The 57,671-nt window shown below is 66.8% G+C and carries 45 protein-coding genes and 1 pseudogene (2 of these 46 running past the window's edge); 10 read left to right on the top strand and 36 right to left on the bottom strand.

Translation table 11 applies throughout. The features are described from left to right. The 3 genes from G8760_RS12615 to G8760_RS12625 form a co-directional block, all read right to left on the bottom strand. Positions 1-1,188: the 5' portion of a vitamin B12-dependent ribonucleotide reductase gene (locus G8760_RS12615; protein WP_166351512.1), read on the bottom strand. It extends 1,689 nt beyond the left edge of the window; the window shows 1,188 of its 2,877 coding nt (coding positions 1-1,188); it begins with the start codon at positions 1,186-1,188; the stop codon falls past the left edge of the window. A gap of 108 nt (positions 1,189-1,296) precedes the next feature. Further along, positions 1,297-1,770 carry a transcriptional regulator NrdR gene (gene nrdR / locus G8760_RS12620; protein WP_166351514.1) on the bottom strand — a complete coding sequence of 158 codons (474 nt, stop codon included), beginning with the start codon at positions 1,768-1,770 and terminating at the stop codon, positions 1,297-1,299. A gap of 295 nt (positions 1,771-2,065) precedes the next feature. Continuing rightward, positions 2,066-2,662 (bottom strand): LysM peptidoglycan-binding domain-containing protein, encoded by a 597-nt coding sequence (locus G8760_RS12625; RefSeq protein WP_166351516.1) that lies wholly within the window; start codon positions 2,660-2,662, stop codon positions 2,066-2,068. Positions 2,663-2,908: 246 nt separating this feature from the next. Here G8760_RS12625 and lexA point away from each other — a divergent pair, with 246 nt between their 5' ends. After that, positions 2,909-3,655 (top strand): transcriptional repressor LexA, encoded by a 747-nt coding sequence (gene lexA / locus G8760_RS12630; RefSeq protein ID WP_246222525.1) that lies wholly within the window; start codon positions 2,909-2,911, stop codon positions 3,653-3,655. Positions 3,656-3,757: 102 nt separating this feature from the next. On the opposite strand, the gene G8760_RS12635 is transcribed toward lexA, so the two are convergent. Next, positions 3,758-5,737 (bottom strand): ATP-dependent DNA helicase, encoded by a 1,980-nt coding sequence (locus tag G8760_RS12635; RefSeq protein WP_166351518.1) that lies wholly within the window; start codon positions 5,735-5,737, stop codon positions 3,758-3,760. Between the two features lie 65 nt (positions 5,738-5,802). Here G8760_RS12635 and G8760_RS12640 point away from each other — a divergent pair, with 65 nt between their 5' ends. Continuing rightward, positions 5,803-7,644 carry a S9 family peptidase gene (locus G8760_RS12640; RefSeq protein WP_166351520.1) on the top strand — a complete coding sequence of 614 codons (1,842 nt, stop codon included), beginning with the start codon at positions 5,803-5,805 and terminating at the stop codon, positions 7,642-7,644. A gap of 87 nt (positions 7,645-7,731) precedes the next feature. On the opposite strand, the gene hflX is transcribed toward G8760_RS12640, so the two are convergent. The 3 genes from hflX to miaA form a co-directional block, all read right to left on the bottom strand. Beyond that, positions 7,732-9,234, bottom strand: a complete 1,503-nt coding sequence (hflX, locus tag G8760_RS12645) for a GTPase HflX (protein WP_166351521.1) — start codon at positions 9,232-9,234, stop codon at positions 7,732-7,734. Between the two features lie 510 nt (positions 9,235-9,744). Next, positions 9,745-10,653, bottom strand: coding sequence for a diaminopimelate epimerase (dapF, locus tag G8760_RS12650; protein WP_166351523.1), 909 nt, complete (start codon positions 10,651-10,653; stop codon positions 9,745-9,747). A 26-nt stretch (positions 10,654-10,679) separates the two neighbouring features. Beyond that, positions 10,680-11,609: a tRNA (adenosine(37)-N6)-dimethylallyltransferase MiaA gene (gene miaA, locus G8760_RS12655; RefSeq protein ID WP_166352051.1), complete on the bottom strand. Its 930-nt coding sequence runs from the start codon at positions 11,607-11,609 to the stop codon at positions 10,680-10,682. 244 nt (positions 11,610-11,853) lie between these two features. Here miaA and G8760_RS12660 point away from each other — a divergent pair, with 244 nt between their 5' ends. Beyond that, positions 11,854-12,066, top strand: a complete 213-nt coding sequence (locus G8760_RS12660; RefSeq protein ID WP_166351525.1) for an antitoxin — start codon at positions 11,854-11,856, stop codon at positions 12,064-12,066. A 142-nt stretch (positions 12,067-12,208) separates the two neighbouring features. Here G8760_RS12660 and ahcY read toward each other — a convergent pair whose 3' ends face one another. The 5 genes from ahcY to G8760_RS12685 form a co-directional block, all read right to left on the bottom strand. Beyond that, the gene (gene ahcY, locus G8760_RS12665) at positions 12,209-13,690 is read right to left on the bottom strand and encodes an adenosylhomocysteinase (protein WP_166351527.1); all 1,482 of its coding nucleotides are present in this window, start codon (positions 13,688-13,690) and stop codon (positions 12,209-12,211) included. Positions 13,691-13,842: 152 nt separating this feature from the next. Then, on the bottom strand, positions 13,843-17,394 hold the full coding sequence (gene metH, locus G8760_RS12670; protein WP_343074403.1) for a methionine synthase: 3,552 nt from the start codon (positions 17,392-17,394) through the stop codon (positions 13,843-13,845). A gap of 228 nt (positions 17,395-17,622) precedes the next feature. Further along, entirely contained in the window at positions 17,623-18,603 is a 981-nt protein-coding gene (locus G8760_RS12675; RefSeq protein ID WP_166351531.1) for a carbohydrate kinase family protein, read from the bottom strand. Positions 18,604-18,684: 81 nt separating this feature from the next. Next, the gene (gene metK, locus G8760_RS12680; RefSeq protein ID WP_166351533.1) at positions 18,685-19,881 is read right to left on the bottom strand and encodes a methionine adenosyltransferase; all 1,197 of its coding nucleotides are present in this window, start codon (positions 19,879-19,881) and stop codon (positions 18,685-18,687) included. 92 nt (positions 19,882-19,973) lie between these two features. Continuing rightward, entirely contained in the window at positions 19,974-21,683 is a 1,710-nt protein-coding gene (locus tag G8760_RS12685; protein ID WP_166351535.1) for a glycine/sarcosine N-methyltransferase, read from the bottom strand. Between the two features lie 801 nt (positions 21,684-22,484). Here G8760_RS12685 and G8760_RS12690 point away from each other — a divergent pair. Further along, positions 22,485-22,985: a hypothetical protein gene (locus G8760_RS12690; protein ID WP_166351537.1), complete on the top strand. Its 501-nt coding sequence runs from the start codon at positions 22,485-22,487 to the stop codon at positions 22,983-22,985. Here G8760_RS12690 and miaB read toward each other — a convergent pair. From miaB to G8760_RS12730, 8 genes are all read right to left on the bottom strand, one after another. Beyond that, positions 22,980-24,503 (bottom strand): tRNA (N6-isopentenyl adenosine(37)-C2)-methylthiotransferase MiaB, encoded by a 1,524-nt coding sequence (gene miaB, locus G8760_RS12695; RefSeq protein ID WP_246222526.1) that lies wholly within the window; start codon positions 24,501-24,503, stop codon positions 22,980-22,982. The two genes, G8760_RS12690 and miaB, sit on opposite strands and share 6 nt — an antisense overlap. Before the next feature lie 167 nt (positions 24,504-24,670). After that, on the bottom strand, positions 24,671-26,926 hold the full coding sequence (locus G8760_RS12700; RefSeq protein ID WP_166351541.1) for a TRAP transporter permease: 2,256 nt from the start codon (positions 26,924-26,926) through the stop codon (positions 24,671-24,673). A gap of 14 nt (positions 26,927-26,940) precedes the next feature. Further along, entirely contained in the window at positions 26,941-27,507 is a 567-nt protein-coding gene (locus G8760_RS29845) for a DUF1850 domain-containing protein (protein ID WP_207782293.1), read from the bottom strand. Positions 27,508-27,526: 19 nt separating this feature from the next. Further along, the gene (locus tag G8760_RS12710; RefSeq protein WP_207782294.1) at positions 27,527-28,501 is read right to left on the bottom strand and encodes a TAXI family TRAP transporter solute-binding subunit; all 975 of its coding nucleotides are present in this window, start codon (positions 28,499-28,501) and stop codon (positions 27,527-27,529) included. A gap of 331 nt (positions 28,502-28,832) precedes the next feature. Continuing rightward, positions 28,833-30,419 (bottom strand): ribonuclease Y, encoded by a 1,587-nt coding sequence (rny, locus tag G8760_RS12715; protein WP_207782295.1) that lies wholly within the window; start codon positions 30,417-30,419, stop codon positions 28,833-28,835. Positions 30,420-30,836: 417 nt separating this feature from the next. Beyond that, complete coding sequence (locus tag G8760_RS12720; RefSeq protein WP_166351543.1) at positions 30,837-31,412, bottom strand: regulatory protein RecX; 576 nt, start codon at positions 31,410-31,412, stop codon at positions 30,837-30,839. Further along, the gene (recA, locus tag G8760_RS12725; RefSeq protein ID WP_166351545.1) at positions 31,412-32,452 is read right to left on the bottom strand and encodes a recombinase RecA; all 1,041 of its coding nucleotides are present in this window, start codon (positions 32,450-32,452) and stop codon (positions 31,412-31,414) included. The genes G8760_RS12720 and recA overlap by 1 nt, the downstream gene beginning before the upstream one ends. A 190-nt stretch (positions 32,453-32,642) precedes the next feature. Further along, positions 32,643-34,280 carry an amidohydrolase gene (locus tag G8760_RS12730; RefSeq protein WP_207782296.1) on the bottom strand — a complete coding sequence of 546 codons (1,638 nt, stop codon included), beginning with the start codon at positions 34,278-34,280 and terminating at the stop codon, positions 32,643-32,645. Between the two features lie 144 nt (positions 34,281-34,424). Here G8760_RS12730 and G8760_RS12735 point away from each other — a divergent pair, with 144 nt between their 5' ends. Together G8760_RS12735 and G8760_RS12740 are read left to right on the top strand one after the other, a co-directional pair. Next, positions 34,425-35,603 (top strand): membrane dipeptidase, encoded by a 1,179-nt coding sequence (locus G8760_RS12735; protein ID WP_166352061.1) that lies wholly within the window; start codon positions 34,425-34,427, stop codon positions 35,601-35,603. Positions 35,604-36,334: 731 nt separating this feature from the next. Then, positions 36,335-36,991 (top strand): FMN-binding negative transcriptional regulator, encoded by a 657-nt coding sequence (locus tag G8760_RS12740; protein ID WP_166351547.1) that lies wholly within the window; start codon positions 36,335-36,337, stop codon positions 36,989-36,991. Positions 36,992-37,034: 43 nt separating this feature from the next. Here G8760_RS12740 and G8760_RS12745 read toward each other — a convergent pair whose 3' ends face one another. The 7 genes from G8760_RS12745 to G8760_RS12775 all read right to left on the bottom strand — a co-directional run bounded on the left by G8760_RS12745 (position 37,035) and on the right by G8760_RS12775 (position 43,581). Further along, on the bottom strand, positions 37,035-38,408 hold the full coding sequence (locus G8760_RS12745; RefSeq protein ID WP_166351549.1) for an aminotransferase class I/II-fold pyridoxal phosphate-dependent enzyme: 1,374 nt from the start codon (positions 38,406-38,408) through the stop codon (positions 37,035-37,037). 12 nt (positions 38,409-38,420) lie between these two features. Continuing rightward, positions 38,421-39,668, bottom strand: coding sequence for an Ig-like domain-containing protein (locus G8760_RS12750; protein WP_166351551.1), 1,248 nt, complete (start codon positions 39,666-39,668; stop codon positions 38,421-38,423). Between the two features lie 272 nt (positions 39,669-39,940). Then, complete coding sequence (locus tag G8760_RS12755) at positions 39,941-40,750, bottom strand: ABC transporter permease (RefSeq protein WP_166351553.1); 810 nt, start codon at positions 40,748-40,750, stop codon at positions 39,941-39,943. Continuing rightward, positions 40,750-41,484: an ABC transporter permease gene (locus tag G8760_RS12760; RefSeq protein WP_207782297.1), complete on the bottom strand. Its 735-nt coding sequence runs from the start codon at positions 41,482-41,484 to the stop codon at positions 40,750-40,752. Before G8760_RS12760 ends, G8760_RS12755 begins: the two co-directional genes overlap by 1 nt. 98 nt (positions 41,485-41,582) lie before the next feature. Beyond that, positions 41,583-42,527 (bottom strand): ATP-binding cassette domain-containing protein, encoded by a 945-nt coding sequence (locus tag G8760_RS12765; RefSeq protein ID WP_166352063.1) that lies wholly within the window; start codon positions 42,525-42,527, stop codon positions 41,583-41,585. Positions 42,528-42,604: 77 nt separating this feature from the next. After that, positions 42,605-42,799: a DUF3046 domain-containing protein gene (locus G8760_RS12770; RefSeq protein ID WP_166351557.1), complete on the bottom strand. Its 195-nt coding sequence runs from the start codon at positions 42,797-42,799 to the stop codon at positions 42,605-42,607. A gap of 77 nt (positions 42,800-42,876) precedes the next feature. Beyond that, on the bottom strand, positions 42,877-43,581 hold the full coding sequence (locus tag G8760_RS12775; RefSeq protein ID WP_166351559.1) for a DUF5134 domain-containing protein: 705 nt from the start codon (positions 43,579-43,581) through the stop codon (positions 42,877-42,879). 351 nt (positions 43,582-43,932) lie between these two features. On the opposite strand from G8760_RS12775, the gene G8760_RS12780 reads away from it, so the two are divergent. After that, positions 43,933-48,741, top strand: coding sequence for an Lhr family helicase (locus tag G8760_RS12780; protein WP_207782298.1), 4,809 nt, complete (start codon positions 43,933-43,935; stop codon positions 48,739-48,741). Here G8760_RS12780 and G8760_RS12785 read toward each other — a convergent pair. The 8 genes and pseudogenes from G8760_RS12785 to G8760_RS12820 form a co-directional block, all read right to left on the bottom strand. Continuing rightward, positions 48,705-49,202 (bottom strand): nuclear transport factor 2 family protein, encoded by a 498-nt coding sequence (locus G8760_RS12785; RefSeq protein ID WP_166351563.1) that lies wholly within the window; start codon positions 49,200-49,202, stop codon positions 48,705-48,707. The two genes, G8760_RS12780 and G8760_RS12785, sit on opposite strands and share 37 nt — an antisense overlap. A 2-nt stretch (positions 49,203-49,204) precedes the next feature. After that, entirely contained in the window at positions 49,205-50,119 is a 915-nt protein-coding gene (locus tag G8760_RS12790; RefSeq protein ID WP_166351565.1) for an alpha/beta hydrolase, read from the bottom strand. A gap of 112 nt (positions 50,120-50,231) precedes the next feature. Beyond that, a complete protein-coding gene (locus G8760_RS12795; RefSeq protein WP_166351567.1) occupies positions 50,232-51,059 on the bottom strand; it encodes an AraC family transcriptional regulator in 828 nt (275 codons plus the stop codon). 36 nt (positions 51,060-51,095) lie between these two features. Next, complete coding sequence (locus G8760_RS12800; RefSeq protein WP_166351569.1) at positions 51,096-51,995, bottom strand: glycoside hydrolase family 16 protein; 900 nt, start codon at positions 51,993-51,995, stop codon at positions 51,096-51,098. Between the two features lie 176 nt (positions 51,996-52,171). After that, entirely contained in the window at positions 52,172-52,726 is a 555-nt protein-coding gene (locus tag G8760_RS12805) for a flavin reductase family protein (protein ID WP_166351571.1), read from the bottom strand. Positions 52,727-52,838: 112 nt separating this feature from the next. Next, a pseudogene (locus G8760_RS30560) lies at positions 52,839-53,108 on the bottom strand (helix-turn-helix domain-containing protein); the annotation flags it as partial. Positions 53,109-53,242: 134 nt separating this feature from the next. Then, positions 53,243-53,758 (bottom strand): CinA family protein, encoded by a 516-nt coding sequence (locus G8760_RS12815; RefSeq protein ID WP_246222529.1) that lies wholly within the window; start codon positions 53,756-53,758, stop codon positions 53,243-53,245. 31 nt (positions 53,759-53,789) lie between these two features. Then, positions 53,790-54,389, bottom strand: a complete 600-nt coding sequence (locus G8760_RS12820) for a CDP-alcohol phosphatidyltransferase family protein (protein WP_166351575.1) — start codon at positions 54,387-54,389, stop codon at positions 53,790-53,792. 200 nt (positions 54,390-54,589) lie between these two features. Between G8760_RS12820 and G8760_RS12825 the strand changes: the two genes are divergently transcribed. From G8760_RS12825 to G8760_RS12835, 3 genes are all read left to right on the top strand, one after another. Further along, positions 54,590-55,339, top strand: a complete 750-nt coding sequence (locus G8760_RS12825) for an ATP-binding cassette domain-containing protein (RefSeq protein ID WP_166352067.1) — start codon at positions 54,590-54,592, stop codon at positions 55,337-55,339. Then, positions 55,315-56,994 (top strand): hypothetical protein, encoded by a 1,680-nt coding sequence (locus tag G8760_RS12830; protein ID WP_166351577.1) that lies wholly within the window; start codon positions 55,315-55,317, stop codon positions 56,992-56,994. Before G8760_RS12825 ends, G8760_RS12830 begins: the two co-directional genes overlap by 25 nt. A gap of 103 nt (positions 56,995-57,097) precedes the next feature. Then, a complete protein-coding gene (locus G8760_RS12835; RefSeq protein ID WP_166351199.1) occupies positions 57,098-57,298 on the top strand; it encodes a hypothetical protein in 201 nt (66 codons plus the stop codon). Between the two features lie 35 nt (positions 57,299-57,333). Here G8760_RS12835 and rimO read toward each other — a convergent pair whose 3' ends face one another. Next, a protein-coding gene (gene rimO, locus G8760_RS12840) for a 30S ribosomal protein S12 methylthiotransferase RimO (RefSeq protein WP_166351579.1) crosses the window boundary here: on the bottom strand, positions 57,334-57,671 show its final stretch. The gene runs 1,129 nt beyond the window's last position; the window shows 338 of its 1,467 coding nt (coding positions 1,130-1,467); the start codon falls outside the window, past its right edge; its stop codon occupies positions 57,334-57,336.

A 57,671-nucleotide genomic window follows, 5' to 3' on the forward strand; every position in this document is an offset into this window, starting at 1 on the left:
CTTGAGGAACTTCAGCAGGTTCAGGCTGGCAAGGTTGCAGCTGGAGTTGTCCAGGCTCATGTACTCCGAGCACGGGTTGCTCGCCGTGATCCGGCCGGTTTCGGGGTTGGTGTGCCAGTCGTTGATGGCGCCGTCGTACTGGATCCCGGGGTCGGCACACTCCCATGCGGCCTCGGCCATCTTGCGGAACAACCCTGCGGCATCGACAGTGTCGATCACCTCGCCGGTCATCCTGGCTCGCAGGCCGAAATCCTCACCGTTCTCGACCGCACGCATGAACTCGTCGTTGACACGGACGGAGTTGTTCGCGTTCTGATACTGCACCGAGACGATGTCCTTGCCACCGAGATCCATCTCGAAACCGGCGTCCCGCAGGGCCCGGATCTTGTTCTCCTCGCGGGCCTTGGTTTCGATGAACTCCTCGACGTCCGGGTGATCCACATCCAGAACCACCATCTTCGCCGCCCGCCGCGTCGCGCCACCGGACTTGATGGTGCCAGCCGACGCATCGGCGCCACGCATGAAGCTCACCGGGCCAGAGGCGGTGCCACCCGACGACAACAGTTCTTTGCTCGAGCGGATCCGAGAAAGGTTGAGCCCCGCACCCGAACCACCCTTGAAGATCATGCCTTCTTCGCGGTACCAGTTCAGGATCGACTCCATGGAGTCGTCCACCGACAAGATAAAACAGGCGCTGACCTGCTGCGGGGAAGCCGTACCAACGTTGAACCAGACCGGGGAGTTGAAGCTGAAGACTTGGTGCAGCAGCATCCACGTGAGCTCATGCTCGAACACCTCGGCATCGGCCGCCGTAGCGAAGTAGCCGTGCTGTTCGCCTCCGTGCCGATACGTCTTCACGACCCGGTCGATGAGCTGGCGCAGGCTCCACTCCCGCTGATCGGTGCCCACGGCTCCACGGAAGTACTTGTTGGTGACGATGGTGGATGCGTTGAGCGACCAGAAATCGGGGAACTCGACCCCCTTCTGCTCGAAGACCGTCTCCCCCGTCTGCCAGTTCTGCTGGCTGACGTCCCGCCGTTCCCACGTCACCTCGTCATATGGGTGGACACCGGGTTTGGTGTAGAGCCGCTCGATGGTGAGTCCCCGTGCGGCCCCCTTGGCCTTGGCCTTGCCAGCGCCCTTGGCTCCGGCACTACCACGGCTCGGTCCGCTCACCGTTTCTGTCATTGACCTCTCCCCTGTCGTGATGGTTTTCCCCCGTGGCCGACACCGGACGACGTGGGCCGTCGGGTGCCGGATGGAGAGCTACTTCTTCGGTTGTGGGTGGTGCCGACGTCAGTGCCGCAACTCGGCGGCGGGTTCTGGCCGGCCGTCGCGTAGGGCCGCGATCTCGGCCTCGAAGTCCGCCAGTGTGTCGAACCCCCGATAGACGCTCGCGAAACGGAGGTAAGCAACCTCGTCCAACGCCCGTAGGGGGACAAGGATGGCCAGCCCGACCTCGTTGCTCGGGATCTCGGCACATCCAGCGGCCCGGAAGTGCTCCTCGACCTGCTGCGCCAGCCGAGCCAGAGCGTCGTCGTCGACGCCTCGCCCCTGGCACGCCTTGCGGACGCCTACGACGATCTTGTCCCGGCTGAACGGCTCGACCACACCCGATCGCTTGACTACGGCGAGAGTCAATTGCTCAAGCGTAGTGAACCGGCGCTCACACGCCGGACATTGCCGACGCCTACGGATTGCCGCACCGTCATCCGCGGTCCGGCTGTCGACGACCCGGCTGTCAGGATGCCGGCAGAAGGGACAGTTCATGCTTAACACCGCTCCCTTCCTGTGTATCACCTGTGGATGACCTGGGGACAATCTGTGTATCGCCAACCACAACCTGTGGACTACTTACACATATGTAACTACTAGATATAGGGGTAACGCTACGTCGCCCTCCGGCGGTTCGCAACCACAACCGAGCCATTGCCGAAAGGGGACTCATCCGCGCTGGTCAACCCCACATAGCTGAATTCGCGTCGGCGCGTCGTGTGGCCGATCGACCAAACCACCCACCGATATCACCGTTACCCACACAGCCGCGGTCCGGGGAGAACAGCCTCTACCCAGCAGCCATGGGCACCAACAGCCGGTCACCTGGCTGAATGTCATGCACCGAGGTGAGGCCATTAATCTCCATGATCGCGTCGACCAACACACGCGGATCAGCACCCGGCTGCACCTCCTGCGCGACGCGCCACAAGGTGTCACCAGCTTCGACCTGCACAGGAACGGTCTGAACGTTGGCATCCACACCACCGGACGCACGCACGAAGGGCACTACCGCGGCCGCGACGAGCACCAGCCAGATCGCCGCCACCACCAAGCGACCTCGACGGGTCAGCCTGGAACCGTGCAGCGTCGGCGCCGCCGGCGTGGCGCAACCGTGCACCCGCCCCCTGGGCCGCACTGGACGAGGGGCCACGGCCGGGGCACGGCGGACGTCCACCGACCTCGCCGAGGCAACGCGCGGCATAGCGACCACCGCACCCGACTCGCCCGCGTCCATGACATCGCCGCCAGGCTCACGCTCCCCCGCGACACGCCGGTGACGCGGGTATACGACGACGTTGTCCAGGTGCTCACGCTGCCCCACACCAGACCGAGCCGACCGCTCCGCCGCGGGCGCCTGGACCGCTCCTGTGGTGATGATCGCCATCGCCTCTACCTCCGGTTCCTTACGATCGAACAGCCACCCATAACCGAACAGCCGTTCGATAGAACATCCGTGCGAATATTTCTACAGGGCCCCACCGACAAAGTCGAGAAACATCGAACAGATGTTTGATCGTGTCGCTATTTCGGGCTAGCCTGACATCGTCAGCACCTGGCGCGGGACGGATCGACGACGGTGATCTTGCGGTCACCGCCGGGCCGTGCGGCACAACATTTCGGAGGTAGCGTCGTGGCGAGGCAGAGCAAGACTGAGCAAGGGTCGGGCAACCAAGACGGCACGCAAGGCGCCTCGGTCCACCAGTTCCCCGACCCCACCACTGGCGGCAGGCCCATCTTGACGCCGCGGCAGTGGAAGGTCCTTGAGGTTATTCGCGACTCCGTCGAGCGGCGAGGGTACCCGCCCAGCATGCGTGAGATTGGCGAGGCGGCCGGGCTCGCCAGCCCGTCGAGTGTGTCGCACCAGCTCACGGTGCTGGAGGCCAAGGGCTACATCCGGCGAGACCCCCACCGGCCGCGTGCCCTGGAGGTCCTCGCCCCACCACAGTCCGACGGACCAAGCGCTGAGGTGGCCGCCTCTCCCTCCGACGGCCCGATCTTGCCGGCGCCGTCGTACGTTCCGCTGGTTGGCCGCATCGCCGCGGGTGGTCCCGTCCTGGCTGAGCAAGCCGTCGAAGATGTCTTCCCGCTGCCGCGTGAACTCGTCGGCGAGGGCACCCTGTTCATGCTGAACGTCACCGGAGACTCCATGGTCGATGCCGCCATCTGCGATGGTGACTGGGTTGTCGTCCGCCAGCAGCAGGTCGCGGAGAACGGTGAGATCGTCGCCGCCATGATCGACGGCGAGGCGACAGTGAAGACGTACAAGCAGCGCGATGGCAGCGTATGGCTGTTACCTCACAACGACGCTTACGAGCCGATTCCCGGCGACGACGCCACCATTCTTGGGCGTGTTGTCGCCGTCATGCGCCGTATCTGACTCAGAACACTGGGGCCCGGAGCCGTGGGATCGTTGTCCCCGTGGCTCCGGGTTCTCCATACTCGCGGATCCGTGACACCAGCGTGCGAGCGGGATCGCAGCTCAGTCTGAGACATTCAGCCTGCGAAGCGCCCCGGTCGCCACGGCACGGTCGGCGGTGAACCACATGGGTGGCAGCGAAGCTCGCAGATAGTTGCCGTACCTCGCCGTCACCAGCCGTGGATCCAGCACAGCGACCACTCCGCGGTCGGTGGATCGACGAATCAACCGGCCAGAACCCTGCGCCAGCAACAGCGCGGCATGGTTGGCCGCCACCGTCATGAACCCGTTTCCACCGTTCTTCTCCACCCAGCGCTGACGGGCGGAGCTCAACGGCTCGTCCGGGCGCGGGAACGGAATGCGATCGATCACAACCAGGTGGCATGCCGCCCCCGGCACGTCGACCCCCTGCCACAGCGAGAGGGTTCCAAAGAGGCTGGTAGCCGGATCCTCGGTGAACTTGCGCACCAACGTCGGCACGATGTCCTCGCCCTGACACAGAATCGACATGTCGGGGAGCCGCTCGCGTACGGCCGCGGCAGCCTCTTCGGCCGCACGACGCGAGGAGAACAGGCCGAGGGTGCGGCCACCGGCCGCCGATACCAGCTCAGCGAGTGCATCGACCGCCTCTGGACGTAATCCGTCCCGCCCTGGAGGCGGTAGGTCACGTGCCACGTAGAGGATGGCCTGTTTGCTGTAGTCGAACGGCGATCCCACGTCCAGGCCGTCCCAGCGCGGCGCGTTATCGCCCATCAGGCCGAACGTCCCGGCTACGGCGTCGAATGTCCCGCCCAGCTCGAGTGTCGCCGACGTTGCTACCACGGTGGTTTCACCGAACAGCTTGTCGCGTAACAGACCGGCGACCGACAGCGGCGCCACCCGCAAAACTCGCCCGCTGCGCTGCCGCTCCTCGGTCCAGACAACATCGTGCTCGTTCTCCGCCACGATCCGCTCGGCGGTGGTGAAGATGTCGTCGACCATGGTTTTCGCCGCCCGGCGGGCCGCCTCGACATCAGGTTCGCGATCTTCTTTGGCGGTGGTGCTGAAGCCGGACACTACCGCTCGTGCGGCATCGCGTAGGTCGACGAGTGCGCCCTGGAGTCGCTCGGGCAGTTCGTCGAGGCGGCCGGCGGGAGCGTCGTCGAGGGCCTGCCGGAGCCGCTCACCGGCGAGTCGCAGCTCACCGGCGTCTCCCTCACCAACATGGGCGCGGCACCTGGTGGCGGCCCGATCCACCACGCCTGGCCACAGGTCCGCCGCCGCCACGCTGGTGACCCGCGCCACCAGTTCGTGCGCCTCGTCGACGATGGCCGCGTCGTATTCGGGTAGTACCGGCACCCCTTCGAGTGCGTTGATGGCGAGCAGTGCATGGTTGGTCACCACGAGATCGGCGTCGCCGGCTCGATGACGGGCTCGTTCGGCGAAACATTCGGTGCCGTAGGGACACCTGGTGGCCCCCAGACACTCCCGTGCGCTCACCGATACTTGGGTCCAGGCTCGGTCGCTCACCCCGGGTTCCAGACGGTCGCGGTCGCCCGTGCCGCCCTCCTCCGCCTGCTCCTCCGCCCACTCCCGCACCCGCAACACCTCGGCCCCCAGTGACCCTGAGGTGACCTCCTCCGCCGATACGAGCTCACCCTGGTCGTCCGGCACGCCGTCGCGCACCCGGTGCAGACAGGCATAGTTGGCGCGCCCCTTGAGGGTGGCCCAGCGTGGCGCCCGGCCGATCAGCGGCGCCGCGGCATCAGCTAAGAGGGGCAGGTCGCGGTCGACGAGCTGGGCCTGCAACGCCAGGGTGGCCGTGGCGACCACCACCGGCTCCCCCTCCTGGGTGGCATGTAATAGTGCCGGCACGAGGTACGCCAGCGACTTTCCAGTACCCGTTCCCGCCTGCACCAGCAGGTGCTTCCGGGTGCCGATGGCACTGTCGACGGCTTCGGCCATCTGCATCTGGCCAGCGCGATGTGTGCCACCCAGAGCGTCGACCACCGCGGTGAGCAGCTCTTTTGTATCGACGTCGGGTTTGGTGGACGACTCGCTCATCCCGCGAGGCTACACGTGTGATGCCCGGGCACGGTCGCTGCCGGCGGCCATGATGGAATCGAGCAATGAGTGATAACGCCGTTCCGCTGATCCCCCGCGAGGTCCTGTTCGGCAACCCCGAACGGGTCACGCCGAGCCTGTCCCCCGACGGCACCAGGATCGGGTTCGTCGCACCCGATGATGGTGTACTCAACGTCTGGGTCGGCCCGGCCGATGATCCAGCGGCGGCGCGCCCGGTCACCTTCGATCGTGGCCGCGGCATCCGCGGGTACGACTTCTGCCACGACGACAAAACACTCGTCTATCTGCAGGACACCGATGGCGACGAGGACTGGCGGCTGTACGCACTCGACCTCGACTCCGGTGAGGCGCAGTTGCTCACCCCCCAGTCCGGGGTCACGGCCGGGGTGCTGGCCCACAATCGTTGGCACCCGACCACCATGCTGATCGGACTCAACGCCGACGACCCCGCACTTCATGACATCTACCGGCTCGACCTCACCACTCGCGAGATCGAGAAGGTCGAGACCAACCCCGGCTACGCGGGCTGGATGGTCGATGTCGACCTGAACGTCCGGGGTGGTATGGCGATGACCGAGGACGGCGGCGCCGTTGTGTACCTGCGCAACCCGCGGACCGGCGTCGACGAGCCGTGGATGGAGATAGGTGCCGACGATGTCGCCGGCACCGGTGTGCTCAGCTTCAGCCGCGACAACACCTCCGTGTTGGTGCTGTCGAGTGTTGATGCCAACGCCTCCCGGTTGTTGCGCGTCGACCTCAGCACCGGCGCGGAGACGGTCCTGGCCGAAGACCCCGAGTACGACGTCGGCGGCGTCACGCTGCACCCGGAAACACTGGAGCCGCAGGGTGTCACCTTCATCAAAGATCACAAGGTGTGGGTCCACCTCGACCCCGAGTTCGGGGCCGAGATCGACTACCTGCGCGCTCAGCTACACGGCGAGGTGGGGATCTCCCGGCCCGTGCGCGACGACCGCCGGTGGATGGTGCACGACATGCTCTCCGACGGCCCGGTCCGCTACTACGTCTTCGATCGCGACACCCGCGAGCTCACCTTCCTCTTCTCGCACCGGCCGGAGCTCGAGGACTATCAGCTCACCGAGATGGAGCCGTTCAGCTATACCGCCCGCGACGGCCTCACCATCCACGGCTACCTGAGCTTTCCGCCGGGTGTCGATCGGGAGAACCTGCCGGCCGTGCTGAACGTCCACGGCGGCCCGTGGGCCCGTGACGTCTGGGGATTCGATCCCGAGGCTCAGTGGTTCGCCAACCGTGGATACCTCTGTGTTCAGATCAACTTCCGCGGCTCCACGGGTTATGGCAAGGCGTTCGGCAACGCCGGCAACAAACAGTGGTCGAAGGCGATGCACACCGACCTGCTCGACGCTGTCGACCACCTCGCCGGCCTCGGCTGGATCGACCGCGACCGGGTCGGCATCTACGGCGCGTCGTACGGCGGATACGCCGCGCTGGTCGGGGCGGCCTTCACCCCCGACGTGTTCCGCTGCGCCGTCGACCTCGTCGGTCCATCCAACCTGCTCACGTTGCTCACCTCGATTCCGGAGTACTGGAAACCGCAGATCGCGTTTATGTACTCCCGGGTCGGCAACCCGGAGACGGAGAAAGACTTCCTGTGGGCGGCGTCTCCGTTGTCGCGGGTCGACGACATCCGTATCCCCATCCTCGTCGCCCAGGGGAAGAACGATCCACGGGTGAAAGAAGCCGAGGCGGAGCAGATCGTCAACGCCTTGATCAAGAAGGGTATCGACCACCAGTACCTGCTGTTCGAGGATGAGGGCCACGGTCTGGCCCGCCCCGAGAACCGGGAGCGTTTCTACGCCGCGGCCGAGGCGTTCCTGGCGCAGCATCTCGGCGGTCGCGCCGAATAATCTAATCGATCACCGCGCCTGGCACCGCCGTGCCAGGCGCGGTGATCACGTATGACCGCGCGAGTGTGTTGGCTGGTGACGGTGGCGCTACCCGGAGTACTGAGCGAGCGCCGCCGCGAGCCCCTCCGACACCCGCGCCCGGACATGGGTGCCGTCGGCTTCGTGGTTCATCGAGATGACCTCGCCGGACGAGTGGATCTTCGAGATCAGCTCACCTCGCTCGTACGGCACAACAGCGGCTACCTCGACGGGTGGCCGCGGCAGTTCGCGCTCGACGACGGCCCGCAACTCGTCGACACCCTGGCCGCTGTGTGCGGACACCGCAACCGATCGAGACTCGGCCCGTAGTAACCGGGTCACGGCGAATGGCTCGGCCGCGTCGATCTTGTTGACCGCGACGATCTCCGGAACGTCCTCGGCACCGATCTCGGTCAGTACGTCCCGAACGGCACGTAGCTGGCCTTCTGGATCTGGATGGGAACCGTCGACGACGTGGACCAGCAGGTCAGCATCGGCCACCTCTTCCAGGGTGGACCGGAACGACTCCACCAGTTCGTGTGGAAGATGCCGGACGAACCCGACGGTGTCGGTGACGGTGTAACCGCGGCCGTCCGGGGTGTGGGCGCGTCGAACAGTGGGGTCAAGAGTGGCGAACAGGGCATCCTCGACCAGCACGCCCGCTCCGGTGAGCCGGTTGAGCAGCGACGACTTGCCGGCGTTGGTGTACCCGACGATGGCTACCGCCGGGACGGCGTTGCGCCGCCGGCCAGCGCGTTTGGTCTCCCGTGCGGTGTGCATATGGGCCAGGTCACGGCGCAGCTTGGCCATCCGGGTGCGGATCCGGCGGCGGTCGGTCTCGAGTTTGGTCTCGCCTGGACCGCGAGTGCCGACGCCACCGCCGGCGCCGCCGGCTCGGCCACCGGCCTGCCGGGACAGGCTGTCACCCCAACCTCGGAGCCGCTGCGACAGATAATCCAGCTGCGCGAGCTCGACCTGGGCTTTACCTTCCCGGCTCTTGGCGTGCTGCGCGAAGATGTCCAGGATCAGCATGGTGCGGTCGATGACCTTCACCTTGACCCGGTCTTCCAGGTTGCGTAGCTGCGAGGCGGACAGCTCTCCGTCGCAGATCACGGTGTCGGCCCCGGTGGCCAGTACCACCTCACGTAGTTCGTCGACCTTGCCGGAGCCAATAAACGTCGCCGGGTCAGGTTGGCTGCGGCGCTGCACGAGCCCCTCCAACACAACCGAGCCGGCCGTCTCGGCGAGGGCGGCGAGTTCGATCAAGGAGTTGTCAGCATCGGCTGCGACGCCGCCGGCCCACACCCCGGCGAGCACCACCCGTTCGAGCCGGAGCTGCCGGTACTCGACCTCGGTGACCTCTTCGAGCTCGGTGGACAGCGATGCGATCCGGCGCAACGAGTGCCGATCTTCGAGATCGAACTGGCCAGTGGTGGCCGCGTCATCCAAGCCGGAAAAGGTGGCCGCGGCGCTTGCTTGCGGCTCAAGAGCGGGCGCGTCAGCGCCTTCGACAGTAGCGATCGTCTCGACGGGCGATTCGATGGCGGAGACCGATTCTGGACTAGTGGTCATGCTCCTTCTTCCGCCCCCAATCCGGGGGCTGCGGCTATGACAAGCTTACTCTTCAAGAACGCGAGCGCGGCGCCCGATCATCCCGGAACACCAGGATGACACGGACGCCGCGCGGGATCATCTCTATTTCGGCCAGCCCGCCGTCACCGGCATCAGCAGCTCACGAACTCGACCGCTGGCCCGTCGACGCGGCCAGGCGTAGGGCCGTCACACTTCGAGCGGACACGGCTTGCCGGTCCCTCCGCCTGGCGGCGCGCCGACGGGAGCGTAGAGCCGCCGTGCGGGCTATCTCTCGACGCTCGACCTCTGTTTTGGTCATATCCGTCACCTCTTCCGAACGGTGGCCATCCCCCGCGGAGAGCCACCACTAACGACGTTATCCGCTTCCTACGCGCTAGCCATCAGCCCGCAGTTGGCTATCGATGTCGTCCTATAGGAGGAGACGTCCCTGACGGCCATCAGGATGCTGTGACGTGCGTCACACCCTTGTACGCTGCGTGAAAGCCGGGTTCACAGCTCGACGTGCCCATGGACGCCGAGCACCGCCGGGCCGGTGAGGAGCAGTTCACCATCGGCGCGTTCGGTAACCAGAAGACGACCACCGGGTACGTCGACGGTGTACACGGCGCCACTGGCGCCGTCCCGCGCCATCGCCGCCCATGCGGCCGCACACACACCGGTGCCGCACGATCGAGTCTCACCGACGCCACGCTCCCAGACCCTGAGGGCGAGGTGTCGTTCTCCACGGCGCACGACGAACTCGACGTTGGCGCCTTCGGGAAAAACCGGTTCCGGGCTCAGGACCGGCGCACCGGTCAACATACCCAGCTGAACCAGTGCCGGGATGTCGTCGACCGCACGGTTCGGGTCGCCCCGTTGGGGGTCGGCGTCCGGGACAGCGTCGTCGTCGAGAAAAATGACAGCGTGCGGGTTGGGCACCGCGACGGGCACCGCCGGCCAGGAGCGCTCACCCATGGTCACCGTCACGCCGGTAGATCCGGGTAGATCGGCGGGGCCCTGCCCCATCGGCGCGGCCGGCCCCATCTCGACGGTGTACTCGCCGTCGGCCTCGGCCCGCACGGTGCGGTTGCCGCCACGGGTGGCCACCGTCAGTACCTTTCCTTCCACGAGGCCCGCATCGAGGAGGTAGGCGGCCATCACCCGCACACCGTTGCCGCACATCTCGGCGAGGGTGCCGTCGGCATTGCGGTAGTCCATGAACCACTCGGCCGGACCGGAGCCTGGTCGGGCTGGTACTACCCGGATGAGGCCATCGGCGCCAATACCCGCGTAGCGGTCGGTGAGCCGGCGCACCGTCGGTGCGTCGAGTACGTCACCGAACACGTCGGCAGGGTCAGGCACCACGACGAAGTCGTTCTCCGTGCCGTGGCCCTTGACGAATTCCGCTCGCACGCCCATGTGCCCATTCTCCACGACATCTCCGGCTACGCCGATCCGGTGCCCGGCACCTGCACGGCCGTCAGCGACGCGGCCGTCCCGGCAAGATCATCCGCGTCGAACGGTAGCCACGTGATGCGCTCGTCCTTGCGGAACCACGAGTCCTGACGCCGCGCGAATCGACGAGTGGCCCGGATCGTTTCCTCGCGTGCCTCATCCTCGGTACATTCGCCGGCGAGGAAGGCCAGCACCTGTGCGTACCCCAACGCACGTGCGGCCGTGCGCCCCTGCCGAAGTCCGTGTTGCTCCAGCTGCCGGACCTCGTCGACCAGGCCGGCGGCCCACATCGCGTATACCCGCTGCTCGATCCGTTCGTCGAGCCGCGGTCGGGGCACGTCCAGGCCGATCTGAACGACGGAGTCGTGGGCATATTCACGGGCCGGCAGCGTCGCGCTGAACGGGCGGCCGGTCAGTTGAACCACCTCCAACGCCCGAATCACCCGCCGGGTGTTGCTCGGCAAGATGGCCGCCGCGGCCTGCGGGTCGACGACGGCCAGGCGTTCGTGCATCCGGCCCGCCCCGACGGTGGCCAGCTCGGCCTCCAGCGCGGCCCGAAGTTCCGGATCAGTACCCGGAAACTCGAACCGGTCGAGGATCGCCCGCATATACAGAGCACTGCCACCGACCACCACCGGCACCACACCACGCTCGCGGCAATCGGAGATCGCGGTCCGGGCCATGTGCTGGAACTCGGCGACGGTGGCCGGTTCGGTTACGTCCAGCACATCGAGTAGGTGGTGCGGCACACCACGCCGCTCGCTTGGCGAGACCTTCGCGGTGCCGATGTCCATGCCGCGGTACACCTGCATGGAGTCCGCGTTCACGACCTCGCCACCCAGCCGCAGGGCCAACCCGATGGCGGCGTCGCTCTTGCCGGCCGCGGTTGGTCCAACGACGGCGACGATAGGTGGCTGCATCTTCGCGTTCACCGTCCCAGTTTCACATTTCGCCACCACGACGGGAGCCCACGCTGGCCATGGCGGCGCCGGTCGGGTTCCGCCGTTCCGGTTGTGAACGATCTTTTCGCGGCGTATCAACAAAAGTGACAGCAGAACGGGCTAGTGCCCTGCGTGGGCGACAAGAGACTTCCCACGCAGGGCACTAATCTCCTCGTGGCCACGTCGGTGACCCGGGGACAACCTGAGGCGAGGTGAGGGGCCGATGGGCTTCGACAAGATGAAGGACCAGCTCAGCGACGCGATGTCCAAGAACTCGGACAAACTCGGCGACGGCATCGACAAAGCCGCCGACTTCGTCGACGACAAAACCGGTGGCAAGCACACCGACAAGATCGATTCCGCGGCTGACAAAGCGAAGGGCCTGCTCGGCCAGGACAACGACGACCCGGACCAGCCCACCCGTAACACCCGGTGATCGTTGCCGTTATTGTGTCGTCACCTTCCGGTGATCGAACCCAGAATCGGGTCGCTATAGCGACACAATAACGGCAACGATCACCGGTGGGTAGCGACGCAATAACGGCAACGATCACCGGGTCGCATGCGGGTGAGGGATCTCAGTAGCGGTAGTGGTCCGGCTTGTACGGGCCGTCCACATCGACACCGATGTACTCGGCCTGGTCCTTGCGGAGCGTGGTGAGCTTGCCGCCGAGCGCCTCGAGGTGGATCCGGGCAACCTTCTCGTCCAGGTGCTTCGGCAACAGGTACACCTGGTCGGTGCCGTATTCACCCTGCTTCGTGAACAGTTCGATCTGCGCGATCGTCTGGTCGGAGAAGGAGTTGGACATGACGAACGACGGGTGCCCGGTGGCGTTGCCCAAGTTCAGCAGCCGGCCCTCGGAGAGCACGATGATCGAGTGGCCGTCGGGGAAGGTCCACTCGTCGACCTGCGGCTTGATGGTGACCCGCTTGACGCCGGGATAACGCTCGAGCTCCGCGATCTGGATCTCGTTGTCGAAGTGGCCGATGTTGCCGACGATGGCCTGGTGCTTCATCTTCTCCATGTGCTCGATGGTGATGACGTCTTTGTTGCCGGTGGTCGTGATGATGATGTCGGCCTGGTCGAGCACGTCGTCGAGAACAGCCACCTGGTAGCCATCCATCGCCGCCTGCAGCGCGCAGATCGGGTCGATCTCGGTGACGATCACCCGGGCGCCCTGGCCACGCAGCGACTCCGCGCTGCCCTTGCCGACGTCGCCGTAGCCGCAGATCACCGCGGTCTTGCCACCGATGAGCACGTCGGTGGCCCGGTTGATGCCGTCCACCAGCGAGTGCCGGCAGCCGTACTTGTTGTCGAACTTCGACTTGGTGACGGCGTCGTTGACGTTGATGGCCGGGAAGAGCAACTCCCCCGCCTCAGCCAGCTGGTAGAGGCGGTGCACACCGGTGGTGGTCTCCTCGGTGACACCCTTGATGCCCGAGGCGATGGTGGTCCACTTCGAGCCGTCCGCGGCCAGCGAGGCACGCAGCAGCTCGAGAAAGACCTGCCACTCCTCCGGGTCGTTCTCGCCAGCGGCGGGCACCGCGCCGGCCTTCTCGAACTCCACACCCTTGTGCACCAGCAGCGTCGCGTCGCCACCGTCGTCGAGGATCATGTTCGGGCCGTCGCCGCCCGGCCAGGTCAGCATCTGCTCCGTGCACCACCAGTACTCGGGCAGCGACTCACCCTTCCACGCGTACACCGGGGTGCCGGCAGGTGCGTCCTTCGTGCCGTTCGCACCGACAACAACAGCCGCGGCCGCGTGGTCCTGGGTGGAGAAGATGTTGCAGCTGGCCCAGCGGACCTCGGCGCCGAGCTCCACCAGCGTCTCGATCAGCACGGCGGTCTGGATGGTCATGTGCAGCGAACCGGACACCCGGGCACCCTTGAGCGGCGCCTTACCCGAGTACTCCTTGCGCAGCGCCATCAGCCCAGGCATCTCGTGTTCGGCCAGTCGGATCTCGTTGCGGCCGAACTCGGCAAGCGACAGATCGGCGACGGCGAAGTCGACACCGTTGATCGTCTGCTTCGGTACGGACGGACTGAACGTGGCGGTCATATCCTTGTGCTCCTTTTAGCGCGGCGGTCATTTCTAGCTTAGGCGTTGGGTGGAGAATCGCCGGTCAGGGCGCGGACGGGCTTCGAGGGCAACGAAGGAGCCCTCGCGGGCGGGATCGGCGATGCTCCGCCCAACACCGCCCGCTGCGCTGACTAAGTGTTGAAATATTTTGCCTCCGGGTGGTGAACAACGAACGCGTCGGTTGACTGTTCGGGATGTAACTGGTGCTCGTCGGAGAGTTTGACGCCAATCCGGTCCGGTTCAAGCAGGTCGACGATCTTCGTCCGGTCCTCGAGATCGGGGCAGGCGCCGTAGCCCAGCGAGAACCGCGCTCCGCGATATCCGAGCCGGAAGAACTCGGTGATGTCGTCGGCATCCTCAGATGCCACCGGGACCCCGCCTTCGAACAGCAGCTCTTCGCGCACCCGACGATGCCAATACTCGGCGAGGGCCTCGGTGAGCTGCACCCCAAGCCCGTGTACCTCGAGGTAATCCCGGTAGGAGTCCTGACCGAACAGCTCATTGGCGAAGTCGGCGATGGGCTGCCCCATGGTGACCAGCTGTAAGGGCAGAACGTCGACCTGTCCGGACTGTTCGGCCAGCTCGCGTGGGCGGAAGAAGTCGGCCAGGCAGAGCCGGCGGTCCCGGCGCTGGCGCGGGAAGGTGAAGCGCAGCCGCTCCGCCGCACCGGCGTCGGGTTCGGCGAGCACAACGACGTCGTTGCCATCGGATACACAGGGGAAATACCCGTAGACGACGGCGGCGTGCGCGAGGATGCCATCAGTGGTCAGGCGGTCCAGCCAGGCCCGCAGCCGCGGCCGGCCCTCGCTCTCCACCAGTTCCTCGTACGACGGCCCGTCGCCACCTTTCGCGCCACGCAGCCCCCACTGCCCCAGGAAGGTGGCGCGCTCGTCGAGCATGGCCGAGTAGTCCGCGAGTGGTACACCGCGTACGACGCGGGAACCCCAGAACGGCGGGGCCGGTACCGCGATGTCCGCGGCGACGTCGGAGCGCCCGGTGTCGTCAACGTTGGGCTCACCGGAGCCACCAGCGGCTTCCCGCGCGGCGATGATCTTCTTCGACCGCTCGCGCCGCTGCTTGCGCTCGGCCCGTTTGCGCTCCAACTCGTCGTCGACCTCGACCGCACCACCACGCTTGCGGGTCATGATCGAGTCCATCAGCCGCAGGCCCTCGAAGGCGTCGCGGGCGTAGTTGACCTCACCGTGGAAGATGTCGGCGAGATCGTCCTCGACGTAGGCGCGGTTGAGCGCCGCACCACCGAGCACCACCGGCCAAGTGTCGGCGACCCCCCTGGAGTTCATCTCCTCCAGGTTCTCCTTCATGATCACCGTTGATTTGACCAGCAGGCCGGACATGCCGATGACGTCGGCCTCGTGTTCGTTGGCGGCATCGAGGATCGCGTTGATCGGCTGTTTGATGCCGATGTTGACGACCTCGTAGCCGTTGTTCGTCAGGATGATGTCGACCAGGTTCTTGCCGATGTCGTGGACGTCACCTTTAACCGTGGCCAGCACGATCCGGCCCTTGCCACCGCTGTCGTCCTTCTCCATGTGTGGTTCGAGGTGCGCGACGGCAGCCTTCATCACCTCGGCCGACTGCAAGACGAACGGCAGCTGCATCTGGCCGGATCCGAACAGCTCACCAACGGTCTTCATGCCGGCCAGCAGGGTGTCGTTGATGATGTCGAGCGGCTTGCGTTCCTGCATGGACTCGTCGAGATCGTCCTCGAGCCCGTTGCGCTCACCGTCGACGATGCGCCGTTCCAGCCGCTCGCCCAACGGAAGTGCCGCCAGCTCCTCGGCGCGGGATTGCCGGCTCGATGCGGCGGTTGCTCCCTCGAACAACTCCATCAACCGCTGCAAGGGGTCGTACCCCTCCCGCCGGCGGTCGTAGATGAGGTCGAGCGCCACCTCGCGGTGCTCGTCGGGAATCCGGGCCATCGGCAGGATCTTCGACGCGTGCACGATGGCAGTCGACAGACCCGCCTCGACGCATTCGTGCAGGAACACCGAGTTGAGCACCTGTCGAGCCGCGGAGTTCAGGCCGAACGAGACGTTCGAGATCCCCAGAGTGGTCTGAACCCCCGGATACTCGCTGGTGAGCTGGCGGATCGCCTCGATGGTCTCGATGCCGTCGCGGCGAACCTCCTCCTGCCCAGTCGAGATGGGGAAAACCAAGCAGTCGACGACGACGTCTTCGACCGCCATCCCCCAGTTGGTGGTGAGATCCTCGATCAACCGCCGAGCCACCCGCACCTTCCACTCCGCGGTACGGGCCTGGCCTTCTTCGTCGATACACGTGCCGACGACGGCGGCGCCGTGCTCGGCGGCGATCTGCATGGCTCGGTGGAACCGCGACTCCGGTCCGTCGCCATCCTCGTAGTTCACCGAGTTGATCACGCATCGGCCACCGATGCGTTCCAGGCCGGCGCGGATCACCTCGGGTTCGGTGGAATCCAACATGATGGGCAACGTGGACGCCGTCGCCAGGCGCGAGGCGAGCTCGTCCATGTCGGCGACGCCGTCGCGGCCCACGTAGTCGACGTTCAGGTCGATCAGGTGGGCACCCTCGCGGGTCTGGGCCCGCGCGATCTCGACGCAGTCTTCCCACCGCTCCTCGACCATGGCCTCACGAAACGCCTTGGACCCAGTGGCGTTGCTGCGCTCGCCCACCATGAGCACGCTGGCATCCTGCCGGAACGGCACCGACTGATACACCGACGAGACGGCTGCCTCGGAGCGCGGTGCACGCTCTGATGCGACCAGCCCGGACACCGCCTCGACCACATGTCGGAGGTGTTCAGGTGTGGTGCCGCAGCAGCCACCCACCATCCGGGTACCGAAATCGGTGACGAACCCGGCCAACGCCTCGGCCAGCCCTTCGGGCCCGAGTGGGTACACCGCACCGTTGGGCCCGATCTCCGGGAGCCCAGCGTTCGGCATGACCGACAGCGGTATCTGAGCGTTCTGCGCCAGGTATCGCAGGTGCTCGCCCATCTCGGCCGGGCCGGTGGCGCAGTTCATGCCGATCATGTCGATGCCAAGGGGCGCCAGCGCCGTCAACGCCGCACCGATCTCGCTACCCACCAGCATGGTGCCGGTCGTCTCGACGGTCACCTGCGCCACGATCGGCACGTGCCGGCCCTCCGCCCGCATCGCCCGCTTGGCCCCCAGCACGGCCGCCTTGGTCTGGAGCAGATCTTGACTCGTCTCGACCAACACGACGTCGATGCCACCGGCCAACATGCCGCGGACCTGTTCGATATACGCGTCGCGGATCATTGCATAGGTGATGTGCCCCAGCGTCGGCAGCTTGGTGCCCGGGCCGACCGAGCCGAGCACGAACCTCGGCTTGTCCGGCGTGGAGAACTCGTCGGCGGCCTGCCGAGCCAGCCGGGCACCGGCCTCAGCCAGTTCCAGGATCCGGTCCGGGATGTCGTACTCCCCCAGATTCGGCAGGTTGGTACCGAACGTGTTGGTCTCGATCAGGTCGGATCCCGCTTCGAGGAAACCGCGGTGTACCTCGAGAACGGCGTCCGGACGCGTCACATTGAGGATCTCGTTGCAGCCTTCGAGGCCGGCGAAGTCGTCGAGGGTGAGATCCTGCGCCTGCAGTTGGGTGCCCATCGCACCGTCGGCCACCAACACCCGTTGGTGCAACGCCTCCAGGAACGGGCTGCGCACCCCGGTCTGCCCCTCAGCCACGGCACTCACCTCCCGGCCCTCCGACACCATTGTGGTCCACTACCAGCTCGAACGTGATGGCGTTGTAGCTAGCCTGCACGTACATCCTTCCTCGTCGTCCCTGTACGGCCCGCGTCCGACGCCGGTCGGACATCCAACGGCGCTGGTCGGACGTCCAACGCCGCCGGTCGCTTCCAGCTCCGCGTCCAGCGCCTGCGTACCGCTGGTTCAGGACGCGGGGAACAGAGTGCTGATCTCGGCCGTGGCGTCCTCGCCGTAGGCATCGGCGAACCGCCGAGCGATCACCTCCGGCCGTACCTCGTAATCCTGCCCACCGAGTGTTTCCAGCACGGTGGTCGCCAACACGCTTCCGACCTGCATCGACCGCTCGATCGAAAGATCACGGGCCTGCCCCGTGAAGAAGCCGACCCGGAAGGCGTCACCGATGCCCGTGGGGTCGACCTCGTGTTTAGCCGGCACGCTGGGCACCGTCACGGCCGAGCCGTCGTGACGTTCCAGCCGAGCTCCAGCCGCGCCGAGCGTGGTCATCCACGCATCCACCCGGCCGAGGACGTCGGCTTCGGTCCAGCCCGTCTTCTCCAGCAACAGGCCGTGCTCGTACTCGTTGGTGAACAGGTAGGCAGCGCCGTCGACCAGCTGGCGCAGCTCGTCGCCGGTCATCCGGGCGACCTGTTGCCCGACGTCGGCGACGAACCGGTACCCGCGGTCCCGGCACTCCTGGGTGTGCCGGAGCATCGCCATCGGATCGTTCGGGCAGATCAGGACGAGGTCCAGGCCACCGGACCGCTCGGCCGTCGGCGCCAGCTCGATCTCGCGGGCGTCGGCCATCGCACCCGCGTAGAACGACGCGATCTGGTTCTGCGTCTCGTCGGTGGTGCAGATGAACCGTGCGGTGTGTTTGTCGTCCGAGATGAGCACCGAGTCGGTATCGACGCCGTGGGCCTGCAAGAACTGCTGGTACTCACCGAAGTCGCGGCCCACCGCCCCGATCAGGAGTGGCGTCAACCCCAGCTTGGCGAAGCCGAGGGCGATGTTCCCGGCGGTTCCGCCGCGGCGGATGTCGAGGTGATCGATCAAGAAGGACAGCGACAGCTGATCGAGCCGGTCAGTCACGAACTGATCGGCGAACCTCCCCGGAAACACCATGAGATGGTCGGTGGCGATGGAGCCGGTTACTGCGATACGCACGGGGTCTCTTCTCCTCGTCGTCGGCGTGGGTCAACCGCGAGCGGGTGCTGGCGGCGGGCCGCAGGGATGCGGGCCGGCGCCTCAGACCCGAGCCGCGGCGCGTAGCTGATCGACGCGGTCGGTGCGCTCCCAGGGTACGTCGATGTCGGTGCGGCCGAAGTGGCCGTACGCAGCCGTCGGGGCGTAGATCGGGCGCAGCAGGTCGAGATCGCGCACGATGGCCGCGGGCCGTAGGTCGAAGACCTCCTCGATGGCCATCTGGATCTTGGCCGGGTCGACCTTCTCCGTGCCGAACGTCTCGATGAACAGCCCTACCGGAGCAGCCTTGCCGATGGCGTAGGCAACCTGAACCTCGATCTTGTCGGCCAGCCCCGCGGCAACGGCGTTCTTGGCTACCCACCGCAGCGCGTAGGCGGCCGAGCGGTCGACCTTGGACGGGTCCTTGCCGGAGAAGGCCCCACCACCGTGGCGTGCGTAGCCGCCGTAGGTGTCGACGATGATCTTCCGGCCGGTGAGGCCGGCGTCGCCCACGGGACCTCCGATGACGAACCGGCCAGTGGGGTTGACGAGCAGCCGGGTGGAACTCGTGTCCAAGCCGAGAGCTTCGATCTCCGGCTTCATCACCTGGTCACGGACGTCGACCGTCAGCATCTGATCGAGGTCGATGTCCGCGGCATGCTGGCTGGACACGACGACGGTCTCCAGACGGACCGGCTTACCGTCCTCGTACTCGACGGTGACCTGGGTCTTGCCGTCCGGACGCAGGTACGGAAGCGCACCCTCCTTGCGGACCTGCGTCAGCCGACGAGACAGCCGGTGGGCCAGAGCGATGGGCAACGGCATCAGCTCCGGTGTTTCGGTGCAGGCGAAGCCGAACATCAACCCCTGGTCGCCGGCGCCCTGGGCGGCGATCGCGTCGTCTTCTCCCTCAACCCGTGCCTCGTATGCGGTGTCGACGCCCTGCGCGATGTCGGGAGATTGCGCGTCGATGGCCACGTTCACACCACAGGAGGCTCCGTCGAACCCCTTGGCGGACGAGTCGTAACCAATCTCCAGGATCCGCTCCCGCACGACGGCCGGGATGTCGACGTAACCCTTGGTGGTGACCTCGCCGGCGATGTGGACCTGGCCGGTGGTGATCAGCGTCTCGCAGGCGACGCGAGACTTGGGGTCCTGTTCCAGCATCGCGTCCAGGATGGAGTCGCTGATCGCGTCGCTCATCTTGTCCGGGTGACCCTCGGTGACCGACTCACTGGTGAATAGACGTCGATAAGCCATGTGTGCCAACTCTCTCTTCTCTATCTACACGAATCGCGCGATGTTGCGCCGTTAGGTCCGTTCATCGACCGGGCGGGCCCAGCCGCAGCGTGTCACCGACGGGCGACGAAGATGCCCCATGCGAGGTTTCCGGCGTTGCCGCCGTTGACCCAATTCTTCAAACCGGCCCTCATGCGTTCCTGGTACTCGCTGCTCACCCGGCCGGCAAGGGCCGAGGAGTTGCGTTCCAGTTCGGCCAGCACCCGTCCGTAGTGCTGTGCCAATTGGGCGCTCTCGTCGCGGAATTCGACCGTTCCGAGTCCGAGCCGGTTCAGTTCCCGCCGATAGAACGCAGGCGACGCCATCGTCTCGAGCTGAAGTCTGGCCAGAATCGGTTCCAAGGCCGAGCGCGGACAGTCGTCGGTGGCCATCGGGTCGGTAAAGATGAACGTGCCGGTCGGTCGGAGCACCCGGGTGGCCTCTTCGAGCACCCGGCTACGGTCACCGCTGTGCAGGAAGGCATCCTGCGACCACACCACGTCGTACGAATTGTCCTCAAACGGAAGATCCTCGAACGACCCGTCGACAACGTCGATGAGGTCGTCCAGGTTCTGCTCCCGGCTGAGTTTGCGGTTACGTTCGTTCTCCACCTCGCTGAGGTTCAGGCAGGTCACCCGGCAGCCGAACGTCTTGGCAAGGTAACGGGCCGATCCGCCGTAGCCGGAGCCTAGGTCGAGCACTCGAGTATCGGCGTTGAGCTTGAGCTCCGACGCCATCTGCTCGACCGTACGGCGGCTGGCCGCGGCGATCTCCTCGTCCGGCGTGGCATAGAGCCCGACGTGGATGTCCTCCCCGCCCCAGATGATCGCGTAGAAGTTGTCGGCATCTTCGGAGTTGTAATAATCCCGGGCCACATTGACGGTCGTCGAGTACACGTCGGTGAGCTCCTCGTCCGGCCGGTAGCGCTTCTCGGCGACGTGAATGAAGAAGTCCGGCTCGTCCTCGCGATAGGTCTGCTGGAAATCCCCGTAAGTCTCGATACGCTGAAAACCGACCTCCCGCATGAGCCGTCGCATGTAGTTCTTCCGCAGCGGGTACATGTTGAGGTGATATTCGGAGCCGTCAGAGAACTGGTATCGGAAACGCGCGAGCCCGTCATCAACATGTTCCGGCACAGCCGACACGTCTTCACCACAGTAGTAATACGTGTGTTTGCTCGAGAATCCGCTATCCAGAATAGAATCGTAATTGCGCTGATCGATGATGAGAATTCCATCGTGCTTCAGCATCGCATAGAACTCTGCCAGCGCTTTGCGGCGGTCGCGTTCGGTGAACAGGTGGGTGAAGGAATTCCCCAGACAGACGATCGCGTCGTATTCACCGTGAACGTCGCGGTTGAGCCAGCGCCAGTCCGCGTTGACCACCCGAAGGATGTGGCCGCCGTGTTTGATGCCGTTCTCGAAGGCCTTGGCCAGCATCTCCGGACTGCCATCGGCGCTGACCGTCTCGAAGCCCTCCTCGAGCAGGCGCACCGAGTGGAATCCGGTGCCCGTAGCTACGTCCAGCACCTTCCGCACGCCGTGTTTCTTCAAGTGCTCGACGAAGAACGTACCTTCACTCTTCGCCCGCCGCTTCCAGTCGATCAGCTCGTCCCACTTGTTGACGAAGCCGGTGACGTACTCCTCGGTGTAGTGGTCTGTGGTCCGCACTTCCAGCGGGTTGTCACCGAAATCCTGATGGAGGTCCTGCTCACCGGATGAATCCGGCTCGGACTCCCGGGCTGCGCCCGCGTCGACGACGGTTTCGCTGATCTCTCTCGCCATGCACTACTCCCAGTGTTCGCAGCCTGCCGAGCGTGCCGTGGCCGAAACGTCGTTGGGTCAGCCTCCAGCAGCCCTCGTCAGCCGGATCCGTCGCGGGCCGCGCGTGTCCTCACGCCGCATTCTCCGCCCGCCTCGCGCCTGACATACGTCGGCAATTCATTGGACCGGTCCAAGTGGCGACGTGACCTGCTGCCCGGCCGCATCGCCCTCTCATCACGCTAAAGGATGCGATCGGACATATCAACTCTCCCCCTCAGAATAGCCCCTGACCAGCACACTTTCCGACGAATTCGAGGCAAGATCAAGAGCGGATCGGCAATCCGCAACGGGGGGCTAGAGCACATGTGAATCAATGCCGTAAAGTAGTGATGTTATCCCACCTCGTTTGCGGCATACGCTGGCGGACCGCGCTTCGCGGAGAAGATTCCAACACCAGATCAAGCACTGGGCAGAACAATCAAACTGACATTTTCGCGATACCCAAGAATGTTCCTTTCTACGCAACCGTTCCGCGGTGCGCAACATTTTCCACTTTTATTTCGCTCTCTGTCCACACACATTCGCCGCCTCCCCATTGCCGACGTGTCAGGCCGGACAACTCCCTGAGCTGCGACATCACTCCCATCGACCCGGGCAGGTCCATCGCGGTCCAACGCGTCAGGGCCGATGTCGACATCCACCCTGGTCACACACTTGTCCGGCCTGACAGGTCGAACGCGCGGGTGGGCGCTACGCAGTCTCTCCGGCGCGCCGCACCCGGCCGACATGTCACGCGGTGCCCGAACGTGGTCGAATACGGACATGCTCTCCGCCGATGACGCCTATCAGATCGTGGCCGCGGGGGTGGTCGTCCTGGTCGGGCTCTGCCTGACGATCGCGTGGGCGCCGGCCCGCGGCCACTACCCTGGTGGCCTGCCATCCCGTGCGTTCGTCACCGTCGGCCTCATGACCGTGTTCTGGGACCCTGGTGGCCTCGGCATCGTCGGCGCCGTGCTGACCGCGATGGGGGTGGCTATCTGGTGGTGTGGTCGTCCAGAACCCGAACTGCCCCGGCCGCGTCGCGCCGGACTCGTCGTGGCCGCCGTCGCCTCCGGCATCATCGTCCTCGCCACCGACCTCGGATGGGGCGCACTCGGCCGGATTCCGGACGACGCCAGAGCGTTGGCCACCGTGGTGGTCATCGGGGTGGTGCTGCTGGGTACGCTGGCCATCGCCGACCGGGCCCGCGTCACCTACCGGGACGCCCTGCGGCGGCGGTTTCGGCCCGTTCCTGGCCCGCCGCCTCCTCCGCCACCGTTATGACGGCGAGCAGGATCGCGGACCCTCGGCTACCACTGCCCCCGCGCCGCTGTCGCCTGCTTCGGGTGCCCCCAGCGCCGGCATACCCAGCAGGACGCCCCGTGGCGGCGTCGACTGCGCTGTTGCGCGCTCATGCGCATCACCGGCCGCCGTGCGTCGGACGTCGTACCGTCCGCCATCCAACGCGGAATCGGCCACTAGATGGTGTGGCGCCGCCTGGCTGACCGTCACGGTGACGACATCGCCAGGCCGGGGAGCCGGCCCCGTCTCGGGCACCCCGAAGTGCACCAGCCGGTTGTCTCGTGCTCGCCCGGACAGCCGCTGGTATCGAGCATCTTTGCGTCCTTCGCCGACGGCCACCAGCACCTCGACGTCCTGGCCCACCAGAGACCTGGCCTCCGCCAAGGCGACCTCGTCCACGAGGGCCGCCAACCGCTGGTAGCGCTCTCGTACGACCTCCGGCGGCACCTGATCGGCCATCTCCGCGGCCGGAGTGCCAGGCCGCTTGGAGTACTGAAACGTGAACGCCGAAGCGAACCGGGCTTCGCGGACCACCTGGAGCGTTTGCTCGAAATCTTCGTCCGTCTCACCCGGGAATCCGACGATGATGTCGGTGGTGATGGCGGCGTGCGGCATGGCCTCTCGCACCTTCGCCACGATGTCGAGGTACCGCTGCTGCCGATACGAGCGGCGCATCGACCGCAGGATCCGGTCCGACCCGGATTGCAGCGGCATGTGCAGCTGCGGCATCACCGACGGGGTCTCGGCCATCGCGGCGATGACGTCGTCGGTGAAGTCACGTGGGTGTGGACTGGTGAACCGTACCCGCTCCAGTCCTTTCACCGCTCCGACGGTGCGCAGCAGCTTGCCGAACGCGTAACGATCACCGAACTCGACGCCATACGCATTGACGTTCTGGCCCAGCAGCGTCACCTCGATGACACCGTCGGCGACCAGCGCCTCCACCTCGGCCAACACGTCGCCGGGCCGGCGGTCGCGCTCCCGTCCACGTAGCGCGGGCACGATGCAGAACGTGCAGGTGTTGTTGCAGCCCACGCTGATCGCCACCCATGCCGCGTACTGGCTGTCCCGTCGAGACGGCAACGACGATGGGAACACCTCCAGCGCCTCGACGATCTCGACCTGAGCTTCCTGCTCAACCCGGGCCCGCTCCAGCAGCACCGGCAACGAACCGACATTGTGAGTGCCGAAGACGACGTCGACCCAGGGGGCGCGGCGCACGATCTCGTCGCGGTCTTTCTGCGCCAGGCAGCCGCCCACGGCGATCTGCATGCCGGGCCGGGCCGCCTTTACCGACGCCAGGTGCCCGAGATTGCCATACAGCTTGTTGTCGGCGTTCTCGCGCACCGCGCAGGTGTTGAGCACGACGACGTCGGCCTCCGCACCGTCGGCGGCCGCCCGCGCGTAGCCGGCGGCGTCGAGTAGGCCGGCCAGCCGCTCGGAGTCGTGGACGTTCATCTGGCACCCGAAGGTGCGCACGTAGTAGCTGCGTTCGTTCATCTCGGCATCCAGGGTACGCCGTTGCGCGGTCTTCTCGCGCCGCACCCACGCCCGGTGGCGGAGGCGGTGGCGGTGGCGGTGGCGGAGGCGGTGGCGGTGACGGCCCGACACCCCCCCACCCCCGGTGATCGTCGCCGTCATCGTGTCGCTATAGCGACACGATCCCGTCAACGATCACCCGTGGTGACCGCGGCCTGACGCCGCGCCCTGGGACCGGTCCACCACTGCCAGGCGAAGATCGACACGCCGACGGCGAGGCCGAGGAGGTCACCCACCACCGACGCATGCAAGAGCAGCAGCCCGGCCGCGGCCAGGGCCAGCCGGATGAGCGGATTGATCGGCCGGTCGATGAAACCCACCACCGCACAAGCGACACAGAAGATCCCGAACGTCGCCGTGACGAAGGCCAGAACGATGCCCCCCCACGTCGCGTCCTGCATCAACAACTCCGGCGACAGCAGGAACATGTACGGCACCAGGAATCCGCCGAGGGCGATCCGGGCCGACTGTACGCCGGTCCGGATGGGATTGCTCTGCGCGATACCCGACGCGGCGTAGGAGGCCAGGCAGACCGGTGGGGTGATGTCCGCGAGGACACCGAAGTAGTACACGAACATGTGCGCGATGAGGATCTGCGTCGTGCCACTCTCGAAGCCACCGGCGATCATGATGGCGGGCGCCGCGAGCGTCGCGGTGATGACGTAGTTGGCCGTCGTCGGTACGCCGATCCCGAGAATCAGGCAGGCGATCATGGCGAGGAACGCCGTGGTCAGCAGGTGGCCACCGGACAGCGAGACGAGCTCGTTGGCCAGCCGTAGCCCGATCCCGGTCAACGTGATGACCCCGGCGATCAGACCGGCCGCGGCACACGCGACGATGATCGGCAGCGCCAGCCGGGCGGCGTCCACCAGTCCGTCCAGGACCGCCATCGGGGTGAGTTTGTCTTCCATGGCCCGCCACTTGCGGAAAGCCAATGCGACGAGCTGGGCCAGGAGGTTGATCGCGACGGCGGCACCAATGGCATACGTGGCGGCGCGCATCGGCGTCTGGCCGTCGAGCAAGATGAGGAAGATGACCACGATCGGGATGATCAAATAACCCTTGCGGGCGATCAGCCGGCCCACTTTGGGCAGTTGGTGACGCGGCAACCCGCCGATCCGTAGGCGCTTCGAGTCGTAGTGGATGATGACGTACTGCGCGACGAAGAACAGGATGGCCGGGATGATCGCGGCCTTCATGATCTCCGAGTACGGCTGGCCGGTAATGTCGATCATGATGAAGGCTGCGGCCCCCATCACCGGCGGCGCGATCTGGCCCCCGGTGGACGACGCGGCTTCTACCGCACCGGCGTACTCACCTTTGTAACCGGACTTCTTCATCATCGGAATGGTGAAGGCGCCGTTGCCGACCGTGTTAGCCACCGAACTGCCCGTGATGGTGCCAGAGAAGGCGCTGGTCAGAACGCCGACCTTGGCGGTGCCTCCGGTCATCCACCCGGTGGCACCGAAGGCGAACTCGGTGAAGAACCGTTCCATCCCGGTACGTTGCAGCATCGCGGCAAAGATCATGAACATGAAGATGAACGTCGACGAGACCGCGATCGGGGTGCCGAACACCCCTTCCAGGCCGAGCAGCTGGGTGGAGATGATCCGATCGATCGAGTAGCCACTGTGCTGCAAGAAGCCCGGCATCTGATCGCCGTAGAACGCGTAGGCCAGCATCACCGCGGCGACCGCGACGAGCGGCGTGCCGATCACCCGCTGAGCCGCCACCAACACGAGCATGACCGCCAGCGCACCAACGGCGATGTCGGTCTCGGGATGGATCGCTCCCCGCCGCATGATCTCGTCCGAGCTGGTGAACAAATACAGCAGCGCACCGAAGCTCAGCAGGGCGAGCACCACGTCGGCGACCGGCATCCCGGCTAGCTGCCATGGGAGATGCCGGGCCGCCTGAACCAGAAGCACCACGCCCACCGCGGGGAGCACGGTGTGCAGACCGGCGTCGCCATTGGCCACCAGGAAGGCCAGCCCGGCCAGAACCAAGCCGGTCAGGATCCAGCTACGCCGAGCCTGCTGCTGGCTGAAGGCCGTTTTTGCCGGGTAGAGCAGGAACGTCAACCCCAACCCGAAACCCAGGTGGAAGGTCCGCTGCTGGTAACTCGGCAGCTGACCGTACAAGGCGGTGTACAGGTGGAAGATGCTCAGCGTCAACGCCAGGAGGAAGAACGCCCAACGCCACCACACCTGCAGATTGGTGCGGGTCTTCAGTGCTGCGTCGGTAAACCCGATCTGCTCGAGTTTCTCGACGTCCTCTTTGAGTTCTTCCCTGATCTCCGGCGGCAATTCATCGGGAACCTGATCGAGCGCACGCCGGCTATCCGTCGCCGGCGGGTTCCCCTGCGCCTGTTTCTCGTCGGCCATCGCCTCCGCCTCGACTAACGTTCCTGAACGGCGAACTCGACGTGTTCGCCCCGACGGACCAGATCAAGCAGCCTGACCCGTTCATCATCGGAGAAGATCAGCATGTGATCGACGGCCTCGCTCCCGACTCGGATCGCCACGGTGCCGATCGGATAACTGTGATGCAGGACACGATACGCGCCGTCCTCATGGAGGAAAGTAGTCCTCCGGTCTCCATACGATTCCGGCCCGGCCGGTAGATTCGGTCCGAATTCGTCGAACCGGAGTTCCTCCAAGACGATCTGTGGCTCGGCGTCCACCGCGAAAACCTCGACCACCGGCCGCCTGGTCACCGAATGGGTGTGTTCCAGCCGGAAGACCTCTCCGAGTTCAACCGGCCGCTCGTACACAACGGACGACTCGCCGTGGTCATAAACCTCGAACCAGACCCGGTCCGCCGGCCGAAGCGACGACCCCACCACGGCACCCGTCAGGGCCATCACCACCACCAGCGCAACCAGCGCCGACGGCAACCACGACGATAGGACACGTGACCGTGGTGCGGCCGGACCGGCCGACCGCACCACGTCACCGTGTCTCACGCGCTGGTTGCTCGGTGCGCTACTCCAGCGCTCCGACTTCCTCGTAGTACCGCTCGGCACCCGGGTGGACCGGGATGTCGCCGATGGCGTCAGTGGCGGTATCGATCTGGATTTCACCGCCGACCGCGTGGGCTTCGGCGATGATCTCATTCTGCTCGTACAGCACGCGGACGATATCGTAGGCGGTGTCCTCGTCGAGATCGGACGTCGCGTAGAGCGCTGCCCAGTTCGATACGAGCGTGGCCGGTTCGTCGATTCCGGTGTAGGTGCCGGCCGGCGCTTCGAATTCCGCCAGCGTTCCGTCGTCGGCCAGGGTCTGCTGCAACAGGTCACCCTCGAGCGAAACAAGCGTCAGATCCACCGAGTTGGCGACCTCCTCCAGGCTTCCGGCCGGGAACGCCAGAATGCCGAACGACGCGTCGATGGAGCCGTCACGCAGTCGGTCCGCCGCCTCCCCGAAGGTGTCCTGGAAGACATCGACGTCGATGCCCGCCCGATCGAGCAGCGCTTCGGCGAAGATCGCCGTACCGCTGCCGGGCGGTCCGATCGCCACGCGCCGGCCGTCCAGGTCTTCTACCGTCTCGATGTTCGCATCGGCACGGGCGACGATCTGGTTGACCTCGCGGTAGATATTGCCCAAGAACATGACGTCATGATCTTGCCCATCGAACTCGCCGGTGCCTGCTACGGCACGGCCGGCGGAGCCGTTGATCGACAGGATCAGGTCGACCTCTCCGGCCGACAAGAGCTCGATGTTGTCCGTCGACGCGCCGGACGCCTGGGTACTGACCCGGAGACCGTCGATCTCGTTCGACCACACCTGCGCCATGGCGCCACCGAGTGGGAAGTACGTTCCACCAGTGGATCCGGTAGCCATGGTCAATAGGCCACTGGCGCTGTCGTCATCGCCCCCGCATGCAGCCAGCAGCAGCGCCGGAGCTGCCACCAGCGCGGCTAGGCGACGCGCCATCCTGCGGTCCGCCCTCATTGTCATCGTCCTCCTCGGTGGGTCCATAACTCATCACGTGGTCGCCACGAAGGCTCCGAACAGACGTGCCGACGCTTCCGCCGCGCCGCAGCCACGCGGGGATACCCACTGATCTGGCGCCGCGTCGCGACAGCGGCGTTCGTGACGTTCAGTTGACGGTATGACCACCGATAACGTGCGGGCAAGGGAATCGATCATTGCGGTGATCAGGGACGCGGAACCGAGTCGGATTCGTAGTGTGTTCGTGACCGGCCTCGGTCGCCCGCGAACATGCTGATCACGACGGTCGGCCTCGGTGTGACGACTGGCGTCCGTCACCGGCACGCCAAGGGCTTGATCAGCGGGCGAACTCAGTGGCCCGCGACTCGCGCACCACCGTGATGCGGATCTGACCGGGGTAGGTGAGTTCTTCCTCAACCTGCTTGGCGATGTCTCGGGCGAGTACCTGCGCCTGGAGGTCGTCGACGACGTCCGGCAGCACCATGACGCGGACCTCACGCCCGGCCTGCATGGCGAATACCTTCTCCACGCCGTCCTGCGCCAAGGCGATCTCCTCCAATCGCTCGAGGCGCTTCACGTACGCTTCGAGCGACTCGCGCCGAGCCCCTGGACGGCTGCCCGAGATGGCGTCGGCGGCCTGAGTGAGCACCGCTTCGACGGTGCGCACCTCAACCTCGTTGTGGTGTGCCTCAATGGCGTGGACCACGTCTTCACTCTCGCCGTACCGCCGGGCGATCTCCCCGCCGATCAGGGCATGGCTGCCCTCGACCTCGTGGGTCAGAGCCTTGCCGATGTCGTGCAACAGCGCGCACCGTTTGGCAAGTTCGACGTCGAGTCCGAGTTCAGCAGCCATGATTCCGGCCAGGTGCGCCGACTCCAACACGTGTTGGAGCACGTTCTGACCGTACGACGTGCGATACCGCAGACGGCCCAGCAAAACAACCAGGTCTGGATGGACGTCGGTGACACCGACCTCCACGAGCGCGTCCTCACCGGCGCGCACACAGAGGCTCTCGACCTCGGCCTTGCTGCGGTGGTATTGCTCCTCGATTCGGTGCGGATGGATCCGGCCGTCGAGGACCAACTGCTCCAGTGTCAATCGGGCGATCTCCCGTCGCACCGGATCGAAACACGACAGCAGGACCGCCTCGGGCGTGTCGTCAATGATCACATTGACGCCGGTGATCTGCTCGAACGCCCGGATGTTGCGGCCTTCCCGGCCGATGATGCGACCCTTCATCTCGTCACCAGGGAGGTTCAGGACCGAGACCACGGCCTCGGCCGTCTGCTCGGATGCGAGCCGTTGAATCGCCAACGTGATGATCTCGCGCGCCCGCCCCTTGGCCTCGTCGGTGGCTTCTCGTTCGATCTCGCGCGCCTTGATGGCCGCCTCTCGTTTGGCCTGGCCCTCGATCACCTCGATGAGCTCGCCCTTAGCCTCATCAGCCGTCAGCCCTGCGACACGTGCCAGCTCGGCCTTCCGTGCCTCTTCGAGCTCTTCGAGCTCGACGATTTTCGCCGCAACCGCCGCTTCTTGTCGGGACAATTCGTATTCGCGGCCTTCGAGCGCCCGATTCTCGATATGCAACCGTGCCTCGCGCTGCCCCAGGCGCGCTTCGCGCTGTTCGAGATCAAGGCGCTTTTCGAGCAATTGCGCATTGGTCTCTTCCGCGTGTTGCTCGAACTGCTCAGCCTCGGCGCGGGCCAGCGTCAGAATCTCAGTCGCCTCACTCTCCGCCGCCGCGGTGATCTGAGTCGCTTCATCCTGCGCAGCCTGCTGATACGCCGACGTGGCCGCTTCCTGCTCACTGACGGCCCGATCAGTACGGGCGTTGGCCCGGCGGACCAGCACAACGGCGACGACGAGAACCACAACGACGGCGACGACGAGGCCGGCCACGAGGATCGCAGTGCCAGTCTCCATCGTCGGCTCCCTCACGTCAGCGCCCATGCGGGCGTCACCTCGGCGGAAACCGTTCCGCAACCGCGATGATAGTCCGGCATGCGGACTACGCAGCCCTGCCCCACCATATCGAACCGCTCAGCCACTGCGGTGTCACTCGCCGATGCGCGGACTGACGCGCCGTCGATGAGTCTCCGGCTCGCCGCCCTCCGGCGATGCTCCGGTGCTGGTGCCCCGATGTCGTGTTGCTATGTCGATCCGCGGTGCGGAGTACTTTCCACCTTTTGTATTGAGGCTACGTAAGGGCGAACATCAGGTCAAGGCAGGGTGGCCTTACCGTGGCCGGAAGGCAACACGTACGCCCCCTTTGTGGATACGTGTTTCCCGTTTAAGGCGATAAGTGCCGCCGCTATCTAGGCCGAAAGTGATATTGCAAGATCATTCTTCTGGAAACTCATCCGGGAGCACGGCTGTGTCGGCACCTTCGGCCTCGAGCATCTCGCGAACCACACGGTAAGCCAGTCCGGCCGGATATCCCTTGCGGCCCAGCATGCCGATCAGGCGGCGGCTGCGGACTGCCGGATCGAGCCCACGGGTGCCGCCGAGGCGTTTGACGACAAGCTCTCGCGCCATCTCCTCCTCACGCTCGGCCGGCAGCGCCGCGAGCGCTTCGGCCGCTACGTGCGCCTCCACCCCACGCTGACGAAGCTCGTGCCCAAGAGCACGCCGAGCGAGTCCACGCCCGGCGTGCCGAGACTCAACCCATGCCGCAGCGAATGCAGCGTCGTCGATCAGGTTGACGTCGCTGAACCGATCAAGAACCCGGGCCCGCACATCTTCCGGGACCCCCTTGCCCGCCATAGCTCGGTCAAGCTGGGCCCGTGTCTGCGGGGCGGCGCTCAGCCGCTGGAGCGCTACCGAGCGGGCAACACTCTCCGGATCATCCGAGTGTGCAGCCTCCGGACCGCGCTTCGAACGATCCGGAGCCTCCTTACGCTGACGTCGACCGGCCATCAGAAGTCGACCGGCGCCTCCTCAACCGCCCCCACGTCGATCTTGGGCCCAACGCCCAGCTTCTCTTTGATCTTCTTCTCGATCTCATCGGCCAGGTCTGGATTTTCCTTCAGGAAGTTCCGGGCGTTCTCCTTGCCCTGGCCCAGCTGATCACCTTCGTAGGTGTACCAGGCGCCCGACTTACGGACGATGCTCTGTTCGACACCGAGATCGATCAGGCCACCTTCCCGGCTGATCCCCTCGCCATAAATAATGTCGAACTCCGCCTGCTTGAACGGAGGGGCAACCTTGTTCTTCACAACCTTGACCCGGGTTCGGTTACCAACCGCGTCCGTGCCGTCCTTGAGCGTCTCGATGCGGCGGATGTCGAGCCGGACCGAGGCATAGAACTTCAGCGCCTTACCACCCGACGTGGTTTCAGGTGAACCGAAGAAGACACCAACTTTCTCCCGGAGCTGGTTGATGAAGATCGCCGTCGTCTTCGACTGGCTCAACGCACCGGCGATCTTACGCAACGCCTGGCTCATCAACCGTGCTTGCAATCCGACGTGACTGTCGCCCATCTCGCCCTCGATCTCAGCGCGGGGCACCAGCGCGGCGACCGAGTCGATGACGATGACGTCCAGAGCGCCGGACCGGATCAAGGTATCGGCGATCTCCAGCGCCTGCTCCCCCGTGTCCGGCTGGGAGACCAACAGCGCGTCGGTGTCCACGCCGAGAGCCTTGGCATACTCCGGATCCAGTGCGTGCTCGGCATCGATAAAGCCGGCCACACCCCCCGCACGCTGCGCGTTGGCCACCGCATGTAGCGCAACCGTCGTCTTCCCGCTGCTCTCCGGACCATACATCTCGACCACCCGGCCACGCGGCAGTCCGCCGATGCCGAGCGCCACATCCAAGGAGATCGCCCCTGTCGGGATGATCTCGACCGGCGCACGGGCCTCCTCGCCCAAGCGCATCACCGACCCCTTACCGAACGCACGCTCGATCTGAGCGAGCGCAGTGTCAAGGGCCTTCTCGCGATCTGCGGGAGCTGCCATGGATACCACCTGGGATTGACGGGCCGCGCCGCGGCCCTGAGTTCGTTTGGCCATCGATCGAGACGTTACGCCCCGGCACCGACAAGGTCGAGATCGAATCGCCGCCTTGTGGATAACGTCCGCCTCAACACGAGCACGTTATACCGAACCTCTGTTCGAACGCTAGCGACACGCCGCAGCCCAGACCCGGTCAGAGAGTGCCGTGAACCACGTCCCCGCCCATCACCGTGGCCATCACCGGTATGTCCGCCAACGCCGAGGGGGCGACCACGTAGGGGTCCGCACCCAGCACCACCATGTCCGCATGTGACCCTACGGCCAGCCGGCCCACTCGATCATCCATCCGGCACGCCTTGGCCGCGCCGGTGGTGTAGGCGGCCAGCGCCTCGTCGACAGTGAGCACCTCGTCCGGGCCAATCGACACGCCACCCGAACTGGTCCGCTGCGTCATCAGCTGCATACCCCGCAATGGCGCACCGTCGACCACTGGCCGGTCCGAGCTGCCAGCCAGCGGGATGCCACGTTCGAGGAACGAGCGCCCTCGGTACATCCAGGTGGTTCGCTCCTCCCCCATGATGCGGGCATAGTCGTCGCCGAACACCTCCAGGAACGTTGGCTGAACCACCGCGACGAGACCGAGCTCGGCGAACCTGGCCAGTTGATCCGGCCGGACCAGGCCGCTGTGCTCCACACGATGCCCGGCATCCGGCCGTGCGACCGCCTCTTGTGCCGCGCTCACCGCGTCCAGCGCCTGGTCGACGGCGCGGTCGCCGATGGCGTGGATCGCCAATTGCCATCCCGCCCGGTGTGCGTCGACCACCAGCGCGGTGACCTCGGCATCGTCGTAGGTGAGTTGCCCGAGGCCACCGTCGGCGTACGGCTCGGTCAGCGCCGCGGTACGAGCACTCATCCCCCCGTCGAGCCACATCTTCAGCGCCCCAACCGACAGCCGGTCATCACCTAGTCCAGTACGCAGGCCCAGGTCGATAGAGCGCGGGATACCGTCGGTCGGGTCGGCTCCGGATGGACGGAGCATGGCCGCCGGGATCATCGCCTGCACCCGGACCGGCAGCCGCCCCTGCTCTAGTGCGCTCTGGTAAGCCGCGAGTTCCACCGGCGAGAACCCGGCCAGACCGGTGGCGATGCCTGCGTCGGCGCACGTCGTCACACCTTCGGCGGCGCACTGACGGGCCGCCGCCGCGATAGCGTCGACCACTTCTTCGATCCGGTATGGCAGCCGCCGCGATCGAGCCAGCGCCATCGCCTCCTCGACCAACACACCCGTCGGATGGCCGGCGTCGTCGCGCACCACACCGTCGCCGTAGGCGGAGAACTCGTCGGCGTCGATCGCTTCCAGGACCGGCCGCGAGACCAAACACGCGTGTCCGGACACGTGGGTGATGAAGACCTTGCGGCCAGCCGCCACCCTCTCGAGGTCTTGCCAGGTGAGATGTGCACCCAGTGGCCTCTGGTCATAGCCGGCCAGATCTACCCAACGACCTTCCGGAGTCTCGGCGACCGCCCTGGCGACCGCCTCCAACACCGCGTCCCGCGTCCGGCAGTCGGACAAGTTGATCAGCGATCCGGCCACACCGGTCCAGGTCAGGTGGGTATGGGCATCGATGAACCCGGGAAGCACCGTCGAACCATCGAGGTCGACCGTTCTGGCGGCCGGCAACCCCGTGACGTCGTCGTCCAGGCCGACGATTCGACCACCCCAGATGCCGATAGCCGACACTTCTGGACGCTGTGGGTCCATGGTCCGGGCCCGGCACCCGGTGATCAGAAGATCCAGCTGCAACGTCTTCCCCTTTTCCGTAATGATCATGATTCATTCCAGTACAGCTCCAGATATCCGCACTAGTACAGATATCTGGAGGCATCCGCAGGGCCGCCGACAACGAGCATCTAGTGTCAAGGATGGAATCCACCGAAGACGCACCAAACGGCAGGAGTAAAGGTGAACGACACCATGGATCGCACACCACCAGCGCACCTCGTCGTCGACGGACACAACGACATCGCCTGGGAGCTGCGCGTCCAGGCGTCATACGACCTCGACACCTTAGATCTCGCCCGCCACCAGCCCAGCCTGCACACCGACATCGGCAAACTCCGCTCCGGCGGCGTTGGAGCACAATTCTTCTCGGTCTTCGTGCCTGGCACGTTGCCCGGCTCCGAAGCCGTCACCGCCACTCTGGAGCAGATCGATGGGGTGTACCAGATCATCAACCGGTACCCCGACACCTTCGCCTTCGCCCGCACGGCCGCGGACGTCCGCACGGCCATGGCCGACGGCCGGATCGCCGCGCTCCTCGGCGCCGAGGGCGGCCATTCGATCGACCACTCGCTCGGCGCGCTGCGGATGTTGCGCAAACTCGGCGTGGCGTACCTGACCCTGACCCACAACCAGAACAACACCTGGGCCGACTCCGCCACCGACGTCGAACTGCACGGCGGACTGAACGAGTTCGGCCGAGACGTCGTCCGAGAGATGAACCGGATCGGAATGCTCGTCGACCTTTCACATGTCGCCGTCACCACCATGCGCGACGCCCTCGCGGTGAGCAGTGCGCCGGTCATCTTCTCGCACTCGTCCTGCCGCGCCATATGTGGCCATCCACGTAACGTTCCCGACGATATCCTCACCCAGCTTCCCAACAACGGCGGCGTCGTCATGATCACGTTCGTGCCGTCGTTCGTCTCCCAGGAGTGCGCCGACCACGGCGCCGCTGCCGACGCCGAGCGGATCAGACTAGGACTGCCCCCGGTCACCGCGTTGGCCGCTGCGGCCGACGAACCCACCGAACCGGCCCATCCCACGACGTCGACCCGCGACGCTGCCGCGGCGGAGTTCGCCCGGTGGCAAGAGGCCAACCCGGCGCCACAGGCGACACTGGCCCAGGTTGCCGACCACATCGACCACGCCCGCGAGGTAGCCGGGGCACGGCATATCGGTCTTGGTGGCGACTACGACGGCACAGCCGACCTTCCCGTCGGCCTCGAGGACGTGTCCACCTATCCGGCGTTGCTGGCAGAGCTCCGGTCCCGCCACTGGTCCGAAGCCGACCTAGCCGACCTGACGAGCGGCAACATCCTGCGAGTTCTCTCCGACGCCGAAGCCGTCGCCGACCCCGGGTTCGGCACCTAACCCCGCTTCCGCACCTGATCTCCGTTTTGACGCCTGATCGTTCTTGTGGCGACGATCAGGTGCGCGGTGGTGGCGACGGCCAGTGTCGACGCGCGGTGGTGGCGTCTGATCGTCGCCACGATGTGAGACGGCTGGCGATCAGATGCGTGAACCGTCGTATGGCGGCCGGTAGCGCATCTGATCCTTTCGAGGCGGCACCGTGCTATGCGGATGCGGCGGGGGCCTGCGAGGCGGATGCGGCGGTCGCCGGCGGGGCGGATGCGGTGGTGGCGTGCGGGGTGCCGGTGCCGCCGACTTCCCCAGGGGGTTGTCCAGGGTTCACCGGGGTAGTCCGGGGCGTCAGGACCCGGGGTGGTGCGTTGACCGCCTCCACAACTGCGACATTTCACCCACGCCAACAAGCGGTCAGCGCACCATGCCTCGCCCGGCGGCCCTGCCGTCGTTCACAACGGGCACCCGCGAGCCCAGCACGTCCGGCAAGCGCCATCGCGACGCGATCAGATGCGCTACCGGACGCCAGGCGACGGTTCACGCATCTGATCGCTAGCTGTCCCGCGTCGCATCCACATCGTGGCGACGATCAGACGCCGCTACCGCACGTCGACACTGGCCGTCGCCGCCACCGCGCATCTGATCGTCGCCACAAGAACGATCAGGCGTCAAAACGGAGATCAGGTGCAGCAAGGAGTGTGGTGGTACGGTACTTAAAATGTACTAGTACAGTTCTCCGTATGTATACGCCACGCCAGTACCGAGCCCCTGGCGCAACCGATGAGTCCCGGCTGATCCGGCAGAACCCGTTCGGCTTGATTGTGAGCGCCGACGGATCTGTGCCGGTGGCGACCCATGCACCGATGCTGCGCGCGCCAACGTCCAACGGCCCACCACCCGACGGCGAGCCCCTCCCCGGAACCACCGTCATTGGCCATATGGCCAGGGTCAACCCACAGTGGCGAACGTTCGAGAGTGGCCCGTCGGTGCTAGCCGTGTTCTCCGGGCCACACGGATACGTCTCGCCCACCGTCTATGGCGTCACGCCGGCGGCACCAACCTGGAACTACGCTGCCGTGCACGTGAGCGGGCCGGTCCGGCTCATCGACGACGCGGACGAAGCGCTCGCGGTTATCATGGCGACGATCGAGGTCACCGAAGCGCTCACCCCAGCGGCGTGGGATCCGACCGACTCTATGGACTACGTTCGGCGTATCTTGCCCGGCATCGCGGCGTTCGAGATCACGGTCGAGTCGGTCACCAGCACCTTCAAGCTGAGCCAGGAGAAGCCCGACGACGTCCGGCAGCGGGTGATCGAGGCGTTCGCGGCCAGCCCCCGCGGACAGGACAAAGAACTGGCCGGGCTGATGACGACCACCGGCCGGGTACATCAATAGTGGCCAAACCGGCGCCCCGTGATCGCTTCGGGGAACTGGGGAGCTACGTCAGATGGCTGGCCGAGCGATGCTCCAGGACCGCCGCCAGATCGGCGGCCAGCCGGGTGCTCTCGTCCGGCCGAAGCGTGGCGGTGGTCACCCGCACGAACGGTGCGCTGCGCATCCGGTGCACCTCACCGGCGCGTAAGCCCCAACCTCGGGTTTGCATCTGTTGGATGACCGGTGCCTCGTGCTCCACCGGGATGGTCACGTTCAGCCCGGACCGCCCCCGCGCCATGATGCCCCGCTCGGACAGCTGGTCCAGCAATGTCTGCCGTCGTTCGTGGTAGACCCGTTCGGCGTGGCGGACCGTGTCCCGCACCTCTGGAACAGCCCAGAGGGCGACGACGAGATGCTGCAACAGGTGACTGACCCACCCGGTGCCCAAGAGCTGGCGTCCACTGACCCGGCTCAACGTGCGTGGGTCCGCGGCGACAAACGCCAGCCGCAGGTCCGGTCCTAGGAACTTGCTGGCCGAGCGGAGCACCGCCCACCGCTGCCGACCTACGGATAACGAAACGTACGGTGCCCCGGCGATCAGCGACGCATGATCGTTCTCCACCACCGTCATGTCTGGATGCCGGGCCAGTACCGCGCGCAGCGCTACCGCCCGCTCGTCGTCGATTGCCGCACCAGTTGGGTTGTGTGCCCGCGGAGTGACGACGAAGGCCACGGGCTGACGCCCAAGTGCACGTTCGAGATCGTCGGGGACAACACCGGCAGCGTCAACGGCCACCCCAACCGGCTCCAGCCCCATCGCCCGAACGAGATCCAGTACCCCGGTGTGCCCAGGATCCTCGATGACGACCCGATCACCTGGCCGGGCCCACGCGCCGAGCACCCGCTCCGCCCCATCCAAGGCGCCCCCCACCACAGTTGGTGGACCGGTGTGGTGTCCGAGCTGATCGGCGACGTCGGCAAACAACTCTTGAGCCATCTCGGCCAGTTCCGGGACGATCGTCGGCGCGCCGTAAAGGTAACGGGGCGATTCAACCGTTGCCAGAACCGCGGACAGATCCGGGAGCAGCTCGGGATCCGGGTTTCCATCGCTGACATCACGCAGATTCGATGACGACGGTGCCGGGGCGCGGACCGCGGCCGACTCGCCCTCGACGGGCCGAGCAGTCGACGACGGAGCAACGGGAGGCCGGCCGCCGACCCTGGTGGCCCGACCGGCCTCACTCAGCACGACGCCCCGCATCCGCAGATCGCGATAGGCAGCGGCCACAGTAGACGGGCTGACACCCAGCCGGGCGGCTAGCTCACGCACGGATGGCAACGGCTGGAGCGGCACGAGATCTCCCACGGCCACCGCCGTCTCGACGCTGGCGGCGATGTCGCGTGAGGTCTTCCCCGCGATCAGCGTGTCGGCACCCATCCCGCAACTGTACTAGTACGGACGGGTCGCGGCGGCCGAACGGCGCACCCGCAAGGCGGTCACGAGACCTCCGACACCGACGGCGACGGCACCCATCAGCGCCAACGTCGCCGCGGCGGCTCCGGTGTCCGGCAGTTTTCCGCCACCGGCCCCGCCGTCATCTGTCCCGCCGTCGTCCGTTCCGCCGTCGTCCGTTCCGCCGTCGTCCGTTCCGCCGTCGTCCGTTCCGCCGTCGTCCGTTCCGCCGGCGTCCGTTCCGCCGTCATCCGTCCCACCGTCATCCGTCCCATCGTCAGTCCCACCATCGTCAGTCCCACCGTCGGTGCCGCCGTTGCCGGCGTCGACCTGCACGCTGATGCGGCCCTCTCTACCACCGTATTCAGCGGTGATGGTGCTCACCCCGGCAGCCACGCCCGCTACGTCACCGGCGGTGACGGTAGCCACTGTGTTGTCGTCCGAGGACCACTGGGCCTGATCGGTGACGTTGATCTCGGCCCCATTGATAAGGATCGCGGTTGCCCGTAGCGCGACGGTCTCCCCCACCGGTACCGGGTAGGGTTCCGGCTTCGGTTCCGGAGTTTCGATCTCCACCTCGTCGACCGGAAGTTCGTGGGTGTCCACCACCACCACGGTCAGCGGCACAACAACCATCGGCGTGGCCGCATCGTTGCTGCTGACGCAGAGGCTTACCTCATGTGTACCGAGCTCGAGTTCTACGTCGGCCGTGCCATGCCAGTCCAAGAAGATCTCCCCTGACGTTTGGCCGGCGCCGACCTCTCCCGAGCTCGGACTAGTGCCAAGCCATGCCACGGCCGTCGGACCGGCGCAACCAGTGCTGCTCGCGAGGATGCTCCATTCGAGTGTCGACCCGCCGAGATTATGGATCGTGACGTGCTCCCCACCCTCGTACGAGCTGTGGATGTAAGTGCGTCCATCACCCACCGTGCCATAGAAATGGAACGACGACGGCTCGGTGGTCACGGCTATCTCGGGCGATCCAGCAACCTCGAGAGGATCCACAACCGGATCCTCCGTAGGGTCCGGCATGTCCGGTTCGGCATCGTCAACCTCCTCAGGTGAGTCGGTGACGTCGAGGGCTGGTTCCTGGGCGTCGGCCACCCCGCCGGCCGGATCCCCTTCGTCGGCTGCTGCCGCGGGCCCTCCGGTGAGCGGTAAGCCGAGACAGATCGCCGCCGCCACGGCGACGAACCCTCCGGGGCGAGCCGAACGTGGCGGTTGGGTCGCAGTGCGTACGTGCATCGTCGCCTCCCAGCGTCATAGCCGGTCCAGCCGCGCGGCGCAGGATTTTCGCCGTCGCCGGATACCCCCACCGACCCACGGGTGGTTGACCATATCCGCGGTCGCACGGAGGACGTGATGGTCAACTGACGCCCGAGGCGTCCTTGAGGTTGCATCCGAACAGACCTGACGTGCTCACTGCTGCCCCGATATTCAGATCGCGCCTGCTGGGTTGTCGCCGACAACCGGCGAGACCGTGCATGGCAGCGCTGACGCGCCCGGGGACGGCCCGCTCAGGTGAGCAGCAGCCGCTCGATCCGGCGTGCGGCGAAGACCGCTCCGATCATGCCCATCACCAGCAGATAGATCACATGCACCAGCAAGGACGCGCCGACGTCGCCCAGCATCAGAGCTCGGATCATCGCCGCTCCGTGATACAGCGGCGTGGCCTGCACCACCCACTGCAAGGCAGCAGGATAGGCCGACAGCGGGAAGAAGGTAGCGGAGAACAAGAACATCGGCAGGATCGTGAGGTTGATGTACTCGAAGTCTTGCCAGGAACGCATGAAGGTGGTGGCCGCCATGCCGACGGCGGCGAACGCGAAGCCGATCAACACCGCAGCCGGCAACGCCAACACCGCCCACCACGACTCCACCACCCCGGCTACTGCCGCCACCAGCAAGAACACCGTCGAGTACAGCCCGCCACGGATCAGTGCCCAACTGATCTCGCCCACGGCGACGTCTCGTGGACCCAGGGGTGTGGCCAGCACGGAATCGTAGAGCTTCGCGTACTTCAGCTTGAAGAACAGGTTGAACGTGGAGTCCATGACGGCACCGTTCATGGCCGCCGCCGCCATCAGGGCGGGTGCGACGAACGACGCGTAGGCGACCATCCGCCCGTTGCCGGCGTCGATGTCGCCGATCAGCGCACCCATGCCCACACCCAGCGAGAACAGGTAGAAGACCGGCTCGAAGAATCCACTGACGAGGGTGGTCCACGCGTGTTTGTACGCCCGGACGTTGCGCTCGACCAGGGCCCGCGCCATACCCGCGCCGGCCGGGAACGGCATCATCCGCGACACTCGTTGCGCCGTGCCCATCAGACCACCAGCTTCGCGCGGAAGCCCCGCATAGCCAGAGTTATCCCTAGCGCCAACCAGGCCAGGAGGTAGGCCAGATGGCCGAGCGCGGGTAGCAGCGACAGGGTCTCCAGAGCCAGGCCACGGCACAGTTCAACCGAATGCCACAACGGCGTGAACTTGGCGATCACCTCAAGCACCACCGGTAGTTGGTCAACCGGGAAGAACGTTCCGGAGAAGAGGAACAGTGGCAGCATGACGAACCGGAACAACATGCTGAACCCGGACGGTCCTTCCTGCCGGGCGGCGTAGGCGAACACCGGCGCGGCGAACGCCAGCCCGGTCAAGATGGCCACTGGCACCGCCAGCACCACCCACCAGGACTCGATAGCCCCAAAGGCGGTGGCGATCACCACGAACGTGGTACTGGTGATGGTCAACCGGAACGCGATGAAGGCCAGGTGGCCGAGGACGATGTCCGCGATGCCCAGCGGCGCGGCCGTCATGGCGTGGTACTGCCGCTGCCACTTCATGGCACCCAGTACTGGGAACGTGGACTCGGAGATGGCCGTCTGCATGGCCTGCGCCGCGAGAATGCCGGGTGCCAAGAACATCAGATAGCTGATGCCTTCGATCCCTCCGGCCGGGCCGTCGTCGACCAGCGACCCCAGGCCGATGCCAATGGCTACCAGAAACAGCAACGGGCTCAGGAACCCACTGATGATGGAGCCCCGCCAGACCCGCCGGTAGCTCATCATCCAATAGGCCAGGGCGCGGTCCCACATCCTGCCCGGCCGACGTGTGACGGGCCTCGGGGACGCGATAGGTGTGTGCGCAGTGTTCACGGCCGGCATCAATCGATCAAGGTGCGGCCGGTGAGGTGAAGGAAGACGTCCTCCAGAGTGGATCGGCGCACCAGCACCGATAGTGGCGTCAGCCCGCGGTCGTGGACGGCCGCCGCGGCGGCGTCTCCGTCGTCGACGTACAACAGGAGCCGGTCCGGCAGGACCTCGATACGCCGGGCGAGATCGGCCACCTTGGCCTGGTAGGGGGCGTGGTCGTCGACGGCGAACCGCAGCTCGAGGACCTCGCGGGTGGAATGTTCGGCGATGAGCTGCCGCGGCGACCCCTCAGCGACGATAGCGCCGCCGTCCATCACCACCAGCCGGTCGCACAACTGCTCGGCCTCGTCCATGTAGTGCGTGGTGAGCACCAGCGTGACACCGGACCGTTTCAACCGGAACAGCCGGTCCCACAGCACGTGCCGAGCCTGGGGGTCCAGGCCGGTGGTGGGCTCGTCCAGCAGCAGAAGCTCCGGCTCGTTCACCAACGACCGAGCGATGGTCAGGCGGCGCTTCATGCCACCGGACAATGGCTCGACCACACTGTCCGCCCGGTCCGCCAACTGGGCGAACTCAAGCAGCTCAGCCGCACGTTCACGTACGACGGCTTTAGACAGTCCGAAGTAGCGGCCGTAGACCAGGATGTTCTCGCGTACGGTCAGTTCCTCGTCCAACGTGTCTCGTTGTGGCACGACGCCGAGCCGGCTGCGGATGCGGGATCCGTCGGCACCGGGATCAAGGCCAAGGATGCGCAACGAGCCGTCGCTGGGCGGAGAGACGCAGCCGATCATGCGCATGGTGGAGGACTTGCCCGCACCGTTGGGACCGAGGAACCCGAACGCTTCGCCCCGGTGTACATCGAGGTCGATGCCATCAACCGCGACGAAGTCACCGAACCGCTTGGTGAGTCCGCGCGCGCTGATCAACGGCGCGTCTGTTGCCTCGAATGCCCTCAGTGTCACGATCGATGACGTTACCTGCCGGCGCTGACAGACTCATCCGAGTTTCCGCGGCATCGTTGTTCTCCGCGGGCTCAGCGTTCGGAGGGCGGAAGTCGGAGTGCATCACACACGGCACGCCAGACCACCTTGGCGTCCTCGCCCGCATTCAACGCTTGGTGCACGGTACGCCCACCCAGCGCGTCCAGCACGTAGTCCCGGGCCCATGAATCGGCATAGGCCGGCCCGAGGTGCTGCTCCATCCGCTGCCAGAAGTCCGTCAACCGCACCCGATCAGTATGTGTCATGCCGCGCCGCGCCCGGCACCGGCCTCACATCGCCGCCGTGGCCGGCGCGGGCGTTTCGGTCACAACGAGCTGACCAGCATGGCCGTCATGCTGACGCTCATCACCACATCGCTGGCACGTGCCCACGTCACCGATGACGGACGACGGATACGCGCCTGGGTGACGACGGTAGCCGTGGTCACCGTGCTGGTCGGTGCGGCGCTGGTAGCCGCCGCAGCCCGGACAGGATCCACGGCGTCGCCGGTGCACAGCCGGATGCCCGCGACGAGCGCAGCCGCCGCGAAGTAGTACGCCAGGAACCACGCCGCGGACTCCGGCGGGAACATGACGTGGACAGCATGGTCAGCATGGTGACCACCGGCACCGGACGCGTGGTGGGCGCCCAGCACGCCGTGGCCCGTCATGTACATGTAAGCCATCGCGGCGCATCCGACCAGGAGATGCACCGCGAGCGGGCCGAGCGGCTCTCCTTCCGCCGGCCGCGGCAGCCGAACCGTGATCCCACCCCGCACCATCGACGCGAAGATCAACACCCCGAGTACGCCGAACGTCAGAACTCCGACGGCAACCGGGACGCGGTGCGCGTGGGACGAGAGCATCACCGCCATGCCGAAGGCCATCGTGACATGTGTGGCGTGGCATACCAGGGCGCCACCCAGCTGCCTGCCGCCGCACCGTCTCCTACACGAGCGACCAGCCTGGACGAGTGCGTAAACGCCGGCGAGTGTCAGCAAGACGATGAGGATCCACCGCCCGACCTCCACCGCTGGCACCTTTGCGAGCCCTGCGCGATCAGGCCGGAACCGGCTCGACGATAGCGCCGTCCATCTCGCTGGCGACGAGATCTCGCAACTGGTCAACACTCATCTGGATGACGTGCTGGAGATACCCGGTGGATTCCATGGCCCTACCCTTCCCGCCAATGACCGATCCGATGCCGATCACCATAATCACGATTAGGAAGCGACACTAGTGTCGTTCACCACGAAGCGTTCGATGTGACGGCGGCCGATCATGCTGGTCATGCGGCATAGAACCCGCGCCACCTCGGTGGCATCATGCCCGGTCGGCGTGGACCCCCGAACCCTGTCGGTCTGGCACGGCAGGATAGTGGCATGGGCGACGTCCTGGAGATGTTCGGTCCGGCTACCCGTTCGTGGTTCGCCGGCACGTTTGGTACGCCCACCCGTGCGCAAGAACACGCGTGGCGCTCCATCGCCGCGGGCAAACACTCCCTCGTCGTCGCGCCCACCGGGTCCGGAAAAACCCTCGCCGCCTTTCTCTGGGCGCTAGACCGACTGGCCACGGAGCCGGCCCCGGCCGAACCACTACATCGCTGCCGGGTGCTCTACGTCTCGCCCCTCAAAGCACTAACCGTCGACGTCGACCGCAACCTCCAGGCTCCGCTCGACGGCATCCGCCGCGCCGCCGCCCAGCTTGGCCTCGACGTCCCCTCCGTGAGCACCGCGGTGCGTACCGGGGATACGCCGGCCGACGAGCGTCGCCGGTTCGCCCGGCGGCCCGCCGACATCCTGATCACCACACCCGAGTCGTTGTTCCTGCTGCTTACCTCCCAGGCACGCGACGCGCTACGCGGTGTTCGCACCGTCATCGTCGACGAGGTCCACGCGGTGGCCGACACCAAACGAGGTTCTCACCTCGTGCTCTCCCTCGAACGGCTGGACGCCCTGCTCGATGCTCCCGCACAACGTATCGGACTGTCCGCGACCGTCCGCCCGATCGATGAGGTAGCACGTTTCCTCGGTGGCCACCAGCCGGTCGACGTCGTGGCCCCGGCGAGCCAGAAGCGCTGGGACCTGCGCGTCGTTGTCCCCGTCCCCAGGCTCGCCGAGCTCGACGCCACCAATCCGGCCCCCAGCAAACCTCCACCCACCAGCCCGGCCCCTACTAGCCCAGCCCCCACCAACGCCGCGCCTACCACGTCGTTCAGGGCGCACCTGGCCGGCAGCGAGCCGGCGTCCTCGGCTTCCGACACCGGCTCGGCTCCCACGACGGACCAACGCGCCGGGCCGGACGAGGCCGCCGAGTCCGTCGGCGACGGCTCGATCTGGCCACACGTCGAGCGCCGGGTCAGTGAACTGATCGACGAGCACCACTCCACCCTCGTGTTCGCCAACTCCCGCCGGCTGGCCGAACGGCTCACCAGCCGGCTCAACGAGATTTCCGAGGAGACGCCCCGCACCACCAGCCCGCCGGCCGCCATCCCAGCCCAGTCGGGTACGGCACACGGTGCCGCGCCGGTACTCGCCCGGGCCCACCATGGTTCGGTCAGCAAGGAGCAGCGGGCGCTGATCGAAGATGACCTCAAGTCCGGGCGGCTCCCCGCCGTCGTGGCCACCAGCAGTCTCGAACTCGGCATCGATATGGGCGCCATCGATCTCGTCGTCCAGGTCGAGTCGCCGCCGTCGGTGGCCAGCGGGCTGCAGCGGGTAGGCCGGGCCGGCCATCAGGTCGGGGCGGTCTCCCGCGGCGTGCTGTTTCCCAAGTTCCGCGGCGACCTCGTCCAGACCGCCGTTGTGTGTGAGCGGATGCAGGCGGGCCTCATCGAAGAGATGGTGGTGCCGCGCAACCCGCTCGACGTGCTCGCGCAGCAGGTGGTGGCCATCGTCGCGATGGACGAATGGCCGGTCGACGAGCTGCTCGAGCTTGTGCGTCGGGCCTATCCGTTCCAAGAGCTGCCCGAGTCATCGTTCCAGGCGGTGCTGGACATGCTGGCCGGGCGGTACCCGTCCGACGAGTTCGCCGAGCTGCGCCCGCGGCTGGTGTGGGATCGAGACACAGGCCTGCTGCGCACTCGGCCGGGCAGCCAGCGGTTGGCGGTCACCAGCGGCGGGACCATCCCCGACCGCGGGCTGTACGGCGTGTTCCTGGCCGGCGCTGACGCCCGCCGCGGTCAGGCGAGGGTGGGCGAGCTCGACGAGGAGATGGTGTACGAGTCGCGGGTCGGCGACGTCTTCTCGTTGGGTGCCACCAGCTGGCGTATCGAAGAGATCACCCACGATCGTGTGCTGGTGTCGCCTGCTCCCGGGCTGGCCGGCCGGCTGCCGTTCTGGAAGGGCGACACCCTGGGCCGGCCGCCGGAGCTGGGCGCCGCCGTAGGGGCATTCGTCCGTGAAGTGAGCGGTTCGACCACCCCGGATGCCCGAGCCCGCGCCGAGCGTGCCGGCCTCGACGTCTGGGCCACCGACAACCTCCTGTCCTACCTGTCCGAGCAGCGCGCCGCCACCGGCCAGGTGCCGGACGACCACACCATCGTGGTCGAGCGGTTCCGCGACGAGTTGGGCGACTGGCGGCTCGTCGTCCACTCCCCCTACGGTGCGCAGGTCCATGCGCCCTGGGCGCTCGCGCTGGGCGCCCGGCTCCGGGAACGCTACGGCGTGGATGTTCAGGCCGTGTACGCCGACGACGGCGTGGTGTTGCGTATCCCCGATACCTGGGACGCCGTCGGGGACGGCACCACACCCCGCCGCTCCGACGCGGAGCTGGTGGTCCTCGACCCCGACGAAGTAGAGCACGTCGTCACCGCCGAGGTCGGTTCGTCGGCGCTGTTCGCCGCCCGGTTCCGCGAGTGTGCCGCGCGGGCGTTGCTGCTACCTCGCCGGCAGCCGGGCCGTCGCTCACCGCTATGGCAGCAACGGCAGCGTTCGGCGCAGTTGCTCAGCGTGGCGGCCAACTACGGCTCGTTCCCCATCCTCCTGGAGACCATGCGGGAGTGCCTCCAGGACGTCTACGATCTCCCGGGCCTACACCGGCTGATGCACGACATCGCCGCCGGGCATATCCGGGTCGTCGAGGTCGAGACCCCGCAACCTTCACCCTTCGCGCGATCGCTGCTGTTCGGCTACGTCGAGGCGTTCCTCTACGAGTCCGACACCCCACTGGCCGAGCGCCGGGCGCAGGCTCTCACCCTCGACTCCGCGCTGCTGTCCGAGCTGCTCGGCCACACCGAACTGCGCGAGTTGCTCGACTCCGAGGTCCTCGACCGCACCGAGGCCGAGCTACAGAAGCTGGTGGATGAACGTAAAGCCCGCGACGCGGAGGCGGTGGCCGATCTCCTCCGCCTACTCGGGCCGTTGTCCACGGCTGAGGTCGCCCACCGCTGCGTGGATCCCGACGACGCGCCAGGCTGGCTGGACGCGTTGGCCGCACAGCGACGCATTCTGTCCGTCGACATCGCCGGCGAGGCTCGCTGGGCCGGGGTCGAGGACGCCGCCCGGCTCCGCGATGCGCTCGGGGTCGCCCTGCCAGCCGATGTCCATCCAGACTTCGCCGAACCGGTGCCTGACCCACTCGGCGATCTCGTGTCCCGGTATGCCCGCACCCACACACCGTTCCGGCCCGACCACATCGCCGCCCGGTTCGGCCTGGGCCGCGCCGTGGTGATGGGGGCGTTGCGCCCTCTCGTGGCGGCTGGGCGGATCGTCGAGGGGCAGCTTCGGCCGGGTGAAACCGGCACTGACTGGTGTGACGCCGAGGTCCTCCGCTTGCTGCGCCGGCGCTCGCTGGCAGCGCTGCGCAAGGAGGCCGAGCCGGTCGAACCGGCCACCCTAGGCCGCTTCCTGCCGGCTTGGCAGTCGGTCAACGGCTCGTTGCACGGGCCCGACGGGGTGTTACGGGTGGTCGAACAGCTCGACGGGGTGCCGGTACCCGCCAGTGCGCTGGAGCGGCTGGTGCTCACCGCCCGGATGCCGGAGTACAACCCCGCCTGGCTGGACGAGCTCACGGCCGCGGGTGAGGTCGTCTGGGCCGGCCGCGGTGTCATTCCGGGCGGAGACGGCTGGGTCTCGCTCCACCTGGCCGACACCGTCGAACTCACACTGGCCGCCCCTCACGCATCTCCAGCGCAGCCACTACACCAGGCCATCCTCGACGTCCTGGGGCCCGGAGGTGCGTTGTTCTTCCGGCAGTTGGCCGATGCGGTGCGAGCGGCCTCCCCCGGCCCTGACGGCGCCACGGAGAGCGCTGCTTCCCTGGCCGACGTGGCCGACGCCGTCACCGCGCCGCCGGCACTCACCGAGCACGACCTCACGGCCGCGATCTGGGACCTCGTGTGGGCCGGGCTCATCACCAACGACACCCTCAGCCCGCTGCGGGCGCTCATGGCCGGCACCAGGTCCGCGGTCCAGTCCAGCCACCGGGCCAAAGCCACGCCGGTCCGGTCGCGGTACCGCCGCGGCCGCGCGGGACTACCGGCACGTTCGGGCCCACCAACCGCCGGCGGGAGGTGGTCCATGCTGCCCGAGCCGGACACCGACCCGACCCGGCGCGCCCACGCCGCCGCCGAAAGCCTGCTTGACCGGCACGGTGTCGTCACCCGCGGTGCGGTCGCCGCTGAGCGGCTTCCGGGCGGGTTCGCCGCCGCTTACAAGGTCCTCTCCGCTTTCGAGGATGCTGGCCGGACCCGACGTGGATACTTCGTCGCCGGGCTCGGTGCCGCCCAGTTCGGTACGGTGGGCGCCGTCGACCGGCTACGCTCCTTCACCGATCCACCACCGACACCCGCCGCCCGGGACGGCGACCCCGGTACCGTGGTGCTCGCCGCGACCGACCCCGCCAACCCCTACGGCGCCGCACTCGGCTGGCCGGACCGCGAGGTCAGTGCCACCGGCGCCACCACCGGACACCGGCCCGGCCGCAAAGCCGGCGCCTTGGTGGTCCTGGTCGATGGTGAGCTGACGCTGTACGTCGAACGTGGCGGGCGAACGCTGCTGTCCTGGACCGACCAGCCGGAGCCGCTGCGCCGCGCCGCCCACGCGCTGGCCGGCACGGTACGCCGCGGTGGTCTCGGTGGCCTGCGGGTCGAACGGGCCGATGGTGAGCAGATCACCGCCACCTCGCTCGGCGCCGCGCTCACCGCCGCCGGTTTCTACGCCACCCCCCGAGGGTTGCGGTTGCGCAGCTGATCGGCGGCCCGTCGGGTGGCGACATCCACGAGGGCGCGTTGCCCTTCCTCGTAGGCGACCCGAAGGGTGATCCCGTCGATCCGCCACCCCTCGCCGGCGGCCGGGACCAAGGTCATCCGATAACGGCCCGCAACCATCCACGTCGCCCGGTCGCCGTCAGTATCGACGACGTGGTGGGCACGGACGGTGGTGGCAGCCTCAACACCGTTGTCGCCGTGCCGGCTCAGGACGACGGGCCCGGTCAGGTGCTGAGTTGCGGAGAAACCCGGCAGCAGCCCCTGCCAGCGTTCAACGAGCTCGGATGCTGCCATGGTTTCGGCCGAACCGCCCCAGAGGGCCGTGTAGTCAACGGTGACCTGTTCTGCGAACGAAGCTCGGACAACGTCCCAGTTGAGATCATCCACCGCATGGAGCAGCGTCGTCACTACCCCAGCCGGGCCGGTTTCGCCATTCGTGGTCATGGTCATCGCCGTGCCTGGGCGAGGGTCGTCGAGAAATGCACGCCCACGGCCTCGACCGCGAAGTCCACCTGTGCGGGCTGATCGTAGAAGTCGATCTGGCCGCCGTCCCCCCACACCATCTCCACCGGCCCGGCCAGCTCATCGCGCAGCCGCTGGATGTTGTCCGGAAAAACACAGCCGTCGCCGTGGACGAACAGCGTCGGCACTGAGACCCGCGCTGCCTGCGCCATCCCATCGAACCCGAGCCAGGGTAACCAGCTCAGCTCCGCCATCTCGTTGGCCCACTCCGGGACCGCGCCACGTCCGGGATCGCCGTAGTAGTCGAGCTCGATGAACATTCCGGCGCGCTCATCGCCCGGGGCGTAGGCGGGAACCGTGATGACCTCACCTGTTCGCTGATACCGGTCGAGGGCTTGCTGCCCCCGAGTCAGCCGCAGCTGGACGCCGTCGTCGCCCCCGTAGAAGGGAGCGACGGAGGGGGTGTCGTGGAACCATCCAGCGACACTCGCGAACGACGTGATGGCCGCCCCCGTAGCGATCGCGGCCGCGCCGTACTGAGCGCCGGCGCAGATCCCGAGGTAGCCGAGCTCCCCCGGCCGGACGAAAGACAGGGTGGATACATACTCGGCTGCGGCGCGAATGTCGGCGATCTTGCGACTGGGCACCTCGGCATGGCGCAGTTCTCCGCCGGATTGGCCCCAGCCGGTGAAGTCGAAGGTGATAGCGGTGTACCCCCGGCGGGCCAGCGCCTCGGCGTATCGGGTGGCCATCTGCTCTTTGATGGTCAGCCACGACCCGGCGATCACCACGGCCGGCTGACGTTCGGTGTTCTTCTCGGCCTGCCGGTACACCCGACCGGCTACCACGTCGCCACCGCTGGTGAACACGATGGGCGTCGGCGTGATGTCCCTGATCATGCAGCTACCTTCCCGTCTGGCTCAAGCGCTCTTCGGCGCCCGTCATATGTGACGTTCGCACGACGCCCAGCATCGTTGGAGGGTCGAATCTTGCTGTTTGTGCCGGATCAGCTCACCGTGAACGCAGGGCCGACGGGGTGAACCCGGTGTGGCGACGCAACAGCCGCCGGAAGTGCCCGACATTGGAGTAGCCGACCGCATACGCGACGTCCGGCCCACTCAACCCGGTGCTCAGCAGCAATGCCTTTGCCCGCTCGAGGCGGCGCAGCGTGACGAACTCGTGTGGCGCCAGACCCGTCGTCGCTTTGAACGCGCGCGCGAAGTGGAATGGGCTCAGCCGGGCCTGTGCGGCCAGGTCGTCGAGGACCAGGGGCTCAGATAGCCGATCGTCAACGAATGCCGCGATCCGGTCGACGAGCACCCGGTCCAACCGGCCGTTGCGACGCCGGCGACGTAGCCGCGCAGGGCAGTAGTGCTCTACCAGGTGTGTGACCAGCCGATGCGCCAGCGTGCTCGCATACATGTCGTCGGGTACTCCGGCCCGGGCCAGGTGGGCCCGGCGTAGCGCAGCGGCCAGTCCGAACACCGTGGCGTCGCGGACCGCCGCGGCTGGTTCGATCTCGACATCGGCGACGTCGTCCACCTCAGCTGCTGTTCGCAACAGTTCGAGATCCGGGTAGATCTCCAGCGCCTCCGTGGGCCCGGGCACCTCGGCCCAAGAGACTTCATCGGTTCCGGTCACGAACACGGATCCGGCCGGAACCGCCAGGTACCGTGCCCGGCCGCCTTCGGTGTAGACGAGGCGATCGTGTGTGCTGAAGGACACCCCAATCTGGAACGGCTTGGTCACTGTCACGCCGCGGTCCGGCGGTAACCAGCTGTACTCCGAACGCATGCCGGGCCAACGCTGGATGTTGTATGTCGCACGGTCGACTCGCATGTCCGGGCACCCTCCACCGGAGACGCTACGATGCGACTACTCGGCTGGCAAGGCCCAGTAGCGTACGTAGTCGACGAGGAACTCCGCTGGCATCGGCGCAGCTCCCGGCGGTGGATCGGGCGTCCAGTACGGATCTCCCATGGCCAGCGTCAGCCGCATGTGCCACGGGCTGTCGAACGTCTCCTCCCACACCCACGGCAGCGCTGTTGTGTCGTGGGTGCCGTCCGGAGTGACGTGGGCGACGAGGACACCGTCGAAGAAGGCCTTGAAGTCAGTGGGGGTGTATTCGATCGCCCACGTGTGGAAATCGCCGGCGGTGGTGTACGGCGGCGACAGCTCGGGCACATGGTGTTCGTACGTCCATGCCGCCCGCTCCCCGAAAGGAGCCACGGTCCGCTCGTGCAAGGTCAGCGTCGAGGTCTCGGCGAGGTCCGGGCTCCTGGGCCGGTCGGTGGGATCACCCCACGCCTCCATGATGTCGATCTCCCCCAGTGCGGGGCCGTTGCGCAACCAGAACGCCGGCCACACGCCGCTGCTGCTCGACGCGGCGGTGGGGATCTTCGCCCGGATCTCCCAGCGTCCGAACTGCTCGTTGTGTGTTGCGGCGGTGTCCAACGCTCCGGTACGCCACCAGCGTTCTTTCTCGCCCGAATACACCGAGGTGTCCAGCTGTGTCATCTCGATCCGCAGCATGCCATCGTCCACGGTGACAGCGTCGGCCGAGAGGACGGCCCAGTCCCAGGAGTAGCTGCCGTGGGTGGACCGATCCCACACCGTCCACTTGTGTGGATCGACGATGTCGCCGGTGAACTCGTCTCGCCAGGCCGGTACACCCCACACCGGGATGTCGCCGGGGTCTTCCTCATAGGGCATCGAGGCCGGCACCGTGAGCAGCACGAACAGCGCCATCATGGCCGGTATCAGCGCTGCCACCATGGCGTGCCTACCTGTGTTGGTCCCCCGGAGCCCCCTCATTAGACCGCATTATCCTCCAACCTCGGCCCGGTGCGTGATCATTGCTGGATTTCGGCCCTCACGACCGGGGATCGTTGCCGGTTCGTGTCGCTCTGGAGGCAGCAACGATCACCCGAGGGTCCGCGCGGTTCGGCCCACTAGGACGGCGCAGGACCACCCGGCGTGAAGTAGGCCCGGTCACCGTGGACAAGCGGGGTGCCACCCGTCATGTCGTCCGGGACGTGGACCACCTCGCCGATCGCGATCGTGTGGTCGCCGGCCTCGACGAGCTGGAACGGCGCACACGTCACGGCAGCTACCCCTCCGGTCAACACGAACTCGCCGGTGTTGCTGCGGCGGGCCGGCCACGCGCTGAAGTCATCCCGGTCACCCGGGTATCGATGCCGGGCGAAGTACTCGGCCGCGTCGAGCTGATCACTGGCAAGAAACGTCAGCGACCAGCCGTCCGCGACGAACAGGGCGTCATGGATGAAACCTTCCCGCTTCACGCAGACCAGAACGAGCGGCGGCGACAGCGACACCGATGACACCGCCGTCACGGTTAGCCCACAGGCGCGGCCGATCGGGTCCAAGGTGGTGAGCACCGCCACACCGCCGGACAGCCGCGCCATAGCCTCGCGGAACCGCGAATTATGCTCCTGGCTGGCCGCGGCCTCGAGCCGGTCCGCACCGGCCGGCGCCAACGCGTGCACCGATGGCCACGATGGCCGTCGCTCCCAGTCAGGCTCCGACGCTGCTGGCCGCAACTCGACAGCTGCTGCGTCAGCCGACGGCGACGACGTCGCGCGGACGGGAGTCCTCGCGAGGACGCAGCTCGGTCAGTGCGCCTACCGCAGCCGCCTCTACCCGCATCATCTCGTCGCTGACCTCGCGGAGAATCTCCGACATGGGCAGGTCGAGTGCTTTGCAGATGGCGGCCAGCAGCTCCGACGAAGCTTCCTTCCGGCCGCGCTCTACCTCTGAGAGGTATCCGAGACTGACTCGTGCCGCTGCCGAAATCTCGCGCAGGGTGCGGCCCTGAGCGACCCGACGGCGTCGGATCACGTCACCGATGAGGCGCCTGACGAGTACCATGGGCCACCCCTTTCAAGGTCGGTCTCGACACTTGCGTAGTACCACCGTACCGCGCGTCGAGCAAAACGCGGCGACGAGGCAGGTTCACATTGACATAACGGGTCGAGCTCGCCATCGATTCCCGCCGGAGCCGGTCAGCTGACGAGATGTGGGCCCGGGGCGGACACCATCTCCAGGGCCGCGCGTACCGTCGCGGCTCGCACCGCGCGGCGGTCGCCCGACAGCCGCTCGTCGCCGGCGAACGAACGCACCACCTGACCACCCGACCATGCCAAGGCGACGTAGACGGTGCCCGGCGGGTGGCCGTCCTGCTGCGTCGGACCGGCCACTCCCGTCGTGGCCACTCCGAGGTCCGCTCCCAGCCGGGAACGGATGCCGGCGGCCATCGCCGCCGCCGTCGGCTCCGCAACCGCCCCGTGGGCGGCGATCACCTGCGCCGGCGCGTTGGCCAGCAGTTCCTTGGCTGACGTGGCATAGGCCACGACGCCACCGAGGACAACAGCCGACGAACCGGGCACCGACGTGAGCCACGCGCACACCAGTCCGCCCGTCAGGGACTCGGCCGTGGCGATGGTCAATCCGCGTTCGCGCAACACCCGCACGGCGTCGCCGGCCTGGGCCTCCAACACGGCCGCTCCCCTCTCGTTCACGATCGTCCGTCGGCGGCTCGACGACGTGTTCTCACCCGGCCGACGAACCGTTGCTGGCCGCCCGGCGCAGCCGAAGCGCCTGGAGCACGTAATCGGCACCCGTGATCAACGTCACTGACACCGCCAGTGTCATGGCGACGTAGAGCACGGGGTCAAACCCGGCCCCCAGGGGCAGGACGTACAGGCCCAGCGCCACCGCCTGCAAGGCGGTCTTCACCTTGCCGCCCCGGCCAGCCGGCATCACCCCGTACCGGATGACAACGAACCGCATCGCCGTGATGCCCCACTCGCGAGCCAGCACCAACCCGGTGACCCACCAGGGCAGCTCACCAAGGATCGACAGCCCGACGAACGCCATGCCGGTTAACGCTTTGTCGGCGATCGGGTCGGCGATCTTGCCGAAGTCGGTGATGATGCCGCGCCGCCGGGCAAGCTCACCGTCGGCCCGGTCGCTGAGCATGGCGAGAGTGAACGTCACGAAGGCGGCGACCCGCGACGCGGTGTCGTCGCCACCAGAGCGCAACAGCAGCCAGCCGAACACCGGAACCAACAGGAACCGGAGCACCGTCACCGCATTGGCCAGGTTCCACGCACTCGGCGGCGGCGGCGTCGAACGGCGAAGGTCGGCCATCCCGACAGCCTAATGGGAGCACACCCCCGGTGATCCGCCATGTACGGAGTGCCCCATCGCGACGCCGAGCCGGATCGGGACGGCGATCGGGTGTATCCCCCGTTCCGTGCGCCGAATAGGCTGATCTGGTGTCCACCGATTCGGTTCCCGGCACCGAAGAGCACCTGGCCGCTACCTGGCCGGGTGCCCCACCCGCCTTGATGCTGCGCGGTCTCGTCAAACGGTTCGACCGCACCGTCGCCGTCGCGGGTTTGGATCTCGACGTTCCCACCGGTTCGTTCTTCGGCCTCGTCGGGCCGAACGGCGCCGGCAAAACCACCACGTTGTCCATGGCGACCGGCCTGATGCGACCGGACGCCGGCACCGCTTTCGTCGTCGGCCTCGATGTCTGGCGCGACCCGGTGGCCGCCAAGCGACTGCTCGGCGTCCTTCCCGACGGGATGGCCCTATTCGACCGGCTGACCGGTGCTCAGCTGCTCGAATACATCGGCCGGCTCCATCAACTCGATCAGGAACTCGCCCGCCAACGTGCCGCCGAGTTACTCGACGTACTCGCTCTCGCCGACGCCGCCGACACTCTGGTCGTCGACTACAGCGCTGGTATGACCAAGAAGATCGGCCTCGCCTGCGCGCTGATCCACGGCCCGCGCATCCTCATCCTCGACGAACCGTTCGAATCGGTCGACCCCGTGTCGGCTACCACCATCCGCAGCATCCTGCGCTCGTTCGCGTCGGGCGGCGGCACCGTCGTCGTGTCCAGTCACGTGATGGCCCTCGTCGAACAGCTGTGTGATCACGTGGCGATCATCGCCGGCGGCCGCGTACTGGCCTCCGGAACGCTCGTAGATGTACGTGGCATGGGCTCACTCGAAGAACGCTTCGTCGGACTCGTCGGCGGACACCGCGACCTGGGAGAGGGCCTGGCGTGGTTGCGCCCCTCCCCGGGCTGACCCCGCCAGCTGCCTCCACACCGCCCCGGCCGGGCACCGTGGCCCTGCTCCGCCTGTTCGTGGGCCTCAAGCTGCGGTTGCTCGGCAACGGACTCAAGGGATCCAACGCTCGCCTGATCGCCGGCCTGGTGGGGGTGGCCGCCGGCGGCGGGATCACGATCACCGGGGCCTACCTCGTCGCACAGTTACGGCAGGCCAGCGCCGACGACGCCGCACTCATCCTGACCGCCGGTGGCAGCGTCGTCGTCGCCGGGTGGTTTCTGCTTCCGCTCCTCGTCTTCGGAATCGACGAGTCGATCGACCCACAACGGTTCGCCCTCCTCCCCCTGCCCCGCCGGACTCTTCTGGCTGGGATGCTGACCGCGGGCTTCGTCGGTATCCCCGCGGTAGCGATGCTCGTCGTGGCCGGTGCCACCACGATCACGTGGTCACGGGGTCCGCTACCCGTCCTCTACGCCGCTGTGGGTGCCCTGCTGGCCACCACCTTCTGCGTGGTCGCGAGCCGGGCCGTCACCACCGTCCTGGCCGGGGTGTTCCGTTCCCGGCGGCTGCGCGACCTCGTGTCGATGATCGGGATGCTGTTGATCGGCTCAGTGATGTTGCTGCAGTTCGGCCTACCGTCCGTGGCGCAGCTGGCCACCCGTGACGTCATCGAACGCGTCACGACGGTGCTGGCGTGGACCCCCCTCGGAGCGGCCTGGGCCGCCCCACACGACGCGCTGCGTGGTGCCGCGGCCACCGGCCTACTACGCCTGCTCATCCTCGCCGCGGCCGTAGTGGTCCTGGCGCTGATCTGGGACCGGGCGCTTCGGTATTCACTCGAGAGCGGCGGCACAGCGGCCGGATCGGGGCCCCGGGCCGGCCCCCGCACCGCACCCGCCGGGCACACATTGGCTCCGCGTTGGGCTCGGTGGATGTTACCGGCTACGGTCACCGGTGCGGTGGCCGCACGCATCCTGCACCTGTGGTGGCGCGATCCACGCCAGCGCGTCAGCCTACTGATCGTCCCGGTGATCCTCGTCGGCGTGGTCGCCGGACCGTCGCTGGTCGGCTACCGGGACGAGGTCCTCGTGCTGGCCGGACCAGGTGTCGGCACGCTGATCGGGTTGATGATGCTCAACCACACCGCCTACGACGGCACCGCCCTGTGGACACACCTCGCGGTCTCGCTCCCCGGCTACGTCGACCGCGCCGGACGGGCCCTCGGCACGGCCACGTGGGCGGTCCCCGTCGTCGTCGGAGCCGCCGCCGGAACCTGCCTCCTCATCGGCCGTCCCGACCTGATCCCCGCAGCGGTCGGCGCGTCGGTGGCCACCGTCCTTACCGGCCTGGCCCTCGCCGCCGTCACCAGCGTCGTCATCGCGTTTCCCGCGCCTCCCGCCAGCGCCAACCCGTTCATCACCCCCAGCGGTGGCAACGTCGTCGTGGTGCTCCAGCAGTTCATCGGTGGCCTAGCCGTCGGCCTGCTGTCGCTGCCGGTGTACTTGACGCTGGGATTCGCGCTCTGGTGGCGGCCCGAGGTGGGATGGGGGTTGCTCCTAGCGGGCCCGGCGTATGGACTGCTCCTTCTGCGCGTCGGCTGCCGGATCGGCGGCCGCTACCTCGATGACAACGCCCCTGAGCTGCTGCGGCGGATCACCCCGGCCCGCACCTGATCGGTGCCGAATGGGGTGGCGTTCGCGGGCCGCGCCATAGTTGTGAACCACCATGATCGCCGTTCGCCGTGCGGATCACCGCGACCCGGCCTACGCTGAACTGGTGAGCGCTGATCCTCTTCCAGCCGACCCCTCGCCGTCCTGTCTCAGCTGCGGCCGCAGCATGTCGTCCGACACCCCGATCGACGCCCTCGCCTGGGCCGCGGAGATCCGGGGCGGGCGTCGCGTGTGGCTCTGCCCGCGATGCACGCGAGCCCACGCCCGCGACATCGAAGGCAAACTCCCCGCCGATCACTGGCTCTAGTGTGTCGCGCCGGCGTCACGATCACGCTGCCATTGTCAACGCAGCTGACGGGCGGTGAGGTCCGCGCCGGCGCTAGCGGCGACGACGGCCGGAACCACGTCACCGACGGCCGGAACCGCCGACCATCGAGCCTCATCGATGCCGTCCGGTCCGAGCAGTTCGGTGGTCCCGTCGACGTCGGGCCCCTGATGGGCGGCCCGGCCCTCGATCCGGCCGTCGGTGACCGACTCCACCATCACCTCGACCTGCTCACCGATCCGGTCTTCGGCACGCTGCGTCACGAGATCGTCGACGAGTGCGCTGATGTGCTCGACACGCTGGGCGATCTCGTCGTCGTCGAGCTTTCCGTCCAGTTTGACCGCCTCGGTGCCGT

The organism is Phytoactinopolyspora limicola (assembly GCF_011320225.1).
Taxonomy (GTDB): Bacteria; Actinomycetota; Actinomycetes; order Jiangellales; family Jiangellaceae; genus Phytoactinopolyspora; species Phytoactinopolyspora limicola.

Bases quoted from the DNA above. Each gene is read 5' to 3' on its own strand.
- nrdR (WP_166351514.1), bottom strand. From the start codon at position 1,770: ATGAACTGTCCCTTCTGCCGGCATCCTGACAGCCGGGTCGTCGACAGC.
- G8760_RS12625 (WP_166351516.1), bottom strand. From the start codon at position 2,662: ATGGCGATCATCACCACAGGAGCGGTCCAGGCGCCCGCGGCGGAGCGG.
- G8760_RS12635 (WP_166351518.1), bottom strand. From the start codon at position 5,737: ATGAGCGAGTCGTCCACCAAACCCGACGTCGATACAAAAGAGCTGCTC.
- G8760_RS12640 (WP_166351520.1), top strand. From the start codon at position 5,803: ATGAGTGATAACGCCGTTCCGCTGATCCCCCGCGAGGTCCTGTTCGGC.
- hflX (WP_166351521.1), bottom strand. From the start codon at position 9,234: ATGACCACTAGTCCAGAATCGGTCTCCGCCATCGAATCGCCCGTCGAG.
- dapF (WP_166351523.1), bottom strand. From the start codon at position 10,653: ATGGGCGTGCGAGCGGAATTCGTCAAGGGCCACGGCACGGAGAACGAC.
- miaA (WP_166352051.1), bottom strand. From the start codon at position 11,609: ATGCAGCCACCTATCGTCGCCGTCGTTGGACCAACCGCGGCCGGCAAG.
- G8760_RS12660 (WP_166351525.1), top strand. From the start codon at position 11,854: ATGGGCTTCGACAAGATGAAGGACCAGCTCAGCGACGCGATGTCCAAG.
- ahcY (WP_166351527.1), bottom strand. From the start codon at position 13,690: ATGACCGCCACGTTCAGTCCGTCCGTACCGAAGCAGACGATCAACGGT.
- metK (WP_166351533.1), bottom strand. From the start codon at position 19,881: ATGGCTTATCGACGTCTATTCACCAGTGAGTCGGTCACCGAGGGTCAC.
- G8760_RS12685 (WP_166351535.1), bottom strand. From the start codon at position 21,683: ATGGCGAGAGAGATCAGCGAAACCGTCGTCGACGCGGGCGCAGCCCGG.
- G8760_RS12690 (WP_166351537.1), top strand. From the start codon at position 22,485: ATGCTCTCCGCCGATGACGCCTATCAGATCGTGGCCGCGGGGGTGGTC.
- miaB (WP_246222526.1), bottom strand. From the start codon at position 24,503: ATGAACGAACGCAGCTACTACGTGCGCACCTTCGGGTGCCAGATGAAC.
- G8760_RS12700 (WP_166351541.1), bottom strand. From the start codon at position 26,926: ATGGCCGACGAGAAACAGGCGCAGGGGAACCCGCCGGCGACGGATAGC.
- G8760_RS12710 (WP_207782294.1), bottom strand. From the start codon at position 28,501: ATGACAATGAGGGCGGACCGCAGGATGGCGCGTCGCCTAGCCGCGCTG.
- rny (WP_207782295.1), bottom strand. From the start codon at position 30,419: ATGGAGACTGGCACTGCGATCCTCGTGGCCGGCCTCGTCGTCGCCGTC.
- G8760_RS12720 (WP_166351543.1), bottom strand. From the start codon at position 31,412: ATGGCCGGTCGACGTCAGCGTAAGGAGGCTCCGGATCGTTCGAAGCGC.
- recA (WP_166351545.1), bottom strand. From the start codon at position 32,452: ATGGCAGCTCCCGCAGATCGCGAGAAGGCCCTTGACACTGCGCTCGCT.
- G8760_RS12730 (WP_207782296.1), bottom strand. From the start codon at position 34,280: ATGATCATTACGGAAAAGGGGAAGACGTTGCAGCTGGATCTTCTGATC.
- G8760_RS12735 (WP_166352061.1), top strand. From the start codon at position 34,425: ATGGATCGCACACCACCAGCGCACCTCGTCGTCGACGGACACAACGAC.
- G8760_RS12740 (WP_166351547.1), top strand. From the start codon at position 36,335: ATGTATACGCCACGCCAGTACCGAGCCCCTGGCGCAACCGATGAGTCC.
- G8760_RS12745 (WP_166351549.1), bottom strand. From the start codon at position 38,408: ATGGGTGCCGACACGCTGATCGCGGGGAAGACCTCACGCGACATCGCC.
- G8760_RS12750 (WP_166351551.1), bottom strand. From the start codon at position 39,668: ATGCACGTACGCACTGCGACCCAACCGCCACGTTCGGCTCGCCCCGGA.
- G8760_RS12755 (WP_166351553.1), bottom strand. From the start codon at position 40,750: ATGGGCACGGCGCAACGAGTGTCGCGGATGATGCCGTTCCCGGCCGGC.
- G8760_RS12760 (WP_207782297.1), bottom strand. From the start codon at position 41,484: ATGAGCTACCGGCGGGTCTGGCGGGGCTCCATCATCAGTGGGTTCCTG.
- G8760_RS12780 (WP_207782298.1), top strand. From the start codon at position 43,933: ATGGGCGACGTCCTGGAGATGTTCGGTCCGGCTACCCGTTCGTGGTTC.
- G8760_RS12785 (WP_166351563.1), bottom strand. From the start codon at position 49,202: ATGACCACGAATGGCGAAACCGGCCCGGCTGGGGTAGTGACGACGCTG.
- G8760_RS12790 (WP_166351565.1), bottom strand. From the start codon at position 50,119: ATGATCAGGGACATCACGCCGACGCCCATCGTGTTCACCAGCGGTGGC.
- G8760_RS12795 (WP_166351567.1), bottom strand. From the start codon at position 51,059: ATGCGAGTCGACCGTGCGACATACAACATCCAGCGTTGGCCCGGCATG.
- G8760_RS12800 (WP_166351569.1), bottom strand. From the start codon at position 51,995: ATGGTGGCAGCGCTGATACCGGCCATGATGGCGCTGTTCGTGCTGCTC.
- G8760_RS12820 (WP_166351575.1), bottom strand. From the start codon at position 54,389: ATGGCCGACCTTCGCCGTTCGACGCCGCCGCCGCCGAGTGCGTGGAAC.
- G8760_RS12825 (WP_166352067.1), top strand. From the start codon at position 54,590: ATGCTGCGCGGTCTCGTCAAACGGTTCGACCGCACCGTCGCCGTCGCG.